The sequence below is a fragment of the Aureisphaera galaxeae genome, assembly GCF_028561275.1.
In the GTDB taxonomy this organism is placed as follows: domain Bacteria; phylum Bacteroidota; class Bacteroidia; order Flavobacteriales; family Flavobacteriaceae; genus Aureisphaera; species Aureisphaera galaxeae.
The window spans coordinates 461,372-519,042 of sequence record NZ_JAQQTF010000007.1; the positions used below are offsets into that span (position 1 = coordinate 461,372).

At 42.4% G+C, this 57,671-nt stretch carries 40 protein-coding genes (2 of these 40 running past the window's edge); 17 read left to right on the plus strand and 23 right to left on the minus strand.

Annotated elements, in window-relative coordinates; translation table 11 throughout:
* The 11 genes from POV27_RS15110 to POV27_RS15160 form a co-directional block, all read right to left on the minus strand.
* On the minus strand, nt 1-234 hold the 5' end (the start) of the coding sequence (locus POV27_RS15110) for a hypothetical protein (RefSeq protein ID WP_272863627.1). Its footprint begins 543 nt before the window's first position; the window shows 234 of its 777 coding nt (coding positions 1-234); the start codon lies at nt 232-234; its stop codon lies beyond the left edge, outside the window.
* A 3-nt stretch (nt 235-237) separates the two neighbouring features.
* Nucleotides 238-582: a hypothetical protein gene (locus POV27_RS15115; protein ID WP_272863628.1), complete on the minus strand. Its 345-nt coding sequence runs from the start codon at nt 580-582 to the stop codon at nt 238-240.
* A gap of 1 nt (nt 583) precedes the next feature.
* The gene (locus tag POV27_RS15120; RefSeq protein WP_272863629.1) at nt 584-982 is read right to left on the minus strand and encodes a hypothetical protein; all 399 of its coding nucleotides are present in this window, start codon (nt 980-982) and stop codon (nt 584-586) included.
* Between the two features lie 148 nt (nt 983-1,130).
* On the minus strand, nt 1,131-2,843 hold the full coding sequence (locus POV27_RS15125; protein WP_272863630.1) for a sodium:solute symporter family protein: 1,713 nt from the start codon (nt 2,841-2,843) through the stop codon (nt 1,131-1,133).
* Nucleotides 2,840-3,121 (minus strand): DUF4212 domain-containing protein, encoded by a 282-nt coding sequence (locus POV27_RS15130; RefSeq protein ID WP_272863631.1) that lies wholly within the window; start codon nt 3,119-3,121, stop codon nt 2,840-2,842. Before POV27_RS15130 ends, POV27_RS15125 begins: the two co-directional genes overlap by 4 nt.
* Nucleotides 3,122-3,219: 98 nt before the next feature.
* Complete coding sequence (locus POV27_RS15135) at nt 3,220-3,603, minus strand: hypothetical protein (protein ID WP_272863632.1); 384 nt, start codon at nt 3,601-3,603, stop codon at nt 3,220-3,222.
* Nucleotides 3,604-3,800: 197 nt separating this feature from the next.
* Nucleotides 3,801-4,595 (minus strand): hypothetical protein, encoded by a 795-nt coding sequence (locus POV27_RS15140; protein WP_272863633.1) that lies wholly within the window; start codon nt 4,593-4,595, stop codon nt 3,801-3,803.
* A 121-nt stretch (nt 4,596-4,716) separates the two neighbouring features.
* A complete protein-coding gene (locus tag POV27_RS15145; protein ID WP_272863634.1) occupies nt 4,717-5,460 on the minus strand; it encodes a LytR/AlgR family response regulator transcription factor in 744 nt (247 codons plus the stop codon).
* 4 nt (nt 5,461-5,464) lie between these two features.
* A complete protein-coding gene (locus tag POV27_RS15150) occupies nt 5,465-7,411 on the minus strand; it encodes a histidine kinase (RefSeq protein WP_272863635.1) in 1,947 nt (648 codons plus the stop codon).
* Nucleotides 7,412-7,445: 34 nt separating this feature from the next.
* Nucleotides 7,446-8,663, minus strand: coding sequence for a T9SS type A sorting domain-containing protein (locus tag POV27_RS15155; RefSeq protein WP_272863636.1), 1,218 nt, complete (start codon nt 8,661-8,663; stop codon nt 7,446-7,448).
* A 6-nt stretch (nt 8,664-8,669) separates the two neighbouring features.
* On the minus strand, nt 8,670-11,291 hold the full coding sequence (locus tag POV27_RS15160; RefSeq protein WP_272863637.1) for a T9SS type A sorting domain-containing protein: 2,622 nt from the start codon (nt 11,289-11,291) through the stop codon (nt 8,670-8,672).
* A 237-nt stretch (nt 11,292-11,528) separates the two neighbouring features.
* On the opposite strand from POV27_RS15160, the gene POV27_RS15165 reads away from it, so the two are divergent.
* Both POV27_RS15165 and POV27_RS15170 read left to right on the plus strand, forming a co-directional pair.
* On the plus strand, nt 11,529-12,440 hold the full coding sequence (locus tag POV27_RS15165) for an AraC family transcriptional regulator (RefSeq protein WP_272863638.1): 912 nt from the start codon (nt 11,529-11,531) through the stop codon (nt 12,438-12,440).
* 187 nt (nt 12,441-12,627) lie between these two features.
* Nucleotides 12,628-12,960 (plus strand): single-stranded DNA-binding protein, encoded by a 333-nt coding sequence (locus POV27_RS15170; protein ID WP_272863639.1) that lies wholly within the window; start codon nt 12,628-12,630, stop codon nt 12,958-12,960.
* A 140-nt stretch (nt 12,961-13,100) separates the two neighbouring features.
* Here the strand turns inward: POV27_RS15170 and POV27_RS15175 are convergent, their stop codons facing one another.
* The 8 genes from POV27_RS15175 to POV27_RS15210 form a co-directional block, all read right to left on the minus strand.
* Complete coding sequence (locus tag POV27_RS15175) at nt 13,101-14,957, minus strand: SH3 domain-containing protein (protein ID WP_272863640.1); 1,857 nt, start codon at nt 14,955-14,957, stop codon at nt 13,101-13,103.
* A gap of 44 nt (nt 14,958-15,001) precedes the next feature.
* A complete protein-coding gene (locus tag POV27_RS15180; RefSeq protein WP_272863641.1) occupies nt 15,002-16,615 on the minus strand; it encodes a hypothetical protein in 1,614 nt (537 codons plus the stop codon).
* Between the two features lie 256 nt (nt 16,616-16,871).
* Nucleotides 16,872-17,246: a hypothetical protein gene (locus tag POV27_RS15185; RefSeq protein WP_272863642.1), complete on the minus strand. Its 375-nt coding sequence runs from the start codon at nt 17,244-17,246 to the stop codon at nt 16,872-16,874.
* A 65-nt stretch (nt 17,247-17,311) separates the two neighbouring features.
* Nucleotides 17,312-18,319, minus strand: a complete 1,008-nt coding sequence (locus POV27_RS15190) for a S41 family peptidase (RefSeq protein ID WP_272863643.1) — start codon at nt 18,317-18,319, stop codon at nt 17,312-17,314.
* Nucleotides 18,320-18,365: 46 nt separating this feature from the next.
* Entirely contained in the window at nt 18,366-18,560 is a 195-nt protein-coding gene (locus tag POV27_RS15195; protein WP_272863644.1) for an ankyrin repeat domain-containing protein, read from the minus strand.
* Nucleotides 18,561-18,665: 105 nt separating this feature from the next.
* On the minus strand, nt 18,666-21,212 hold the full coding sequence (locus POV27_RS15200) for a T9SS type A sorting domain-containing protein (protein WP_272863645.1): 2,547 nt from the start codon (nt 21,210-21,212) through the stop codon (nt 18,666-18,668).
* 178 nt (nt 21,213-21,390) lie between these two features.
* A complete protein-coding gene (locus POV27_RS15205; RefSeq protein WP_272863646.1) occupies nt 21,391-22,119 on the minus strand; it encodes an ankyrin repeat domain-containing protein in 729 nt (242 codons plus the stop codon).
* Nucleotides 22,110-22,517: a DUF1801 domain-containing protein gene (locus POV27_RS15210; RefSeq protein ID WP_272863647.1), complete on the minus strand. Its 408-nt coding sequence runs from the start codon at nt 22,515-22,517 to the stop codon at nt 22,110-22,112. Before POV27_RS15210 ends, POV27_RS15205 begins: the two co-directional genes overlap by 10 nt.
* Before the next feature lie 296 nt (nt 22,518-22,813).
* Here POV27_RS15210 and POV27_RS15215 point away from each other — a divergent pair, with 296 nt between their 5' ends.
* From POV27_RS15215 to POV27_RS15285, 15 genes are all read left to right on the plus strand, one after another.
* Nucleotides 22,814-28,408: a cupredoxin domain-containing protein gene (locus POV27_RS15215; protein WP_272863648.1), complete on the plus strand. Its 5,595-nt coding sequence runs from the start codon at nt 22,814-22,816 to the stop codon at nt 28,406-28,408.
* A 136-nt stretch (nt 28,409-28,544) separates the two neighbouring features.
* A complete protein-coding gene (locus POV27_RS15220; RefSeq protein ID WP_272863649.1) occupies nt 28,545-30,332 on the plus strand; it encodes a YncE family protein in 1,788 nt (595 codons plus the stop codon).
* Nucleotides 30,333-30,359: 27 nt separating this feature from the next.
* Nucleotides 30,360-31,499, plus strand: coding sequence for an SCO family protein (locus tag POV27_RS15225; RefSeq protein WP_272863650.1), 1,140 nt, complete (start codon nt 30,360-30,362; stop codon nt 31,497-31,499).
* 10 nt (nt 31,500-31,509) lie between these two features.
* On the plus strand, nt 31,510-33,042 hold the full coding sequence (locus POV27_RS15230; RefSeq protein ID WP_272863651.1) for an ABC transporter substrate-binding protein: 1,533 nt from the start codon (nt 31,510-31,512) through the stop codon (nt 33,040-33,042).
* A gap of 1 nt (nt 33,043) precedes the next feature.
* Nucleotides 33,044-34,507, plus strand: a complete 1,464-nt coding sequence (locus tag POV27_RS15235; RefSeq protein ID WP_272863652.1) for a type I 3-dehydroquinate dehydratase — start codon at nt 33,044-33,046, stop codon at nt 34,505-34,507.
* Nucleotides 34,508-34,930: a hypothetical protein gene (locus POV27_RS15240; RefSeq protein ID WP_272863653.1), complete on the plus strand. Its 423-nt coding sequence runs from the start codon at nt 34,508-34,510 to the stop codon at nt 34,928-34,930.
* A 4-nt stretch (nt 34,931-34,934) separates the two neighbouring features.
* The gene (locus POV27_RS15245) at nt 34,935-35,315 is read left to right on the plus strand and encodes a hypothetical protein (protein ID WP_272863654.1); all 381 of its coding nucleotides are present in this window, start codon (nt 34,935-34,937) and stop codon (nt 35,313-35,315) included.
* Between the two features lie 3 nt (nt 35,316-35,318).
* Nucleotides 35,319-36,536, plus strand: a complete 1,218-nt coding sequence (locus POV27_RS15250) for an acyl-CoA dehydrogenase family protein (protein WP_272863655.1) — start codon at nt 35,319-35,321, stop codon at nt 36,534-36,536.
* Complete coding sequence (locus POV27_RS15255) at nt 36,526-38,016, plus strand: arsenate reductase/protein-tyrosine-phosphatase family protein (RefSeq protein WP_272863656.1); 1,491 nt, start codon at nt 36,526-36,528, stop codon at nt 38,014-38,016. Before POV27_RS15250 ends, POV27_RS15255 begins: the two co-directional genes overlap by 11 nt.
* A complete protein-coding gene (locus POV27_RS15260) occupies nt 38,013-38,672 on the plus strand; it encodes a motility associated factor glycosyltransferase family protein (protein WP_272863657.1) in 660 nt (219 codons plus the stop codon). The genes POV27_RS15255 and POV27_RS15260 overlap by 4 nt, the downstream gene beginning before the upstream one ends.
* Nucleotides 38,669-39,757: an LLM class flavin-dependent oxidoreductase gene (locus tag POV27_RS15265; RefSeq protein WP_272863658.1), complete on the plus strand. Its 1,089-nt coding sequence runs from the start codon at nt 38,669-38,671 to the stop codon at nt 39,755-39,757. The genes POV27_RS15260 and POV27_RS15265 overlap by 4 nt, the downstream gene beginning before the upstream one ends.
* On the plus strand, nt 39,754-40,851 hold the full coding sequence (locus POV27_RS15270; protein ID WP_272863659.1) for an LLM class flavin-dependent oxidoreductase: 1,098 nt from the start codon (nt 39,754-39,756) through the stop codon (nt 40,849-40,851). Before POV27_RS15265 ends, POV27_RS15270 begins: the two co-directional genes overlap by 4 nt.
* A 21-nt stretch (nt 40,852-40,872) precedes the next feature.
* Complete coding sequence (locus POV27_RS15275; RefSeq protein ID WP_272863660.1) at nt 40,873-41,850, plus strand: glycosyltransferase; 978 nt, start codon at nt 40,873-40,875, stop codon at nt 41,848-41,850.
* A 13-nt stretch (nt 41,851-41,863) separates the two neighbouring features.
* Entirely contained in the window at nt 41,864-42,769 is a 906-nt protein-coding gene (locus POV27_RS15280) for a glucosamine inositolphosphorylceramide transferase family protein (protein ID WP_272863661.1), read from the plus strand.
* Nucleotides 42,766-43,311, plus strand: a complete 546-nt coding sequence (locus POV27_RS15285) for an NADPH-dependent FMN reductase (RefSeq protein ID WP_272863662.1) — start codon at nt 42,766-42,768, stop codon at nt 43,309-43,311. Before POV27_RS15280 ends, POV27_RS15285 begins: the two co-directional genes overlap by 4 nt.
* A 380-nt stretch (nt 43,312-43,691) precedes the next feature.
* Here POV27_RS15285 and POV27_RS15290 read toward each other — a convergent pair whose 3' ends face one another.
* The 4 genes from POV27_RS15290 to POV27_RS15305 form a co-directional block, all read right to left on the minus strand.
* A complete protein-coding gene (locus tag POV27_RS15290; RefSeq protein ID WP_272863663.1) occupies nt 43,692-50,447 on the minus strand; it encodes an RHS repeat domain-containing protein in 6,756 nt (2,251 codons plus the stop codon).
* 2 nt (nt 50,448-50,449) lie between these two features.
* Nucleotides 50,450-56,614 carry a hypothetical protein gene (locus POV27_RS15295; protein WP_272863664.1) on the minus strand — a complete coding sequence of 2,055 codons (6,165 nt, stop codon included), beginning with the start codon at nt 56,612-56,614 and terminating at the stop codon, nt 50,450-50,452.
* A 293-nt stretch (nt 56,615-56,907) separates the two neighbouring features.
* Nucleotides 56,908-57,291 (minus strand): cupredoxin domain-containing protein, encoded by a 384-nt coding sequence (locus POV27_RS15300; RefSeq protein ID WP_272863665.1) that lies wholly within the window; start codon nt 57,289-57,291, stop codon nt 56,908-56,910.
* Between the two features lie 34 nt (nt 57,292-57,325).
* Nucleotides 57,326-57,671, minus strand: the 3' portion of a protein-coding gene (locus tag POV27_RS15305) for a carboxymuconolactone decarboxylase family protein (RefSeq protein WP_272863666.1). The gene runs 203 nt beyond the window's last position; the window shows 346 of its 549 coding nt (coding positions 204-549); its start codon lies off the right edge, out of view; its stop codon occupies nt 57,326-57,328.

Genomic DNA, 57,671 nt, shown 5'->3' on the forward strand with positions numbered 1-57,671 from the left:
AAAGGTTTTTTGCAATTCACCGTTCAGCCATAACAATCCGCCGCCACCGCCGGAAGCCAAATCGATGATCTTTTGGGAATCACTTTTACGAAGGGCTTCTTCCAAAAGGGAAACAATGGGTTTATACAACTTGGTTTTGTTGGAAAGGAACTGCAGGAAATCCGTTCCGTAATTGCGCAGTACTTTTGGAAACCACTTTTGATCTTCGAACTCAAAAAGGTGGATCCTTCCCATGACCTATTTCTTTTTTCGGGGATTGGGTTTTAAGGAATTGACATAGGTCAATCCTTTTCGCAGATAACTGCCAACCAATTCAGTATTGGAAAGGAGGTCTTCGGGAATGAGCACATAGTCCTTCATCACGGCACCGTAGGACTTATACACTTCCGTTCCTGGGTAGGTAGCGGAGAATTCGGCTTGATCCTCTTTGCTCATCCTAATGCCCATTTCGCCTGCTTTATTCACCAACGAATACATATAGGTGTTGGAAGAGGTATACGGCATGGTTTTTCCCAACCGATCAATTTCGGGAAGGGTGTCTATAATGGCGTCATACTGCTTTAGGCATTCTTCGAAAGTCATACTAATCGGTCTTTACTGCAACTACTTTTTTAAGTAGCCATGTAAAGATAGCAATTAAAAACCCAGTTCCCAACCCAACAATAGGCCCTGTGAGAAGCACCCAATAGCGGGCGCGAATCCAATTGGGATTACTCAAGACTTGGGTATAACCTTCGTTGTTGACCAGGTAGGTATCGAAGAAGATCGATTCTAGAATGTTGTGAAAAATACCCCAGAGCGTGCCAATGGCCAAAGCGGTTGGAAACCATTTTTCGGGGATATATCGAGAGAGCATATAGGCAGTAAGTAAGCCAAAGAGCGTCCAGAAAATAATAATCCACGGATTTCCGATGCCTTTAACTAGTAAAGCTCCCATAAGCACGCCTATGGGAGAAAGAAAGAAGATAAATCTCCAATTCATGTGATCTATTTTCTATAGATACACGTAAAAATGGGTTTTGGATGAGTTATGCCTGAATTTAATTTTGGTGATTACCTCTTTCGCCTTCTCGCTAGCATAAGCTTATATATAGGAGGATAAAAACCAAGACCTAAAAGGTCGTGGTTTCTTATTTCTCCAAAGCCTCCCCAGCACCACTGGGAATACGGATGTTTTCCACAATTTCCTGAACCTCATCCGGAGGGGATTTTGTCAAGGCATTGACTGTAAGGGAAACAATAAAATTGACGATCATGGCGACTGTACCGAAACCTTCCGGGGAAATGCCAAACCACCACTGATCTTTCAATCCATCAACCGCAGTCTTACCACCATCGAAAATGCCAAATTTGAATTTCAACATGTAGAATAACATCAACGATATTCCGACGATCATTCCTGTAATCGCTCCTTCCTTGTTCATCTTTTTATAGAAAATACCCAATACAATAGCTGGAAAGAAGGAAGCGGCGGCCAAACCGAAGGCCAAGGCCACCACAGCGGCTACAAATCCGGGGGGATTGATACCAAAATAGCCTGCAATGATCACAGCCACCCCGGCCGAAATACGAGCGGCGGTAAGTTCTCCTTTTTCAGAAATTTTGGGATTAAACACCTTCTTAATCAGGTCATGCGATATAGACGAGGAAATCACCAGTAACAATCCAGCAGCGGTCGATAGGGCTGCAGCTAATCCACCGGCAGCGACCAAAGCGATGACCCAAGCAGGTAAATTGGCAATTTCGGGATTGGCCAAAACCATGATGTCCCGATCTACGGTAAGCTCGTTGAGTTCGGCATTGGCCACATATTGAATGGTGCCGTCTTGGTTTTTATCTTCAAAAGTAAGTAGTCCTGTATCCTCCCAATTCTTGAACCATTCTGGCATTTCGGAATAGGGTTGATCACTCACCGTATTCAATAAATTGGTTTTGGCAAATACTGCCACCGCAGGTGCTGTGGTGTATAAAATAGCGATCAGTAATAAGGCAATCCCGGCCGATTTCCGAGCATCCCTTACCCTTTTCACCGTAAAGAATCGGATGATGACATGGGGCAATCCTGCTGTTCCCACCATTAGCGCCAAGGTAATCGCAAAGACATCCATTTTGCTTTTGGTACCGCTGGTGTATTCAGAAAAGCCAAGCTCTGTGGAAAGTCCATTCAATTTTTCCAAAAGGTAGGTGCCCGATCCATCGTTTAAGGTGCCTCCCATGCCGATTTGAGGTACTGGATTTCCTGTCATTTGTATGGAGATAAAAATGGCAGGAACCATAAAGGCAAATATGAGTACACAGTACTGCGCTACTTGGGTATAGGTGATGCCTTTCATTCCACCGAGTACTGCGTAGAACAATACGATGACCATGCCGATAACAACTCCGAGATTAATATCTACTTCCAGAAAACGGGAAAAAACGACGCCTACGCCCCGCATTTGTCCCGCTACATAGGTAAAGGATACAATAATGGCGCAGACCACAGCAACGATTCTTGCCGTCTTTGAATAGTAACGATCCCCTATAAAATCCGGAACGGTAAACTTTCCGAACTTCCGAAGGTAAGGCGCTAGTAAGAGTGCTAATAAGACATAACCTCCTGTCCATCCCATGAGGTAGACGGACCCGTCATAGCCTGCAAAGGCAATGATTCCGGCCATGGAAATAAAGGAAGCGGCCGACATCCAATCGGCGGCCGTAGCCATTCCGTTGGCCCAAGGGGAAACTCCGCCTCCAGCAACATAGAAGTCCTTCGTTGAGCTAGCGGTAGACCAAATGGCAATGCCAATATAAAGGGCAAAGGTGATGCCCACGATGATAAAGGTCCAGATCTGTACACTCATGGGGTTTCGGTTTTATCGGAATCATCGAAACCATACTTCGCGTCCAAACGGTTCATAAGATAAACATAGATGAAGATGAGGATCACAAACACATAAATGGAGCCTTGTTGAGCGAACCAAAAGCCCAGTTTAAATCCACCGATTTGAAACTGATCCAATTGCTCTTTGAATAGAATTCCGGCGCCATAGGAAACGGCAAACCAAATGAGCAGTAAAATGAAAAGGTAGATAAGGTTTTGCCTCCAATAAGCAGAAGCCTTGCTTTTTTGGGATTTCATAGGTCGGTTATTGCATCTATGTCTTCTAAGATACAAAAAACAAAATCCCCTATAGCACCTTGGTAAATAGGTGCTATAGGGGAAGCTTAGAGATAGGTTTAATCACAATCTGGAATGGTAGACTTTATCTCGTCAAAACTCGTACATGGTATTGCATTGACCACAACTCTATAGGAGGTTCCGGTCGTCAATACCTGATTCGTGGTATGCGTATTTCCCGATAATGTCAATCGACCTCCATCTACCCAGTTTCCAGCTAGGTCGTAAATGGTATATTTTAATACCACGCCACTTCCGCAATTGTTTACCGTTATAATAAAGCTTTCGCATTGTGGAGTTACTGTAATGCTGGCCATTGATTTACTTGCATCGGAAACCACTAGATCCGCAGTTGAGGATTCTTCGGCTATGGATGCTTCGCGTGAACAACTCGTGAATGCTAGTAAACCAGCACATAGAAATAAGACAACAAAATTTTTCATAATACAAATGTTTAAATACCACCTACTCTATTTGAGGCTTTTCGGTTTCCGCCTTGTTGTTCGAAGATGGTGCAGGTTGTGAGGAACTACAAAGGGATTTGTGTAAGTGCAGCTGTTTTTTGATTAAGTGTAAACTGGATCTGTTTATGGCATAAAAAAAGCCACCCAAAGGTGGCTTCAAATGATGAAAAAGTATCTTATCCATTGCAATTTTGTCCGCATAGAAAGTCGGTAAAATCGTTTACCGGGATTTCGTTGTAATCGCAAAATTGGTTTGTAGCATCCACGAAAGGTCTAACAACCACAATGTTCTTATTCACGATGTAAGCATTGTCTATTACCGGCACTCCTGTAGAAAAGGCAAAGGTGAATCCTGGACTCAATATGAAACCATTATTATACCCGTCTTCGTTCAGTGGGTGTGCCGTGGTTGAAATGTTTATTACCGAATCTGGCCCAGGGGAAAAATCCAGCCCAGAAGGGAAATACAGTTCGAGACAGTTGGTTTCAATAATGTCATACAAAAACTCAGTATAGGGGGGCTTTGCATTATTCCCTCCACCCAAAGGTGGGTCCGGCCAAGTACAACAGGTATCAGGGTCGGGACAATCTTCTCCGCAATTGTGCAATTCAAAAAAGCCTTCAAAAGCATCATTGAAATGTGCAGGGGTCACGGTATCTCCAATTAAATCTGAAAGGCGGATACTGCTGGCTCCATTATTTGTTAGTGTCATTACTTGATCCCTTGCGAGGGGATTCTGTAGTAGGGTGACTGCTGTTAAAAAAGAGGCCCATTGCATTCTAGATTCCAAGCTCACGGCATTACTTCCCCCGCCTTTTCGGCTATCAAGCAATCCTGGAGGTGTATCAGCTTGGGTATCCAATATTTCAGTTTGTTCCAACGAGAGATTTTCCTGAAGGTCCTTTTGCTCTTCGGTCTCACAGGAAACAATACACAAACACAAAAGGATCAAAATTTTAAAACGATTCATAACATGTATTTTTAAATTAACTGAGGAAATTTACTCTTTTCGAATGCAGTTCATCCTCGTAATATTCTAACTGTGTCCCTTTTTCGAGTAACTGCATAAAAATCCTTGATAGTTGCATATTCTATGCATTGAATATATTCTCCAAAACGCCTTTAAGCTTCCTGCCGGATACGGGAATCTGAATGTCACCTATCAATGTGAGCACTCCCTTTTTATCGTATTGTTTTACATGGAATTTATTTACTACAAAGGAATGATGACAGCGAATAAATTTGTTCTCGGGTAAAAGCTCCTGCATTTTGGATAGTGTTTGGGTGACCATGATCCGCTTCTGATCTACCGTATAGAAAATGGTATAGTTTCCGTCCGATTTGCAATACACAATATCATCTTGAAAGACCGTATATAGCGTTTTTGAGGTTCTCAAAACAATTCGGTTTTTTTCTTTTCCCGTGTAATGGTCATTTACAATTTCTACGAGTTTCTTGGTGTCCGGCTGCTTTTGGCCATTAGACATCAATTTATTCACGGCGCCTACGAATTCATTTCTATCAATGGGTTTAAGGATATAATCCAGAGCCCCAATCTTTATGGCTTTAATAGCGTATTGATTGAAAGCAGTGATAAAAATGACCTGAAAGTTTTTATAAATGACCTGAGAGATGACATCGAATCCAGTTCCGTCTATGAGCTGAATGTCCAGAAAAACCACATCCGGTTTCACTGTTTCTATAAGCAATACCGCTTCTTTTACACTTTCGGCTTCTCCTACCATAGAAATGGTGGTTGCGAAATAAGTCGCCAACAAATCTGAGATTTCTTTTCTTACATGAATTTCGTCGTCTATTATCAGAGCTTTCATCATAGGTTCAGTTTTTGTAAGGAAGGTGAAGCCTTACGATAAGGCCTCTATCATTTTCCGATTTCTCGCTTTTATTTATGTACTCTATTTCCTTTCCAGTGGTCTTCTTTAGAAATTTTGCTATTAAGGCCGTGGATCGAGTACTTTGGTCAGGATTGGGAGGGAGGGATCCTATACCATTGTCTTCTATTTCGCAAAATACGAAATCGTCTAAAATGACAACACTAAGATCAATTTTTCCTTTGATATTCGGGTCGCTGAATCCATGCTGAATACAATTTTCAACAAAGGGTTGTATCAACATGGGAGGAACCAAAACATCCATGCGGCCATTCTTGCGATGCATCTGAAATGTAAAACGAGATGGAAACCGTAAAGATTGCAATTGTAAATAGTTTTCTATGGATTCTAGTTCATCTTTAAGAGGGATATAGTTGTCTTGTGAGTTTTCGAAAATCAAGCCCAATAAACGAGAGAATTTAACCAAGTAATCGACCGATTTTTCTTGGTTTTCCCTAATAAGTCGTTGAATGGCCGAAAGTGCATTTAAGGTGAAATGCGGATTCATTTGTGAGCGTAATAAACGTTGTTGCATTAACAATTGCTCCCTTTCAGATTTTATGGTACGCTGCCTGTAGAAGAGAACCCCTATGGCGATTAATAAAAACAAGAAGCATATAGAGATAATCAGCCAATTCCGATTCTGTTTTAGCGTGAGGTTATTGATCTCCAATTCCTGTTGAGAAATCAACAAATCCCGCTCACGTTTATTGGCTTCGGTGAGCGCCAATAATTCGGCCTCCATCTTTTCCTCATGTACTTTGTTTTGATGGGTACGAAGCTTATCTATAGAACTAAGTAGGGATCCAATATCATTTTGGGTTTCGTAATCCAGTTTTAGTTGGTATTTCAACACATTCTGATAGGTGGAAGGCTGTACGTTGTCAATTCCCAATAAGAACACAGAGTCGGCGTACTTTCGGGCCAGATCGTATTCCTTCAATTCAATGCAAACCTCCATGATATTGGCATATTGACTCCCCAGTCTTTGATTCCTTTGGCCACTTTCCAAACTAGGAATACGCTTTATTTCTTCCAGGGCTTTTTGATAGTTTTCCCGACTCTGGGAATAATCCTTAGCATAAAATCGTAATATCCCGTATTTATCATATAACTGAGCCCTTAGGTTTTCAGAAAAGCCATCACTTTTTTCCGCCAGGCTATCTAAAATTTTAAAGGCGTCTTTCGAGTTGCCCAAATTGAAGTATTGCAAAAATGCTTGGTCTATCTTTTTACGGGTGAGATTGGAAATATCTCCCTTTTCTGAATATGCTTTAGCCCCTTTTTCACTAAATTCTAAAGCCATGGAGTAATTTTGAAGGCTCATATAGACATTCTCGGAAAAATCATAGGCCAAAGCGAGATTTTCGAAATCATTAGGAACCAGAAGTGATATGAAACGGTTACTAATACTTAGACCATTGGTATGATCTTCTAACAGCAAATACAAACCCCAAGCTTTCCGAAAATAAAGAACCTCCCTTGGAGATTTTATCGAATCCTGAACCCATTGGGTGGCTTTGAAATAATGAACGGCTGCAGAATCCAGTTGCTCTTCGTTTTCAAAATACAGCCCTATCAAATATTCGTTCTCAGCGCGTAAGGAATCCGGTATTGAAACTTGGGTGCTGAACAATTGCTCGGCTTCTTTCAGAAAAACATAACTCGAATCCTGTATAGAAATTTTGGACTTTTCCTGTAGTTCTATAATACTGTTGATGGAAGCCTGAACCCCTTCTTCCTTTTCCTTGCACGAGTAAAGGGAGAAAATGGTGAATAACAAAAAACCGAAAAGGGGAAACTTCATCAGCAGGGGAACATTGATGGAAGTAAGATACCAAAATTCTGGATGTATGAAGTGAATCCTATTAGGGGGAATAAAAAAACAGGGCATTGCGCCCTGTTTTCAAAGTTGATGCAACGATGTGTTATTGTTTGAGTACTTTCCCAGTGTACCATTGCTTGCCACTTTGGGTAAGGGTAAAGAAGTACTGTCCACTTTGCAAATCTGAAACATCCAATGACCATTCCGCTTTTCCCTGTTCGAAAGCGGTATCCTTAATTTCCTTCACCTTTCGGCCCAATAGATCATACAATTGGAGGTCTATGGTTTCCAAAGCGGATTCCGTAAACGCTTCAATGGTGAGCTGACCTTGCGTCGGGTTGGGAAATACGGTGATCTTAAGTTGAGGAGGGACAACATCGTTCACCGATAGCACAGAATTCACGCCTTTAATAAGACGTATTACCTGTGGATTTAAAGGTCCGTTAGGCACATTGGTGAGCGGAATGGCACTGTTTATATAAATGGAATCTCCCGTTTGTGTAATGGCCACCCCATTGGGTCTCGAAAAACTGGCCACTGCAGCATCTCCATCGTCATTGCCACGCACTCCACTTCCGGCCAACCAATGCAGTTGCGAAGAATCGTCCAATCGCAAGTAGTAAATGGTGTTAGAACCATGACTCGCAATGAACAAAGTTCGTGTGGGTTCGTAATACTCCAAGTGCCCGTTGCTGGGTCCCGAAGTACTGCCTCCCGGCGTAACGTTAATTAGTGTCGTTTCACCCGTTGGCGTGATCTTAATGATGTTTCCATTGGAGAAATTGGAAACGTATAGATTATCGTCTTCATCTACCGTAATGCCATTGGGACATTGAAAAATAGCACCTGAAGCAAATAAGGTGGAAACGCCTGCTGGAGTTACTTTTCGTATGGTATTGTTTCCGCAATTACAGACGAAAAAATTGTCATTGCTGTCGAAAGCAATACCTACAGGGTTTACAATTCCCGTACTGGTTACAAAGGTGCGCACACCGTTTACGATCTTGTAAATGGCACTGGCCCCTATATCCGATTGAAATAACACGCCATTACTGTCGAAATCATTTCCGGAAGCACCTACAAACCCTGTGGAATAAAGCGAAAGGTTAAAGTCTGTATCCATGCTCCAAATATCATTGGGCTGTCCGTCGGGATCCGATACGGAAAGGAAATCCCCGAAATCGGCTATGATCAAATTTCCATCACTGTCAAAGGACAGACCACCACTTCCTTTCATTTCAGGAGTGACGGTGCTTACCGTTACCTGAGCGAGGAGGCCGGCCGAAATTGCCAGCATTCCCCATACCAAATATGTTCTCATGACTTCCTAGTTTTTAATGAACTGTTGGGTAGTCACGGCACCATTTTGACTCAGTCGAGCCAGATAAATACCAGCAGCTAATGAGGAGACGTCCAAGGACAATTCATTAGCACTTAGGCTTGCCCCTTCAGAAGTTACAGAGATTATCTTTTGTCCCGAAACGGAGAAAATATCGATCGAAAAATCACTTTCACCCAAGCGTTGGGACGAAAGGGTAATGGAAGTGTTTGCAGGATTCGGATACAGTGTCAATTCAGTATTCAATTTATCAAAATCTTCAACTGCCAAAGGATCATTTACATACGATCGTTGCCAAATACCGTGACCATGGGTAGCAATCCGCACCATTCGGTTAGAAGGGGAATCGTTGAGGTCGTAAATCATCACGGCTTCGGGTAACTCTTCATTAAAGGTTTCCCAAGAAGCACCACCATCACTGGAATAGTATACTCCTAGATCGTTGCCCAAATAGACATCATCGGGATTCAGCGGATCAATTAAAATCGTGTTGGCTGGGACATCGGGAATCATACCATTATCGATCGATGTCCAAGTGGCACCGGCGTCTACGGTTTTATAAACATGATCGGTTCCAAATCCAGAGAATACGGCATAGAGAATATCTTCGTTGGTAGGGTCGAATTCAATATCCTTGCAAATTCTATTGGGTAAGCCATTGACCAATTGGATAAAGGAGGCACCACCATCGGTTGTCTTAAAAATTTTAGCTCCAGCGGGTCCATTGGTAGGATCCGGTGAAGTAGTTACGTAGACCAAATCGGGATCGTTGGGCGAAATGGCAATTTTCATAATGGGGAAGACATCCACCGCTGTTGAGGAGGTAGCCACCCATGAACCAGGAATGACCGCACCATCGGTTGCCTTGTACAGAAAGGTTGCCCCTGCATACAGAATGTTAGGGTCACTCGGAGCAATTTCGAAAGGCGCGGAGAAGGCAGGGAAATCCCCGGAAACCAGATTAGGGGAAATATTGGAAAAACCGGCCCCATTGTTGGGCGATCTTCGCAATACCAATCCTTGAGACGAGCCATATACGATGTCATCGTCCTCCTGATTTACGGAAGCATTCATTCCATCACCGCCTAATACGCGCCACCAAGAAGGTTCCCCACGATAAATGTAGGAAGCATTGTCCTGGGCTCCAGCAATGAGGAAGTTAGGGTCCGTGGTCGAACTTCCCATATCTGCATAGTACTGTGTGGTTTGCAGCCCACCGTTAAGAGTGGTAAAGGGTACGGAACCATCATCCGAAATGAATACCCCACCATCGGTGGCATAGAAAACCTTGTTGTTGATAGGATGGTAGTACACCCCATGAATATCGGAATGCACATAGTTATCGGCTCCTTCAGGAATCTCTACAGACACTTGGCCCAAGGTCCAGGAGTTGGTCGATTGCTGATTAAAATTAACACCTCCATCGGTCGATTTCCATGCCGATACGCCTACGTATTGTATTTCGGAAGTATTGTTAGGGTTAATTGCAAAATCATGTGAATACCATCCTTGAAACTGTGCGATATTTTGATTGTTGAGTAAGGTCCAAGTATTTCCGGCGTCGTTGGATACAAATACACCCGCTGGAGTAGTAGCTCCCGTATTGAACCAGCCTACTTGGGTGCTGGCGTAAAGCGTATTGGGATTGGTAGGGTCCAAAAGCAATTTCGCATTTCCGGACCAAGCGGTAATCAATCCTGGGTCGAGCAATTCGTTAAAGGTGGTTCCTCCATCGGTGGATTTAAAAATTCCACTAAGGTTGGGATCCAAACCATAGTTGAAGTTACCATGGGACACATAAATAATGTCACCGTTGGTAGGATCAATTTCAATGTCGATACAGTTGGTCAAAGCAAAGATAAGTGTCCAAGTGTCGCCCCCATCGGAACTTTTGTAGACCCCATCGGTAGCCGCTGCATAGACCTCTTGGGAGTTTTGTGGATTGTACACCACGTCTTGAATTCCCTTAATGTCTTCTTGGTTAAACTGTAGGACATGGTTCCAAGTGAGTCCACCATCGGTGGTTTTCAGGATTCCGATTCCGTAGGTTCCTCGAGTAAGACGGTTTACGGTGCCGGGTTCTGCAAATCCAACACCATAGGTTTCCCCTGTACCAATAATGATGGTATCGGGATCGTTGCTATCTATGGCAATGGCGGCTACGCCCAAAACGGGAAATCCTGTAGGAATGTATTCCCAAGCATCCTGACCAAAGCCTTGGGTGGTGGTTTTCCAAAGTCCGCCACTGGCCGATCCTGCGTAGATGATGTCTTCGTCGGTGGGATGGAAAGCCAAGCACAACGTACGTCCACCAATGTTAATGGGGCCCAAACTGGACCACTCTCCCGGAACATTTCGGGAGGCATTGGCTTCCATAAGCTGTTTGGCCTTGTAGGCATCTGCATATTTGGAAATAGGAACCGTGGTGCCGGGATAAGCGCGTTCGAAAGCCCAGTTTTGTAGGGCGATCCCCGCTCCCGAGGTTCTCATCGTCTCGGCCTCTGGTTGTTGTACAGGTGCCGTAGAGTTCGGTGCATTAAAAAATGCGATAAGAGCAATAGTAGTTACTATGGCTCCCAAGGTGATTGAAGTAATTTTTTTCTTTTTCATAGAAATGGTTTTCGGTTGCCAAAATCGGAAATGTACTCAATGCCATGAGTAAGATGAAATTTGAAGCCTCGTAGTTTATAAAGGAAGGGGTGAAATTGTTCCTTACGACGAGTATTCTATTTCAATCTCACTATATTTAACGAGTATGTGGACCAAGCAACGATGGTAATACCAATGATACGGAAATTGTGGAAGTCCTATTTGTCAAAAATTGCTATTTGTGCTTAAAGTCCTATCTTGTTGAAAGCGATGACAGGATTTACTGAAGAAATTATACGATTTAACGAACCGAAGTCGAGAAGTTTTTTTCCGGATCGATTTTCGAATGAAATCTATTTTTCTAATGTGAACAACGATTATCGATTAAGTTATACCTCCAGTTTTTCTATTAAGTATGTGATTAAGGGTGAAGAGCGCTATGCTTTGGGTGGGGTTCCTTTTGCCATTAATGAAAATCAGTATCTGTTGGTGAATGACAAACAAGAGGTTGAAAATCGCGGTGCCAATGCTCAGGCGTTATCCATTTTCTTGGATCGGAGTGTGATTAATAACATCGTGGACAACCTCAACCTTTCGGAAAATTATTTGTTGGAACATCCCTTTTCGGAAAGACATACCCATATCAATTTTTTTGAGGCCCTCTATTCCCAAAACGATATTCTAGGGAAGTACTTGCATGCTTTTTATCTGCAGTCTGTGAATCAGCAGCATTTCGATATCAATGAAGAGATTTTCTACGGAATTGGATTGAATTTGGTAACATCACAATTGAAGGTCGCCAAGCAAATGAGTCACATTAACAGTATCAAGTATGCGACCCGATGCGAATTGTTTAAGAGGGTTATGGTAGCTCGGGATTATATTGAGGACCATTTGGAAGATGGTTTCAGTTTGGATGTATTGGCTGAGGTAAGTCATTTGTCCAAATTTCACCTCATTCGGGTATTCAAAGCGGTCTATCAAACTACTCCTTATAACTACTATTTGAATGCCAAAGTAAGAAGGTCCATTTTGTTGCTCAAAAACCAAGAATTGAGCCTGACCGAGATTGCTACACTATCCGGTTTTAATGATATTTATGCTTTTTCTAAACGATTTAAGGCCACATTGGGGGTGGCGCCTTTGGAATATCGTAAGACACTGAAATAAAGAATATTGGATATTTTTTATAGCCCCTTCTACTTAGTTATATCCATTTCCAAACGCTTACAAACGACTATAAACGACAGTAAGTGCGTAACAACCGACTTCAGTTTGGAGGCTGCCCCATATTTGCATTGTCGAACCGAGGGACGGTGAGATAGTATTAACTGTTTAATTATTAAAACTAGAAATTATGAACGCACTTAGAAACAAAGTACAGTTGATTGGAAGATTAGGACAAGAACCAGAAATCATCATATTCGAAGATGGTAACAAAATGGCAAAGTTCCCTTTGGCTACGGACGATAGTTACAAGGACAAGGACGGCCAAAAAGTAGAGCGCACCTGCTGGCACAATGTGGTGGTACGCAATGGACTCGTAAATGTGGTGGAGAACTATGTTGTAAAAGGACAGGAGATCGCCATAGAAGGAAAATTGACCAACCGCTCCTACGACGACAAGGACGGTAACAAACGATATATAACGGAAATTCTATGTAACGAGCTGTTAATGCTTAGTAAGTAGAATTTATTTTTGGAGGGAAGAAAAGACCTGGAGCAAGAGGGAGGCTCCGGGTCTTTTTGTATTTGAAGCCTTGCTACCAGCAGAATCAATTGGCAAAACTCCACAGTTTTAATATGTTCTTTAGGCTAGAATAGCTGTATTTACCATCTTGCATTGGTTCCTCTAATATCATAATGGACAAAACTACCGTAGACTCCAACACCACCCGCTTTTATTCTTCCGTCGGAAATGAGCTTTAAAATTTTACGATGTAATTCACTCACTTTGACTTTTTGTGGAACTAAATCTGCTGCGATACCATACATATGAAAACTTCCTTCCGCCTTCCCCCTAGTAGTTGCATTATGCTCTGGAGATCTATAGCCAGAAGAGACTCGGATGCCCTTCACTTCATCAGCAATGATTTCTAAATTTGTTATGCATTCTGAGGTATTTCCAAAGTAATTCTCAGGCACCGTATATCCTTTTATATCTGTGAGCATACGATCTATTCCTATAAGATTTGAATTATTACTTTTTGGGAAACTTGATTTTTTTGATAAGACATCAAAGTCACGGATAATTTTTGTTTTATCACTCAGTGCTTTGTTTAATCTTTTTATCGTTTCACCATTTCGTGAGATTTTTCCATCCGGTTTTAGCCCAAAATAATGTTGAAACGCGTGAATAGCAGTAATCGTTTCTTTACCTAGCGATTTTGGTTCTGCTTTTAACTTTCTTCTACCATTACTTTCGTAATAATAGAAGCGGATAGTACCATTTACCTTGATATCGAACCCTAAACTATTTAACCCTCGCTGTACTTTCTTTACATCTTCTTTGGTATTTGCATAGTTATCGGAAAAACCCACATTACCACTTAGACGAATTTCATCGTTCAAGAAATGCTCTTCTGTTTCTTTGAAATCTGAGGAGGACTGGTCACTTCTTTCATCCAAATCTACATAATCACCGAAGATCCATTTCTTTTCCCCAATACGATACCAACCATTGTCCAATTCTAAAATCTCAACTTTGGTTCCTCTTGGCAATGACTTCCCATTTACTTCAAAATCCAATCCGGGCCCGCTGCGTACTCTTAGGCTCGAAGCGGTAACTACACCTGTAGCATCAAAAAGATCGTTTATGAAATCATTAATTGTTTCAAAGAAACTAGAACTTGTACTCTCGTTTGTTGCGTTGGGAACATCTGGATTAAATAGAATAGCTTCAAAAACTTGAGCTTTGAGTGCAATGCGTCTTGCATTCCTGAGTCTGGAATTGGTATTTAGCCAATTGCTTTTAGATTTTAGGGTAGGCTCCGTAATAAGATTATAATCCGGTCTTACAGATAATTCGCTACTTTGTGAATTGATAGTTTTAATCATGTGTTTGGCATACCCAGAACCTGCAAAAAACAGAGCGACCCAAACCCGTTTTGCTTCTATGCTAAGCTGATCGAAACCGCTAATCTCCTCACGCATACGTTTGTGGGAAAAGGCAATCATGGAAAATGCCGAAAAAGTGAAATCCTTAACTTGGATTCTCGCGGGGCGTTGTGATGTTTTGCCTGATTTAAATTCTGAGGGATTTACCGAACTAAATACAATATTGGCATCATTAAAGTTTTTAACATGAAATGATTTCTGCCCACCGCTCAACATAAAATCAAAACCGGCAATACCATCTTTATGTACATCTGCACCTGACGTTACATATTTTCGATCTATTTGCCCTTTTATAATGCTTGTATAAAACCTATAATTTAACGGGCCTGTTTCCCTGGAAAATATAGCAAACACCAAGCCTGTATCTCGCGACATTTTGTATTTGAATATGTCAGTCTTTACCAGTTTTTCTTCTGTGTATTGCCAAATATTACCAAATGCACTTCCATTAAAAAAATCGGCTTTTTTTATGGCATTATTTACATTGAGCACTTGGTTGCTCAGATCATCTTTCGTAAGACCATACTCTTTATAGGTGGTGTCTATTATGTTTTGAATTTTCGTTTTCATCTATCAAATTTTTTATGAATAGAAAAGGATTAAGAATTGGGGGTTTATGAATTGTTCATACCGTTGTTTGCATACGCTAAGGCATCATTGGTAAGTTTTGCTTTTCGAATGTTTTCATTTTGAAGCATGCTGTTATAATCATCAATTGCTTTTCCTCTACCCAGAAAGGCATCGACCAGAACACCATCTGTTCTCATTACGATTTTATTGACATTTAGAATGACCCCTTTTACTTTTATATGTTCTGACCCAAGAACTGTGTCATGCATATCTTTTTTAACTCTAAGAAATTCTATTTGTTCGGGTAGATCTAAATCTAATTCCGATATTTTGGAGGTGGGGAATTGTAGGCTCTTCTTTTCTACAAACTGTTTTGGCTGATCGACATAATTGAAAACATAGTACAGTTCTCTAATGATGTCGTTTTTAATGGCTGTTCTTTTTTCATCATCATTGACAAAGTAATCGTCTAAAAATCTATCTAACTCATATAAAGAATATTTTGGATATGGCCCACCGCTTTCGTTGTACAGGGAGATCTTTATATCTGTTAAATGGGTTACAGATATAAACTCCTGATTCATCTGCCTAAATGCTAGATTTAATGTGCTACTTAAATTAATATTCTGTATTTCTCTTTCTATTATTGATTCTTTACTCGTTTCGCTACTCGTATTTGTGGATGTAGAGGTATTGATTTTTATATCTCTTTTTGAAGAAGCTCTTGAGGCGTGTTTAGAAAGTGCATTTGATACGTTTTTTGCAAACTCATTACGAGCTGTTCTTGTTCCCCATTCTCCAGTTTTTCCATATTCCTGTGAAGAATTTGATTTTTTCTGAGAAGACCCACCACCGCCGGCCTTAACCAAGCCCCACAATACACCTGCATTACCCTGTCCACTTTTAGAAGTTTCGCTCTCACCACTAGTACTGGATTCTTCCGAATACATAATATCTACCTCCTCCTCATTATGCTTAAGGGAACTTTCGCTCATTAAGCTATTTTGAAAATCACTTGCCGCTTCCTCACTGGTAGAATCCAAAATGCTTGACCCAGAATTCTGCTCCTCACTTGTTAGGCTTTCTTTGTATGTTTTTATGGATATTTTTGTTTTTTCCCCGGGAAAAAGGGAAAAAGTTTTGATGACTTTACCTGCACCATAATTCCCCAAATAATTTGAGATTTGCACTCGTTCATAGAATAGTATTTTGGGTGAGATTTTTTCTTTTGGGGGTTTAATTTTTATGGCTTGTGTTTTTGCATAAAATCCATTGAAACTCTCCTTAGCCAACTTCAGGTATTTAACATTTATATTGGCTGAGGTGGTTTTATTTTGTTCTTTACTTGTGGTTCCAGTGTTCGTTCTTTTTTCTGCATTACTATTGTTCCCTGCAAGCTTCCGACCACCATTTTTTAAGACATATTCTTTTAATCTATCCTTTGCCGTGCTTTTATCACTTCTTACTGGGGGATTATGTTTTTTAGCCAGATTGGCTTCTAACTCACGTTTTGTTACATCATTTAAATAATCTTCATCTAAATCCACAGAAATGACATTGTAACCAACATAGTTTGTAGATTCTGGCAAATTATAACTTAAAAGGGGTGCGCTATCACCGTCATTACCAAGTTGTATGAAAGAGGAATTCTTAGACATAGTTTTTAATTTTTTGGTTAAACCGATCTTTTAAGGCTTCAGTATTTTGCAACAGACCAAAACTAAAAACTTCATTACCAGGCATATGTGGTTATTGTTCCAAACAATAGGACTATTGTTTCAGAGCCCATAAACAAGGAGATGGTAGGATAGAATTATTTAGAAAAGGTAAAATATGAGTTGCTAGTGCTTAGTAGGTAGCGTTTGTTTTAGGTGGGAAGAAGGACCTAGCTTCGGCTGGGCTTTTTGTTTTAGGCTACCTCCGCAAATCAGGATTCTTTTTATGTGGTATGGGCTCTTTATTTTGGAAATACCATTCTACAATACGGTCACTCATTCTATCGTAAATTTCGTCTTCGGTATTGGGATATTCGTAGTCCAAAAGCGCTTCAATATCATCCTCGATTTTTTGTTTCTCTTTTTCAGAAAAGACATTGGAATCCACTAAGGTATTGGCTATAAAATTGGTGAGAATTTCATGGCCATCATCCCAATTTATATTTCCATTACGTTGTGCCTCATCTCGAAGCTTTTCAATTGCCCGAATCAGTTCACCCTGGACGCTATCCGCCTGACCACTTTTCGGCACGAAATTTTGCCATAAATACCGTGCTTCCGCTAAATATTTCATTCCGTTATATTTTTCTGGCCACTGCCACTATCCACTGCAAACTGCTAATGCCCACAGCAAACTGTCTACTCCTCATTCAACCACTCCACAGCACGCTGTAAAGTAATGTCATTATCAGTTAATGGCTCAGCCACAAAAGGGAATTCTTCGTCAACATCCACATATTCTTTATACACATTTCCCTTTTTGTCGTTATAGTAGCCTACCGAAATCGTCATGGCCGTTTTGTCGTCGATCACCGTCCAATCGGTAGCGGTAACCATACCGTTGGTTTTTTGCCCAAAAGAACGAGTGTTCTTCCTTTCGCGGAACATGACCACTAATACTTCACCCGAGCTGGCTGTGTAAATACTACTTAATACGGCCACTTTCGGTAGTGGATCCATTGGGCATCCATTTCCTAACTGCACACTATATCCCTGATTGTGGAAACTTCCGTCAATGTATTCCCAAACACTATCTTGTTCTGGAATAAGACCTTTTGTGCCTCCAACAACCCCATTGCCAAACAAGGGGGCCAAACCTTCTCCCATGGGATTCATATTTCCACCTCCATTATAGCGCAAGTCGACAATCCAGCGATGGGCTCCCTGGCGTATCAATTCGCACAAAGGTTCCTGAATTTCCTTCGACATGGCTTCATTGTCACCCATGGGTAGTCCTACGATTCGGATATAGCCGATGTCGTCATCAATCATTTGAACCATAAAAGGATACTTTCGTACTTGCTGTATCTCATTGTAAATTTCAGATTCAAAGCCTACGTGGTGTTCCTTTAAATCACCATAATTATAGGCCAGTATTTGGTTGTTATGAAACACTCTTGCATGGGTGTCGCCTAGTGATTTTAGCAAATGATTCAACGCTGGGCCTAGATCGGAAACACTATCGGCCTCCTTTGCCATTTCGTATATTTCGGCTTTTAGTTCATCCCAATTTACCGTTTCCCGGTACTGGGAATGGGTTTCGGCATGGGCAATGATTTGATCTAATGTTTTCTTTACTTCAGGATTTGTTTGGGCGCAAGCCGTTACCATAAGGCATAGCAAAATCAGGGGAAGGATTTTTCGCATGGTTGTATGTTTTGTTGGTATGAGTCGTTGTTATGGAAAACGTTACCTATCCGTAACTAGTATTCCTAGATGGGTCATTCGCTTCTTTATCTGCTGCGTGTTCTATAAGAAAGGTAATGGTTTGCTCATTGGCATAGGCCACTGACCTATGCAAAGGCGTTTCAGTATTGATGCGTACATCTAATGTAAAGGCACCTGTTCCAATTTCTCCCGTTCCTTTCGGATAGAAGTTGAATACCATATGTGAAAAAGGGTTTTGGATTTCTCAAAAAAACATATTCTTCAAAAAGTGGCCATTGCAAACTAAATAGATGCAGCGGGGCCTTTGCCGAAAGACTTTTATTGTCTAGTTCTTTATAATTTGTTCAACAGCCGTTTTACCACCTGCCGAAACAGTAACAAAGTATATCCCTTGAGGCAATTGCGCTACATTGAGTTGAGAAACACCCGATACCTGCATCATAAGTTTTCCATGAGCATTGTAAACAAAAGCTTGGTCCCATTCACTATTCCCAGCCAAAGTGATAATATCGTCTGTAGGATTTGGATATACGGTCAAGCGTAGAGAAGAATCTACTTGGGGTAGATTCATTTCTTTTTGAACAAACTCGATATTTTGAAGGTTCAAGGTCTTGGTCTCCCTTTGTCCTGTTTTCGAAGTCAGTGTAAATACTAAGGTTGTCATTTGCATAAATTGCAATGCTTCTGGGTTAGTGCTTACAAAATCCAATACATGCAGTTCGTAATGCTGTATTTCATTTGTAAGAGATATTGAAGTCTTATATTGTTCTTGCCAAGAATCAATATCGTTTCTCAAAATGGTAATCTCTAGTTCTCCTTCGCCCCAGGCATCGAAAGCCAGTGTGTTGTACTCATTCAAATCTATCGTTCCGAACTTTGGACTAAACGCTTTATATACCCCTACATATTCATTGATGCTAGCCTCAAGGGATACGCCCCTTTCCACCGGATATCCATTGCCGTTATAGGGTTGAGACGGCAATACCTCATAGTAGTGAATTTGAGTTCCAAGTGCTGAGGCGTCGAGGCCCCAAGGGCCGTCTGATAAGTACAAGTCATCTGGAGTTGGACTTGTAGATGAGGTGAGTCGAAAACCTAAATCGTAGGCCATGCCAATGGGCACCACATGTGTTGAAATATATTCTTCATCTAACATAATCTCAGAAGAAATAGATTCTATAGATGCCGTTTCGGTAGATCGAAGCCCTCCTTCTAACTGCAAAGAAGAACTTGCATTATGGTTTACTACATTCAACAATAACTCCCCATTGCGGTAGGTCCCGCTTTTAACAAAAACGGCAGGTGGAGGTGAAATATGATACTCTGCTATGGGTTGGTGGATTTCGATTAACCGGAACAATTCATTTGCCAATTTCCATAGGTCATCGACCGAGCTTGCCCATAGTTGAAAATTAATAAAATCCCTACCTTTAGTATAACGACTCAAATTCCAATGGCTTTCCAAAATAAAGGGAGTAGATGTAGACTCCTGTTGTATGGAAAAACTCAATACAAATTCTTTTGTGCCATCCACATTTTTAATCTCGGACTTAATAAATTCATGTCCGTTGATTGAAAGCGTGTTCACAGCAAGTAGTTCAGATCCTAGAAGGCGATCGCAAATGAATTTGGTATGCTCATAGACAGCATTTTCAGTTTTCAAGAGCATGAGTGCGGCCGTTCTTTTTCCTTCATTTTCATAATTCACAGCCAATATTTCTGTGGCATTAGTTATTTCAATTAAGTCCTCTGGAGTACTTTCAATAACTTCGGTATGTTCAATGACCCCAATCGGGATAAGGTCTTGGAGTGCTAAATCATTTTTTCGAATGCCGTAGTTGTAGCTCTTTTGAATTCGTTTGGCGCTTTCCTTTACAAATCGATAAGCAGATTTTTTTCTCTTGTAATTACGAAGATTGATGGCATCTGCCAAACGGTTGTTGCTTTCCAAACCACCATCCTGCCCTCCAGAAGTTTCCGTAATTTCTGGGCATACATCCACTCCAGAGCATGAAGGATCATCGCAGTCGACCAATCCATCTCCATCATCATCAATTCCATTACTACAGTCTTCTTGTGGTACTGGGGCAGTAGGGCAGCGAGCCCCATCGTTGCTCGAACTGGATGGGCCAAAAGAGAAAAGGTTGGAAACCATACTTCCACCAGGTATAATGTCTTGAACATTATAGATGATATAGATAGTTCCTGTCTGATTAGACGAGACATAGAATCTACCGGATGCATCAAAATAGACGGCCCCGTAGGTGTACGTATTTCCGCTCAATATTGGAACCTCTCCAAGCGATGTCACCACTCCGTTCTCGGGATTAATACGGTATAGCACATTGCTCGTCTTCTCGACTGTATAAAGATGGCCGTCTACCGAATTGAAAGCCCAATCATGTACATTGATGGAATTGGTTAAAGTTGCACTTTCTATAAATTGGGTATAATTAGGAGAGGAAGGGTCCAGATCAATTTTGTAATATGTGGTCGCCCCTCCTTTTAAATAATAGATTCCGTCAACAGAAATATCACCAACATAACGATTGGAGGTCGGGAGTTCTGGAATGGTATAGGAAGTCACACTGAAATCTACACCAATTTGTACTATTGTTCTTTCCGGAGTGCTTAGCGAACCCCAAATGTAACCATCAGCTGGATTGTAACCTGCTGCGTTAATGTTACCAGCAACAATATCTGTGGCCACCTCGAAATAACTTCCAGAAGCTAAATTTATAGCGAATACATCATTGCGTTGAAACAGATAAGCGTTGTAATCGCAATTAAAGGGATCTGTTTGTGCTATTGCTACGTTGATAAACGTAAAAGAGAGAATTAATGATAGGAAGTAGCGTAATTTTGATCTCATGATATGTAGTATTTGATTTCAAAACTAGGTTCTCAAACAAATAGAAGTAGATAAAAAAGTCGATTGGGAATTGAACCACGATGAATGGACAAAAGGTGTCGATTAATGGAATAAAGATTATTTCTGGTTTATGCTTCTATAACTTCCTTTCATCCGCTGCCTACAACCCAAAATAAACTCACTCTGGCAAATAATCTCCCAAGATGTTCCAGTCCATAGAATTGCCCCAACCTGCTCCATGATCACTAGTGTTTTTCGCTTTGTGAGCTTCACCAATTCGGTGTTCACCGTGGGCAAGCAAAGCTAAAATTTTTCCTGGGCGCAAATGTTCACTAGCCCAGCTTAAAGGAGAGTTGCCATGTGCATCTTTGGCTTTTTTATCGGCTCCGTGTTCTATAAGAAACGCGATGGTTCGCTCATCGGCATAGGCTGCTGCTCTATGCAAAGGCGTTTCTCCCTTGGTCCGTACATCGCGCATAAAGGCACCCGTTTCCAAATCGGGAAGGGTTTTGGCGTTTACATTGGCTCCTTTTTCCACCAACAAGCGCACCGTGTAGAAATAATAAGGACGTCCGGCTTTGGCCAAAGCATTGTGCAATGGGGTTTCTTGGGTCTTATCCACATGGGCGTTGACATTGGCTCCCTGATGGATCAAAAAATCACACACTTTCCAATGTCCATTAAAAGCGGCATGGCCCAACTCGGTATCTAGGTCAATACTATCTAATGTTCCGCCACGTTCTAAAACAGTCTTTAGGCCTGTTACATCGTTATAATAGACCAACCACTGGAGGGGTTTTATATAGCCTTGGTCAAGATATTCGGTCCAATGGGGGAACTTCATCAATTCTAAGATGAAATCCGTTCTTCCTCGGGCTATATATTCTACTATTTTATCTACTTCCACCGATCACTTTTTGAAATTATCTTCCGTAACACTTTTTCATCGACCTCTTCCAATCGCTTGATATAAAGGCAGCCTCTTCCAGTTTTGTTAGGCCCTAATTGATTCAATAAGTCTTCCTCTTCCTTAAGATCGTACATCACATATACCGTAAGATGCGCTTTCCCCGGAGAAAACCCAACATTGAACCATTCGTACTCGTCTCCATTCTTTCGTTGGTATTTGTATTTACCAAAACCCACGATACTCACGCCCCAGATCTTAGGCTCTTTTCCAGTAATTTCCTGCATAATGCTTAACAATTTCCTACTATCGGCTTGTCTTCGCTTGTTGGAAATGGCATCGATGAAATCGGGGACACTTTTATCGGTTTCGACGTTGGCTAATGTTTTTATTATCAAGAGGTATGATGGCTAATTTGATTGTCCTTTTAAAAATAAGGATTTTACCCCTAAAATGTGAAAGAAGGGATAGAAAGATCCCATTACGGGAATCGCGTAAAAGGATGAAGTAAGACCCTCAGCCGCAACCCCAAGGTTCGTTATATCTTTATGTACCAGTAAATTAGATTACGTATTAATACGTATTGAGGATATTGTCCTCTGTTAATACCTTTCAAGCTCCCCAGCACAATTTGATTTTTAAAGCGTATGTCCCTTATGGCCATATCACTAACCAAATTTTTAAAATCGAAATCATGGAATTTCCAACCAAACAATCGTACAATTTTATCAGGTTATCTATTGTCCTGTTTTTAATTACAATAGGAACAACCCTCAATGCCCAAGTACAGGATACCGTGGCTGTAGACATGGTAGCCATCAACCAGCCCTTCATGTACAACCGTTTAGGTGCTGCACAACCTACGGGGATGATCTTTGCCCTGAAAAGGGATTTGGATACCCAAATTCCCGACAACATACCCCAAAGTCTTTTGGGAAATGTGCGTCTCAGGTCGGACAAAAGACCGAGGCCTATTGTTTTACGGGCCAATAGAGGCAATGTCCTAAAAATTAAGTTTACCAACCTATTGGCACCTTACGATACCACAGCGGTAGTAGATGCCTATGGTACTACAAAACCAGCAACCGTAAATCAACAGCAAGCCAATGGTATTTATCCCAGAACGCGTGCTGCAGGGGTTCATATTTTGGGGACTGAAATGATCGGGAGCATCGCTTCCGACGGAAGTTGGTCCGGAGCCAATGCATCCAGTCTTGCTAATCCTGGTGAAACGGTAGAATACATCCTTCGCGTTCCGGAAGAAGGAGTCTTTATGCTCTACAGTACAGGTGCTACCAATGCTAATGGTGGTCAACCGGGGGGTCAACTTACCAATGGTTTATTCGGAAATCTAACCGTACAGCCCGAAGGGGCCGAATGGTACCGAAGTCAGGTTACGGAAGCCGATTTGAACAAAGCCATAAGCCATTACGAACAAATATCATCCTCTGGGAAAAACGTGAGGATTGAGAAAAGCAAAATGTCCGATATCTATACTTCAGACAATACCTTTCCCATTATCAATTACGATGCACTGCACAGTGATGGGACACCTATTATTAAAATGTATAAGCAGGTGCGACCCAATTATCGCGAATTGGTACATACAGATCTTACGGCTATCATCACAGGGCCGAATCGAGGGGAATTTACAGGCAATAGCCCTTCCTTTTTCAAGGTACCCGCCTCTCCTAACAGAAGGCAACCCTATCGTGAGTTTGCTATTAACTATCATGAATCACCATGGACCGTTCAAGCATTCCCGGTTTTCTTTGATGGTACCAAAAACGCAGAAGGTATATCCATTTCCCAAACGGTTGCTACCGGAGTGGATGGTTTCTCCATTAACTACGGAAGTGGTGGTATCGGGGCCGAAATCTATGCAAACAGAATTGGAGTTGGACCTATGGCCGATTGTGCCGACTGTGCCTATGAAGAATTCTTCCTGAGTTCTTGGGCTGTTGGAGATCCTTCCACTGTAGTAGATGTTCCAGCGAATGCAGCTTCGATTGCCAATGAAAATCAAACACAGCAAAACCAATTTTTATATAAATCGAATGCCTCGGCAGCCGACAAAACGATGACTCCACTCCTTGCTCCCAAAGCATCTAAAGTATTGTATGCGGACGATCCTTCGAACGTGTATCATAGTTATATGAACGATCATGTGAAATTCCGTGTTACTCATGCCGGAGCGGGACTTACACACGTGCATCACCAACACGCTGCACAATGGTTGCACTCTCCCAATAGCGATGAAGGTCATTATCTGGATAGTCAGGCCATTAACCCAGGATCTTCCTATACCTTGGAAATGGTATACGACGGAAGTGGTAACCTAAACAAAACAGTGGGGGATCAGATTTTCCACTGTCACTTCTACCCGCATTTTGCGGCTGGAATGTGGAGTATGTGGCGTGTACATGACGTATTGGAATTAGGAACAAAATTGAATCAGGATGGAACGGTAGCTTCAGGAGCACGCGCCTTACCCGATGGAGAAATCTCTACTGGAACCCCGATTCCCGGATTGGTTCCCGTACCTACCTTGGCCATGGCACCTGTGCCTTCAAAAACGAGTATTGCAGACGGACAAGTGGTGGTAGAGAATACCTCCAAAAACCCAGGATATCCTTTCTATATTCCAGGAATTGCAGGAAGCCGTCCACCGCATCCACCACTGGATTTTGCCAAAGGACCTATCTATAATGTTGCTGGAGATTCAATCGCCAATGGATACTTAAATGGAGGATTGCCAAGAAACGTGATTTATAAGGCCAATGTTCCTTTCGAAAATCATAACCAATACGACTGGACCAAAATCATGGATAAGATTCAGGTGATTGAATTACCAGAGGAAGGTACTGCCGTAGAACAAGTGGCCATGAAAACCCATGCCACAAGAAATCACGCTACACTTACCCCTGAAGGTAGCAAAGGAAACTTTGTGTTGAACGGATTGCCTCCGAAACCGGGAGCTCCGTTTGCGGATCCACGCGTTAACCTCAAGGGAGACTCTGTAGGAACCAAAAGAACTTATAAAGCCGCGAACATTCAATTGGATGTAGTCCTTAACAAAAAAGGATGGCACTTCCCCCAACAACGTATTATTTCACTCTGGGGAGATGTTGCTGCCAATATAGATGGAAAGAAAGCGCCAGAACCTTTCTACTTTAGAGCGAATAGTAAAGAATATATCGAATACTGGCATACCAATCTGGTTCCGGAATACTACGAACTGGACGATTATCAGGTACGAACACCTACCGATATTATTGGACAGCATATTCACTTAGTGAAGTTCGACGTAACGGCCTCAGACGGTGCTGCGAATGGATGGAATTATGAAGATGGTACCCTAGCTCCAGATATGGTTCGACATAGAATTGAAGGAATTAACGAGGGCGGAACACGCTATGATTATCGATTCCAGCCTGGTAAACCCATAACCAGTGTTTCTGGATATGGTGTGAACTACGATGAATTAATTCCGCATGCTCCTAATCCTATTTGGGGAACTGCCCCAGAAGGTCAGGACTGGACGGGAGCCCAGACCACAATTCAACGTTGGTACGCAGATCCTTTATTGAATAATAGAGGGGAAGATAGAACCTTACGAACCGTATTTACACATGATCACTTTGGTCCTTCCACCCACCAGCAAGTAGGATTGTATGCAGGATTATTGGTGGAGCCTAGCGATACCGATTGGTACGACCCGATTACGGGAACTCAATTAAGTACTGCTTTTAATGGTAAGACGCGACCTGTCACCGTAAATGGTCAATCCATGAATGTAAGTGATGGTGGACCTACCAGTTGGCAAGCCAATGTAGTGTATACCAAAGCCGAAGAGGTAGATAAGAGTTACCGCGAATTCATGTTAGAATTCCAGGATACCCAACAGGCATATCTTCCAGATAGTAAAGAAGCTGCGGATACCTATCCTACCTTGCCAGAACCTTTCGCAGGTACGGCTAAGACGCAATTCTTGGATTCGGTAGCCAACTATCGCGGATGGATGGATCCGAGCAAGGTAATTGTAAATAAAGGATATCCAGAATTGATCTCCTTTGGTTTCCGTGGCACCTATTCTATGAACTACAGAAACGAGCCTTTGCCGTTGCGTGCTTCGTATCCTGTGGGTAGCGCAGATTCTACCTATGTGCAAGCTTCTGGAGCTGCCGGAAATTTAGCTTCCATTTACAACTCGCAAATTACGCGACAAGATCCCACATGGAATACACAACCTGTAGGAGGATCCTTGATACCAGGAAGTTCAACCTTTAAATTCCCAGTAGATCCCCTAGGAGCTGGGATGCAACCAGGCGATCCTTATACGCCTTTATTTAGGGCGTATGCCAATGATAAAATTCAAATAAGAACCTTGGTCGGGGCACACGTAACCAGCCACTTCTTCAATGTGCATGGAGTGAATTGGTTGTTCGAGCCTTCCAATGAAAATTCAGGATATCGATCTACCCAGAATATGGGACTTTCGGAGCACTTCGAAATGAATTTCCAATTGCCGGTTACGGGCCAGAAAGGTGGTTCGACAGATTATTTATATGAATCCAGCGCCGATTTTAATGGTAGAACGGCAGGAATGTGGGGATTAATGAGAGCCTTTAACGAACCACAATCCGATCTAATGCCATTGCCTAATAATGATGTAACCGAAAAACCAGTTTCGGCCATGTCCAAAAACTGTGGTTGTCCCGATGGTGCACCTAAGAAAAGCTTTAATGTAACGGCGGTTTCCATCGATAAGTTAGGCGGAAACTTGGTGTACAACCAGAAGTTTGGATATCAGGAGGACGATGCCTTGGTTTTCGTAAGAACCGAAGATTATAAAAATGGTACTTTATCTGGGGATAATCTAGAACCCCTAGTACTTAGAGCGAATGCGGGAGACTGTATTTCGGTAACACTTACCAACGATATTACCCAAGGATTCGCTGTCAATCCGAGTAACTATTCTTACCAAGGGAAAATCATGCAGCCCGATGGTAGTACCAAAAGTGCTGGGATCACAACATCTTTAACAGCATCTTCAGACGTAGGCTTGCATGCTGAATTGCTTTCCTATGATGTTTCCCAAAATGATGGAACCGATATTGGATTCAACAATTCTCAAACCGTTTCCATTGGCGATTCACGCACCTATGAGTGGTATGCTGGAAGATGGGAAGGTAATAGAGCCATTCCTGTAGAATTTGGATCTGTGGTATTAACTGCACCAGATCCAATGGAACAATATGCCAAAGGATTGTTTGGTGCATTGATCATAGAGCCCATGGGAGCCACTTGGAAGGAAGACGAGAACTCACCGAGTTCGGCCAATGTATACGATGCCAACGGAAAATTGATGTTCCGCGAGTTCGTAATGCAGTTCCAGGATAACATTTCCGTAAGTAATTCAAATAGTCAATCCATTGGCTATGCATTGAATTACCGATCAGAGCCTTTTGCCAATCGACTTTTGGATCAATCGGCCAACCTTAACGGAAACGACCTAGCAGGAATTACCTCCAATACCAATACGGGTGGAGGCGATTATCCGGCTACGCCCAGATTCGTGGCTACAGCAGGTGACCCACTGCGTCTTCGTTTACTACATCCTGGAGGAAGTGGAAATACCGAAACCTTTAACCTTCATGGACATGTGTGGCAGGAAGAGCCTTATCAAGCGGGTTCTACCAAGTTAGGATATAACCCGACGTCCCAGTGGTTTGGATTCCGTGATCAAGTAGGGCCTTTAAACAGTTTCGATCTTTTGATCGCTAGTGCGGGTGGTGCCGATAAAGTTCCAGGGGATTATCTCTATGGAAGTATGCTAAACCTTAGCTATCAAGGGGGGATCTGGGGATTAATGACCGTAACCCAAGGTCAGGATTATTTGGCTTTGGATGATGTACAAGTTTCTGGTAACAAGACCACGCTATCAGGAAATGTCACCGTAGATCCCGATACAGGAGAATTACCCGATTATGTAACCCTCACCTACACAGGTGGTAAAGCGGTTAAATGTGATGTAAACTCTGATGGATCTTGGACATTTGAAGGTCTAAGCAATAAACGATTGGATAAGGGGTATACCATTACCTCTCCAGAGGGAGCTTCTATTCAAGGAACGCCCATGCTCTTACAGAATGTTCAGCAATCTAAGATGACACAGGCTAAAAATGCTACGAAGCCTGCGAAGACAGATTATGATACGGAAGGAGTGAAGCCTGCGAAGCGTCATGAAGGCGAGAAGAAACCTATGGGTAGCTATAAGAATGACTAAACGCAGTATGAAATTGAAACTATTCCATATCTGTGGGTTAATTACCCTTTGTTGGGCATATACAATGACAACCCTTTATGCCCAGGAACCATATGTCAAATCGGTAGTGAAGGAGGGTATACAAGTAGATTTTACAATGACCAACCTCAACCCGGAACGGCCTTTGGGCGAGTTCCGGGAAGGGGATGACGTACGCTTTGTGTTCAAGGTGTTCGATACCATTTCCGGTCGCCCCCAAACAGGGGCATTCCCGGCAGCTTGGATGGATAAAATTAATCCCGACAAACCTGTGGATTGCGGCCGAAAAATCGTCTCATTCATAGAAGGCGGTTTGCTATCCAGACCCGAATTGGATCTGAATGTCTATTACGTCCTCACGCTGAATGACGACAATACCATTAATGTGGTAGATCCTTTGTTCAGTTTTGGAGGGTCTCAATTGCTTGCACAAATCCAACTGGCAAGTACTGGATACGATTGGGTGGTAAAGGAAGATCAATCCGAATTTTACGTATCCCTTCCCGATGCCAATAAGGTAGCCTTTGTGAATACCACTAAGATGAAGAATTATCACAATGTCGACATTCCTGGGCAACCCAAGGAAATCGCTTTACAGCCAGACGAACACTATCTCTGGTTGGGATATGATCTTCCGGGGCATTTTGAAAGTATTTCTGGCGTCGCAGTGGTGGATACACAGGAGAAAAGCCTGGCAAAAGTCATAAAGACAGGGGTAGGACCCCATCAGGTGCTTCATGGAACTGGAAATGATCTAACTTTTGTTTCCAATCAAGGAAGTGGAACCGTATCCGTAATCGACATTCAATCCCTCGAAAAAATCGAGGATATTCAAGTGGCAGATTCACCCGTTTCCATGGCCTACTCCCATAAAGCGGATGCCATTTATGTGGTGAATGGACTTAGCGGAAATATAACCGTGATCGATGCCAAGAAAGGACACATTATTACAGAAATAGAAGGTGAAAAAGGGAACAATAAAATCGCTTTTTCTCCTGATGGCCGACTGGGGTTTCTCCTCAACCCCAGGACGCACAAAATTCATATCCTCGATGCAGCCACCAATACTATAGTTCAGTCGGCCGATGCAGATGCACAACCAGATGAGGTTAGCTTCTCCGACGAACTGGCCTATGTTCGCCATTTGGGAAGTGAGATCATTTGGATGATTCCTTTGGATGTAGTGGGTAAGAAAGGGGATGAGGTTCCTCTCATCGATTTCACAGGAGGACAGCATCCACCAGCCAAAGATGCTCCCGAAAATGGAGCTCCAGGAATTGTACAAGCTCCAGGGGCCAATGCGGTGTTGGTTTCCAATTATCTGGATCGATCCATTTACTATTATCGAGAAGGAATGGCTGCGCCCAGCGGGCATTTCAGCACCTACGGAAAACGGCCCAAAGCCGTTCAGGTTATCGATAAGAGTATAGAAGAAACATCTTTGGGAACCTATGAAACCACAGTTCAGATGCGAACGCCAGGGGATTATGAGGTAAGCCTTTATATGGATGTTCCTTCTTTTATGGAGTGTTTCCCAGTAACCGTGTTGCCCGATGAGGAAAAGGAACTGGAAAAACTGAAGAATAGCCTAGGTCCTTTGTCCATTAGGTATTTATCGGGAAGCCAAATGCATAAGGTGGGACAGGAATCGGCACTTCGTTTCGAACTAATGGACTTACGTACCCAACAGCCCGTTTCCCAATTAAAGGATGTAAAACTTATGACCATGAACAGTGCTGGAAAGGGACAGCTTTCCATTACTGCGGTAGAATCGGACGTGGAAGGAGTATATGAAACCCAATTTACGTTGGATGAAAAGGGGGTTCACTACCTCTATATTTCCTGTCCTTCGCGCGGACTTACGTATAACAATCCACAATTCTTGACATTATACGCTTCAGAGTAAAATTCAACTAACCAAATAATTGATATCATGAAAAAATTTCAACTCATCATAATCGCATTGCTGCTGCTGGCTCCCCTAAGTCTGGTAGCACAAAAGGCCAAGCATAAAGGAGGTGCTTGTTGCGCTACAAAGGAAACGGCTGCTAATGAAAAAAGCACATTCTCCCTTGGGGATATGAAGGATATTCCCAATGTTCAATTAACCAATCAATACGGGCAAGACGTTGAATTTTTCGACCTTATTGAAGGAAAAGTCGTAGCCCTTAATTTCATCTTTACAAGTTGTAAAACCATTTGTCCTCCTATGGGAGCCAATTTTGTACAACTTCAGACACTGATGAAAGATCGGGTAGAAAGTTCAGAACTGGTGATGCTTACCGTAAGCATCGATCCACAGACCGATACCCCAGAACGTCTAAAAGCATGGAGTGAAAAGTTTGAAACTGAGGTAGATTGGACGCTATTGACTGGAGATAAAAATGACATCAATACCCTGCTTAAAAAACTAGAGGTATATACGGCACTTAAGGAAGAGCACGCTCCCGTGATCCTTTTAGGGAAGGAAGGCGGCGAAAATTGGGTGCGTACCAATGGGTTGGCAAATCCCAACGAATTGGCTAAAACCCTGAATGGATTTTTCGAGCCCAAAAATGATACCAGAACAGGATCCACTTCTAACCCCGATGAGATGTACTTCACCAATGTGGAGCTTATGAATCAGCATGGAGAAAACATGCGGTTGTATGCCGATCTTATGAAGGATAAGGTGGTCATTGTGAACCCGTTCTTTACAGAGTGTACCGGAGTGTGTCCCATAATGAGTGCTACCTTGGAGAAAATTCAGGAGCACTTGGGTGACAAAATGGGCGATGAGGTTCATATTATTTCCCTTACGGTCGATTATGAAACCGATCAGCAGGAAGAATTGGAAGCCTACTCCAAAATCTATCATGCCGAAAAGGGATGGTATTTTATGACTGGCGCAAAAGAAAACATTGAGTTCGCCCTTCATAAGTTTGGGAAGAAGGTGGAAAACAGGGAAGGACACGATTCTGTTTTTCTTGTGGGGAATGTAAAGACCAAGCTTTGGAAAAAAGTGAACGGTTTGGCTAATGTGGATGAAATCATTGCAGAAGTAGATAGTGTTATAGCCGATTCTTTGGAATAAAAACCGTTCCATGCAGCACAGACAAAGCATAGCATTATTGCTGGTCTTGCTTTTCGTTTTAATGGGTGCTTCGGGCCCTGTACTTCTTTCACAGCTTACGAAACAGCAACTGGCAGGTAAGGATGTCTATTCCAAAGGCATTGGTGTGTCCGAGGTTAAAATCACGGCACAGATGTCTGGGGTATCCGTTCCAGCCACTGTTATGGCCTGTGTTAACTGTCATAATGCCGATGGTTCCGGAAATCCTGAAGGAGGCATTACCCCTTCCAATATCACCTGGAAAGAACTTACCAAAAATTACGGGGGACAACTTCAAAACCAACGCAAACGCCCAGCCTATACCGAGCGTACCTTACGCAATGCCATTAGCACTGGAATGGATCCAGCGGGTAATGAATTGCACAGTGCTATGCCCCGATATGAAATGAGTCGGGAGGATATGGATAATCTTATCTCCTATTTAAAAGTGTTGGGAAATTCGGGCGAAAAAGGAGTAACGGACGAAACCCTTCAAATAGGGGTCGCACTTCCAGAAAAAACCAATTCCCCCAATGACAAAAGTGAAAGTTTACGCCAATTGGTGAATGCTTATATAAAGGAACTTAATAATGGAGGGGGTATTTACAATAGAAAAGTGTCCGTGCAATTTTTTACAGAAGCTTCAGCTGTTGATGAAAACGAATTGTTCATGATCGTGGGCGAAGGGAGCTCTGATATGGAAAAGGCGATCAACCAAGCTCAAATTCCATCCTTACTTTCACATTCACAAAAGAGAACAACACAAGGTTTTAAGAATCCATACGCTTTTTATGTGTATCCAAGTTGGGTAGGCCAAAGTACTTCTTTACTTCAATTCAGCAAGGAAAAAGGAATGCTTTCTAAAGGTACGACCCTTACGGTTCTTTATGAAGATATTCCATCGAAAAAAGGCGTGGTTGATGAACTCTTCAGCCATTGCAAAAAACACTATGGGATAGAGCCAACCCTCATTCCGATGGGGTCAAACGACATTACCGAAATAAGCCAAGAAATTGGTGACAAAGACATTGTACTTTATCTAGGGGCACCCAATTTGGGGAATACACTCCTAAAACAATTGGAATTGAATGATAAACATCCTTTCATTTTGGTTCCTGGAAGCATCACAGGGATCGATCTTTACAATGTTCCCGATAGCTTCAAAAACAAAGTATTTGTAGGTTTTCCCACCTGGCCTTCAGAAAGAACACCGGATGCCAAAAAGAAATACGAAACCCTCAAGGCAAAATATGTCTTGCCCAATTCGTGGAAAGCAAGCCAATGGGAAATGTTGTCACAATTAGTCACCGCAGAAGAAATCTTAAAACGCACGGGTAGGAACCTTTATCAAGAAAAGGTGAAGGAGAATTTCGAAACCCTTTTTCAGTACGCCAACGGCTTGTCGCCAGCACTTTCCTATGATTTGAATAGAAGAGTAGGAAGTAATCTTATGTACATCATTGGTTTCGACAGTGCGAAAAGTCAAATAAAACTAATAACCACCCTAAATAGCCCCGAAAACTAATATGAAAAACAGAGTTGACATAGTAACCACGTGCACGGACCTCTCTCAATTGGCACTTTTGAAGGAGCAAGCCGCACACATTGATATAGTAGAGGTAAGGGCCGATCTTATCGAAGACCCTAAACAGCTAAGGCAAGTTACTTCCCGTCCTTTGGTATATGTTCTGCGTAGCAAAGACTATGGTGGCTGTTTTGAAGGTTCTTTGGAAGAACGGCATGAATTATTGAAGCAAGCGGTTGCAGATTTCGATTTTATCGAATTGGAAGCCGAGCATGATCTCGATTGGAAATTATTAAGAGCCATTCCGAAGCATAAAAGAAGAATTGCTTGGTATGGAACACAATCCTACTACGAAATGCTATTGGCTCACTTCGAAAAAATGGTGCAAACGCCAGCACATCTCTATAAATTGATCTTACGTGCAGATAATTGCACTGCGGTTACTCCTTTGCTACGTCTATTGAACAATTACCGAAACAAGGATTTGGTTGCATACGGCGTAGGACCTTCCACAGAATGGTCACAGGTTTTATCACCTTTTCTGGGTGCTCCAGAAGTACATACCTCGTTGGAGAATACAGTACAAGGGGAAGCGCATTTTAGTCCTTCGAAAGTCACGGAGGATTACGGATTGCCCTATACTTATGAAGTAAACCAACTCTTCGGAATTGTGGGCACTCCAGTATTAGGGTCCATTTCACCGAAATTGCACAATGCTGCTTATAGGAGTATGGAGCTTCCCTATCTATACCTTCCCTTCGATGTTTCAGACTTTGTTGCTTTCAAAAGAGAGTTGATGGACAACCCAAACCGGCTGCCCATTCCATTAAATGGACTTACAGTGGTAGCTCCATTTAAAGAACTAGCCTATACACATTCCAAATACAAAGAGATTACACAGAACAAATACGCTATGGCCTGCAATGGAATGGTCCGTAGCAGTAGGGATTGGATAGGATTTAGTACGGATGCCTTTGGGGCCACAGAAGCCTTGCAAAGCCTTTCTCCTGCATGGCATAACCAGAAGATCGCCATTGTGGGTTGTGGTGGTGCAGGAAGAAGTATAGCTGTTGCCTTACAAAGAAAGACATCCCAAATCACCCTAGTGAACCGAACGGAAGATAAGGGAAAGGAGATTGCAGCGTCATTAGAACTTCCTTTTGTGGCACTTGCCGAATTTGATCCCAGTGGCTTCGATATTGTTATCCACGCGACACCCTTGGGCAAAAAGTATATGGAAACTCCTTTCGATGTGACCTTATTGTCATCCCATGCTACTGTCATAGATCATGTTTATGCCCTTGAAAAGGATACTAAACTTATTGAACATTGTTCCATTCATGGAATAAAATGCATGGACGGAAAGGAAATCGCACAACTACAGATTGGTCAACAATTTAAAAACATGACTGGAATGGAAATGCCAGTGTACGAACATAAAATTCAAAACGTAAAAGCAAACTAGATGCAAGCAAACCAATTAGCGCATACCAAGACCGATGATCTGGTATCGGAATTCTATCACGAATGGGGTTCGGATATGAGTGATTTATTGGGTACTTGGGATAATGTAAACCCAAAAACCGGACAGATTTCCCGGATTATCGTTACTTCAGAAAACCAACAATTGAAACTACAGGCCTTCGGAAAGTTGAACGAAGGAGAAATGGATTGGGGCACTGTGGTCTGTGAAATTTTCAGTTCCAATGTCGCTTCTCCAACGGTTGAAGGATTCATGTGCAGATTCAATTTCGATTTTATGCATGTTCAGATTGCTGGAAACATGAAGTATGGGGTTATGGTAATACAGTCGTATAACACATTTACCGACGGCACTTCCCGAAACAACTATTTCTCACGCGAATTCTTTTGCAAACTAAATGCCTAAACCCATGACGAAAGGAACCGAAAGCACTTATAGAAACAAACTCGCCGAATACATGGGTACTTGGCGCAATTCGTATGAAAAAGCCCGTCTCATCGAAGAGTTTACCTTTTTTGAAGAGGACGGAATCATGAAAATATCGATAGAGAATTCGAAAGAAAGTTTTTATCAAAGCCCATGGACCATTGGTACGGTGAAGCCGCATGGGTATACTCCCGATAGTAATGACATCGTGGCCTTTAAGGGCCATATAAAAATGGACGATATGGAAGCCTTTTTCGCCATTAATGAGAATAAAGGCCTTCTCATCATTGCCGGTTATCTCACTTTTAAGGACGAAGATCCACGATCAGACTGTTTCGTTCGCGAATTCTTTTATAAAGTATAAACTATGGAACAAGAAGTAAAAACACTCGTTGCAGACGAATTGCAACTACTTAAGAAACTGGCTCGGGAAGAGTTTGCCCAAAGAGCTTCCCAGTACGATGCCACCTATACTTTTCCGAAAGAGAATTTCGAAAGTCTTCATAGAGCAGGACTCATGGCGCCCACCGCTTCTAGAGAATTTGGAGGTCTGGGATTGGGAAATAACAAAGGCAACATTAGAAAGCTTTGGGCCATGACCACCGAGATTGCCAAAGCCGATATGGCTTTTGCTCGTTGTTGGGAAGGACATAATAATGCGTTAACCCTCATTGACAATTTGGGGAGCTACATTCAAAAGGAAATGTGGTTTTCCGGTGTGGTGAACGAAGGGGAAATATGGACCGTTTGGAGCGGAGAACCCTTGCTCCGTACCCCTGGGCAGAAAAGCAAAATAGGAACCTTCCTTACCAAAACCGAAAGCGGTTATATTTTAAACGGATCGAAAGTATTCTGTTCCAGTGCGCCCGGTGCCACGTGGGCCAATCTACTAGTAAATACCGAAGGTTCCGGTGGGGCCCGTCATGCCAATGGCAATGCCGGATCGGTCATCATGTTGGGCTGTAAGCTGGACGATCCCTCCATCACTTTCGATGACTCTTGGTGGAAACCTTTGGGCATGCGAGGATCGGTGAGTTATAAGGTGAATTTCGACAACACCTTTATTCCTTTAGAAAATCAGATTGGTGGACCCGGGGAATTCCTCACAGAAGATTGGCAAACTCGTTGGGTGCCCCAATATGCCGCTACCTTTTTGGGCGGGGCCGAGGCCGCTTATGACTATACCCTAAAACATGTTACCGTACAGGGAAGGGAAGATGACCCTTTCATACAGCAGCGTATTGCCAAAATGACCCTTAATATAGAATCAGCACGAATGTGGCTCGATAATGTAGCCCAATTGTGGAATGAAGGAAAAGTGGACGAAGCCAAATCGGTAGGGAATATGGTACGCTATCAGGTGGAACAATTGGCCACCCAAACGGTAGACCATGCCATTCATATCTGTGGAGCTCGCTCCCTAATAAAACCAAGCCCATTAGAGCAGATTGTACGTGATCTTACCCTTTACGTACGCCACGATAATGACGATCAGTTATTAGCCACTATCGGAAAATCCATTTTGGGGAAAGCACACGATAGGTCTTTCTATAACAACAAAAAACAAAGTAACCATGAAAAATAATACGATGAACATTTGGTATTTGGCATTGGGATATTTTGCCTTTTATGTTCCCTATAGCGGAATGACCAAATTATTGTCTAAGGGAATGTTCTCTGAAACGGGAGCTTCCATTTCCGGAGCAGAGATGCTCCCTACCGTTCTTATGGGGACGGTATTGGGCTTTGTGCTCATTCTATTGGCAACAAGATGGTGGAAATACGCTGGAAAAGTGAAGGTTTTTGGCCTCAAGATTCCATTTGCGACCCATCGCTTCACTTTCTTTTCAGGAGTGGCGACGGCAGTGATCATTGCTACGACCACCCTAGCCTATAGTTTTACAGGAATTTCCATTGTATTTGCGGCTTTACTTATGCGTGGAGGAGTTCTGCTTATGGCCCCTTTTATAGATAAGGTATACCGAAGGAAGATTCAGTGGTATTCGTGGTTGGCTTTTGGATTGACTCTCTTTTCGCTATTGATTGTCTTTTCGGAAAAGGCCGCATACAATTTGAGCATTGCAGCTGGTATCAACATTCTTGCATACCTCTCGGGTTATTTCTTCCGGCTTCAGTTCATGACCTATTCGGCCAAAACAGAAGATTCGAATTCCAATTATAAATTCTTTGTAGAAGAAATGCTATCAGCCATGCTCGTCATTTTGGTAGTGCCGGCACTGTTGGCTTTCGTTGGAACCGAAGGGTTTCTATTGAGTATTAGAAACGGATATACCCTATTCTTTACTACCGGATTGCTTCCTGTTACCATCGGAATCGGTTTGCTATATGCGGGGCTTTATATTTTCGGTTCGCGAATTTATTTGGATCAACGCGAAAATACTTTCTGCATTCCTATTAATCGAGCGATGAGTCTTCAGGCAGGAGTGGTAGCAGCTTTGATCCTAACACTTGTTTTTGAAACACCTTTTTATTCTCCCATGCAAATAACGGGAGCCATCTTTTTAATGTTGGCCATATTTGCCTTGAGTGCTCCTAAAATCATTGAATATATCCGGGGATCGGGATACGCCAGACAGCGAACTTATATGTTTGTTTGTCCAGGTAATACGGGTAGATCACCCATGGCGCAGGCTATTTGTATAGATAGAATGGTTTCCTTTTTACAGTCGGATTCCAAAAGAAATAAGTCTTCCCAGATTACGGTTTTAAGTGCCGGAATTAATACCGATGGAGGCACCCCCATTCATGAAGATGCGCAACAAGCCCTTCAACACTTGGGGATTCGTGTCATGCCGCATCATTCCCGTAAAATAAGCAACGAGGATATTAAAAAGGTAGATAGGGTATGGTGCATGACCCAAGAACACAAAGATTTAATCCTTCAAAAATTCCCAGGATCGGAATCTAAAATTCATTATTTGGATTTGGATGGTTCCCTTCCTGTTCCTCATGGGAAAGGGATTCGGGCGTATATAGAATGCGCCGAAAAGCTGGAGCAGATCATCGACAACCTTATCTATAGAAGAGAAATTCAGTTTACATGATTCCATCTATCATAAATAGCGTCATTACTATTCCGGAAATTCTTAGTTCGGGGATTACCTTCGGCCCGAAAGTATGCATAGTAGCACCAGGCCCTAATGGGGTTGCTCATTATGATGCTATTCCACAAGACTTCACGGTAATAGCTGTGAATAAAGCGATGTTGATCGATGGATTGGAACCCGATTGGTGGGTCATTGCCCATTGCGATACCCAATGGTTTAGGGAAGCCGATAGGAAGTTTAGGGGTAATCGAATATATAGGGATGTAACAGTTCCAGAGATTACGGAAACTGCATTAAAGAATTCAGAAAATCGAATTTACGAATACAAAACCGCGGAGGAATTACTTCAAGCGGATAAAGTGTTGCCCGTACAAGGCTATATCCGAAAAGGGGCTTCCGTAAGTGCTGTTTCCGTTCAATTGGCCTATAATTTGGGCGCTGCCGAAATCCTGCTTTGTGGGGTAGATATGTCGGGAAACAAGTACTGGGACAAAAGCGAAAATGAAGACCCTAATGTACTGCATTTGCATGGTGAAGTGTGGGATAGTGTTTCTCGATTTAATCCGCTGCTTCATTATATGCGCCATGAACTCGGTGTGAAAATTTCCACCCTTAGTGAAACTACGTTGAATGTACCTTTTTACAAACCATGACGAACGCCATTCCATTACGATTTCACTGGACCCTGTCACAGGCAGGGGATAACCTAAGAGCTTCTGGGAAGTTCGAAGGACTAACGGGTTTACTGGACTTTCAGGAACAGTTGAAATTATGCAAAAAAGCCGAAGAGAATGGAATTGATTCTGTCCTCATGGCGATTGGATTTACCCGTCCCGATCCGCTTATGTTGGCTACGGCTTTAGGGTTGGAAACCGAGCGCATTAAGTTCTTGGTGGCAGTTCGATCTGGACTTATAACCCCAGCTTATTTTGTACAACAAATGAATACGGCTTCCCATCTTATTGGGGATCGGTTATACATCAATGTAGTAAGCGGTCATACGCCAAGCGAGTTGCGATATTATGGGGATTTCAAGGAGAAGGAAGAGCGCAACGAACGCACCCGCGAGTTTATGGAATTGTGCCATGCCTTTTGGGAAAAAGGAAGTGGAATAGACTATAAGGGCACATATTATCAAGTAGAAAACGGAGCCATTAATACGCCTTTCAATTCTGAAAAAAGGAGACCAACGATTTACATTAGTGGAAATTCGGAACGGGCCGTGCACTTGGTTTCGGAATATGGAGATTGCCTATGGCGATTTCCGGACACTCCGGAGGTGATCGCAGAAAAGATTCAGCCTCTTGCGGCCTCTGGAAAGGGAGCCGGGCTCCTTACTTCTATAATCGCTCGTCCCACTCAGGAGGAAGCAGAACATGCGGCTCAGGAATTACTGAAAAACTTTATAAACAATAACAAAGGAGTCCATAAAAATTACGAACAGCGCTATGATTCTGAAGGATTCAGGGAAATTTTGGACAACGCCTTCAATAACGATTCCCATTGGCTTACACCCTATTTGTGGAATGGAGCGGTACCTTATTTAGGAGCGCCTTCCATAGCCTTGGTAGGTTCCTATGAAACCGTAGCCAATGCCCTCATGGAATACAAAAGAGCAGGAATTACCCAATTTCTTTTCATAGGATGGCCAGATATTGAAGAGGTAGTTCATTTCGGACAGGGCGTATTGCCTTTGGTTCGAGGAAAGGAAGTAGAACAAATGACATCTACGGTATGAAAAATTCAGTCGACAATATACAGTTTCACTGGCGTTTGATACAATCGGGCGAGGAAAACGTGATTACGGCTTCTTCTCAGAATGATGGCGGGAAGGCTGCCTTGCCCGATGTAGAGGCACAAGGCGCATTTTGCAAATTGGCCCAAGACTTAGGGATTGCTTCGGTGCTTATCGATATTAACTATGGGAAGCCCGATCCTATGTTACTTCCCTTGGCATTGGCTAAATATGCGCCCGATTTGGGATACATCATTGCCATTAGATCTGGCCTCATCTCGCCAACCCTTTTTACACAGCAGATCAATACCCTATCTACTTTGATTAGAGGGAAGATCTTCATTAACATCGTTGCGGGATATAATCCTGCCGAATTGAAAACCTATGGAGACTTTTTACCCCATGACGAACGCTATGCCCGAACAGGTGAATTCTTGGACGTTTGCACCCGTTTTTGGAACAAAAATGGGCCTGTTTCGGTAACGGGAGACTATCTACAAGTAGAAGGAGGATTATTGAATACTCCTTTTGTTTCCGAACATGGGGATCGCCCTTTCCTGTTCATTTCTGGAGGATCGCAACCTGCTATAGACCTAACCGAAGCTTATGGTGACTGCTGGATGCAGTTGGGAGAACCACCCGAAAAACTAGGTGCAAAGTTAGCCCCACTTTTGGAGCAGGGAAAAAGTGCAGGTCTTCGCTTTAGTGTGATCTGTAGGGAAACTATGGAAGAAGCATTAGCGGCTGCATTTCAGTTGAAAGAAAGCACGGCTCAAGACAAGGACCGACAAACGTCCTTAGTGCTAAAAAGTGATTCCTATTCGCTTCGCGAGAACATGTTGTTGGCAGAAGAGGACTGGCCCAGCAGTCGTGTTTGGACCGGGCTTATAAAAAGTGTGGGTCCTACGGGAATAGCGTTGGTAGGAAGTTACGAAGAGATCGCCTTGAAGATTATGGAATTCAAAAGAGCAGGAGTTACCCATTTTATCCTTTCGGGATGGCCTAAATTGGAGGAAATGAAACGATTTGGCACCCATGTAATGCCCCTTGTTCGCAACATGGAAAAAGAAGAAAAGTCCGTGGTAAGTCACGCCTAAACTCCCCCAAACTATAAACCTATGAGAATACTACTTGCTAGAGACCCTAATTATGTGCATCCGCAAACACATGGAGCAGGGAAAAACCCAACAAAGGTACCTTCCGGGGCCTCCAATTTTCAGCACGACATGCTTGCTAAAGGCTTGGCCGAAAACGGACATGAAGTGTTCTTTTATGTGCAGAACGAAGAAGAGATGGCGCATCTTTCTGGAGTGACCTTTGTGGATTCATTGATCGAGGATGTCGACATCGTACATCTAAAGGCAATAGGAGATCCCAATATCATTAGGCATTATCAATCTAAAAATATTCCGATACTTTCTACCAATCATGGCAACCGACCCGATGTAAAGCCCCTTTGTAAATGGGTCTATGTTTCGAAAACCCAGGCCTTGGCTCATCATTCTGATACCTATGTATGGAATGCAATGGATCCCAAGGATTTTATTTTTTCCGAAAAGAAACAGGATTATTTTCTGTTCATGGCCAATGCGCGGTACCATCGTGGAAAAGGACTGGACATTGCCCTTCGGCTTTCTAAGGATTTGGGTTTCAAGCTGGTCGTAGCGGGATCGAGTCCGTATCAGAAGGATATCGAGTATGTAGAGGCACAATGTCGGGAATATAATGCCGATTACCTAGGGGATGTTAGGGGAATGGAAAAAGCCGAGCTCATTACGGGTGCTAAGGCTCTCATTTCACCTTCGCGATTTGCAGAAACCTTTGGAATGACTATAGTGGAAGCCCTGTTCTCGGGAACACCGGTTATTTGCAGTGGTAACGGAGCGTACAGTGAAATCATGTCCGAAACGGTGGGATTCGTTTGCAACAGCGAAGCAGATTATCATCATGCGGTAACGGTTATAGATAGTATCGATCCTAAGGTTTGTCGCGCCTATGCTATGGACCACTTTCACTACCGAACCATGGCTAAAAATTATGTGGCTATCTATGAAGAAATGATTTCAACCCAACAACCTTTGGAGCTTAGTATATAGGCTTCAGTAATCTATGAAAACAAAAGATCCCCATGACGAAAAATGGTCGATAAAGATCTATTCTGGGAGTTCTCCCTTGCAGTTGTTTCCCGAGGAGAACAATGCACTTGCCCATATTACCCGTAAGGACGTCACCGATATCAAAGCCGCTTTTGTGGCCGACCCTTTTATGCTATGCACTAATGACATTTGGTATCTCTTCATGGAGATTTTAAATGCTGAAACAGGATTGGGTGAAATAGGTCTAATGACGAGTTTGGATGGTGCTCTTTGGAACTATGGACAAGTGGTACTGAAAGAAGATTACCATTTATCCTACCCTTTTGTTTTTGAACATGAAGGCCAATACTATATGATCCCTGAAACGTTGGATGCAGGCTCCATCCGACTGTACAGGGCCATTAATTTTCCGAATAAATGGGAGTTTCAAACCGATTTAGTACAAGGTGCATTTGCAGACCCTACGCTATTTTGGAATGATGGTATATGGTGGCTCTTTGCTTGCGAAAGGACTTCCAAAAGTGGGACTCTATGTCTTTTTTATTCAGATAGGTTAGAAGGACCTTATATCCCACATCCGCAAAGCCCGATTGTGAAGGAGGATCGTAGAAAGGCACGGCCTGCAGGTCGAATTCTGGTGTTAGAAGATAAAATCATACGCGTATGTCAAGATTGTTATCCTCGCTATGGATCGGCCGTAAGGGCTTTCCAGATTACCCAATTATCGACCACAACATATGAGGAGCAGGAATTGATAGAAAGTCCTATCTTGAAAGCCTCGGAAGCGCCAAAACAGTGGAATACACGAGGGATGCATCATATAGATGCTTTTAAGATAAATGAGAACCATTGGTTGGCCTGTGTGGATGGATGTTATAGCGAAGCGCGCATTTTAGAACCTAAAAAATTGACTACATGAAAAAAGTAATCGTACTATCGGGGTCCATACGTGAGGGTAGAAAAAGCCATTTCGTAGCTCAATATGTTTCCCAAGCCATTGCATCCCATGAAGGGATTGAGGTTACATTGCTCGATTTAAAAGAATACTCACTACCTGTGATGGACGTACGAATGAATGCGTTGGATGCTGTGCCGGAAGGATTACAGGAGTTCAGTAACAAACTAGCTGAGGCGGACGGGATTGTCTTTGTAAGCCCGGAATACAAGAATGGAATCCCGGGAGCTTTAAAGAATGCCTTGGATTATTTGAATCCGCAGATCTTGAAACGGATTCCTTTTGGGGTAGTCACGGTGTCTTCGGGAGGCTTTGGAGGGCTTTTATGCCTCTCTCAACTACGAACGGTAGGTTTGGCTTTGGGTGGCATTGCCATTCCCGATAAATTATGTGTGTCTAAAGTAAACGAACTGTTTTCGGAAGAGGGTGCCTTATTGGATGAAAGCCTTCAAACGAAGATTGACGATTTTTCTAATGCACTTTTGTGGTATGTGGGGAGGTTTTAGATGTAGGTATTTGTTTTGGCAATTGAATTGATGCATTTCTTCGGAACACTCAACACTTTGTAATTTACAACATTGCTAGGCTGAACTTAATTCAACATCTGCACCCTCTTTTTGATGCGTCAATCATTTGCACCTATTTGACTTTACAGAAATGCGTATCATAAGGACAGCCCAAACTATACTAGTTGACCTTAGCTTTCGTGAAGATGGAGATGTACACCAGTGGGAGCAAACGAAAATTGCTCTACAAAGTATTCATGTGTTAAAAATTGTTCTAAAAAATTAAATTTATCATTAGGTTAAATTAACAAACAGGTATGCATTGTTATCATATTGTTGTTACTTCTTGTTTGCAGCTAGCGGTTAATGGCTAACATAAATTATTGTTTAATTACTTTTTTAAGTCCCTTTCTAATTTTTTTGCGAATATCCTGCTTTACAATACCCTTAGCATTCGGGTCTTCCGTTCCTTCATCTAGTAATTGCTTGTTTACCAATATCTTTTTATTCCTTGAATCGGATTGATCAAGGACAACAGATTGTGCTTCACCTATACGGGCAGGTTCAGTAACACTACTTCCGTTTGGGTCGACTTCTACAAATCTTTGTCTAGCATCGTCAAATATATACCCATCATCTCCATGAAGTTTTAGAGGCGTTTTTGGTCGTGGCGGTGGTGCTGAAGGGTCCGGTACAACTTCTAAGACAACATTAAATTTTGATTCAGTGATTGTAACATCATTTTCTGTATCCAAAATTTTTAGTATTAGCTGTGCTTTTTCTCTTTTTCCAGCATTTTTAGAATTAATGTTTCGATCAGCATATCTGGCTGCTTTTTTTGCTCCACTATTAGATTTAAACTCTACTTCATTAGCCTTATTTACTCTAATAGCAGTCTTTTTTCTATCTCCTAATTTTCTTTGGATAATGTTTTTTACTGTCCTCGTATAAGATTTATCTGAAAATATAATTTTAATTCTTTCTCCATCAGGGTCAATAGCTATAATAGGCATATTTCCAACAAAATTGAACGGTGATAATCCCTTATATTTTTCGAGTAAAGGGTCGACACTTATCCACCTTCCAAGATGAGGATTATAAATCCTTGCTCCAAAATCATAACTGCTACCTTCAATGTTTTTGATTTCATTGTCTTTCCCCATCCCATTAAACCCATACCGATACCCATCCGTAAGCTGTCGTCCATACAATCCGGCCCCAAACGGATAGTAATCACTAGCACTCGTCACCTTAGCCCAATAGGTATCTACATCGCCATCGTTATCATCATCTTTCCCAATTTTAAGATCACTTACCGTGACCAATACATTGCCCAAATGATTGCCAATTTCGTACTGCTTAAAGTCATTTGTGAAATTGTGGTTGGTTACCGGCTCGGCAGTCGTTGGAAAAGTGGGGATTTGGGCAATGGGTGCCCCTGTAGGGCGTTCTTGCGCCCATTGATAACCGTTGAGTAAATATCCTTTAGGTTCCAAGATTTGGCTATAGGCACTAAAAGTATCGATCCCCAAACGGCTGCTGCCATAGAGGTGTTGTTCTTTCTTTGCTATCACATCTTTACCCGTATACGGCTGCACATGTGGAGTGGATACAGGCGTATTTGAGGTTCCATTATAGATGGCGAGCACATTACCACTGGCATCCCTGATATAATAGGTGGTCGTTCGATCTCCCTGTTTGTCAACAATTTTTGCACTCCTATTCCCAGTCCCGTCATAGGTAAAGCTAATGATATCTATATGATCTGGATGATTGCCATCGAAGGTGATCTTTTCTACCTTCCCGCTCACCGTCCAGTCAATCTTTTTGATGTGTGCTTGCTCGTCCTTGGTCAATTGGCCTATTCCGTCATATTCGAAGTTCCCCGGGTTTTGGTTGTCTAAATCATTTTCCTGCTGAAACCCTTCAACATCCTTTATATACTGCAATCGGTTGTTTATTTTGCCTTGTATATTTTCATTGTATTCATAGGAAAAATCATCTATTGGTTGTCCTAGGGATCCGTTCCGCTTCAGGGTTTCGAGATTACCCAGCTTATCATAACTGTAGGAAGAATGATACCTGCTATTAGTCGTCTTCTCTAACTTTTCGGAATTATTGGGTTCATAACTAGTAGCCTGTTTAATACGGTTGAGCTGGTCATACTGGTAGGCCATGGTCTGTAGGGCCGTGTTTACCCCTTGGGTGTTATCAGGTGTAATGGGAATGTCCGTTGTCATAGAGGTAATATTGCCATTGTATAGGCCCGTGGCAAGGACATCACCGTTCAGGGACATCTTGGAGAGGTCGGCATTGGTATTTACCCCCATAGGTACGGCTCCAATGGGTTTGTAATCGCCTGTATGATATTTTAGATTAAAGGCGACGGTATCCCGGGCATTCCACCTACGGGAAGCTAAATAACCATCCTTACCTGGATCGTTTTGGTTTTTTATTTCAGGCGTGTTCATCCCTTTTAGCCAGCCTTGTAAAGTATAATAGTAATCTAAGTTTTGCACCTTGTCATTGCCTAGCTCCACTCGTGCCAAGGGGCCATTATCGTAATAGATATATTCGGCGTCGGCACTAAAGATCTCTCCGTCACGGGATGATTTTGCTGTTGTGAGTCGGTTGTCGGCATCATAATCGTATTGGTAGTAATAGGAGTCTTCTTCCCCTTCTTGATAGGTCAACGAATTGACATTCCCTGAGAGTTGATCGAAATCGTATTCCATGTATTTGGACGGCAATGGGCCATTCTTCTGTTCCATTTTTTGCACGTTGCCGCGTTCGTCGTATTCGTAATAGGTAGCCACACTCTGATAGCCTTCCAAAGGCTCCGTAATAATGCCAGAAACCCGATTTCGCAAGTTCGTATTCCGTAAATGACCGCCGGGAGCGGGTGCATCGTAGTAGGTTTTTACCAGTTCCTGTTTGTGGGGAAGGGTGCTGGACGCAAATGTGCCATCTACTGGGAAGTTGCGATCATTAATTTCACTATGAGTGAGCGTTGGCCAAGAGCCATATTGACCCACCTCAACAATGCGGTTTTGGTCATCGTATTTGGTATAACTCCATTGGTTAGAAATGACCTGCTCGGCATTTTGAGAGAATCGTAACATCCCCTTATCGTCATATTTAAAAATGGTTTGTCCACCATCGGGGTTTTCCTGCTCTGTGATCTGATTTAAGGAATTGAATTGATATACCGATCGCAATTGCTCATTATGAAGCGGATCTATCCCCGTGTAGCGCCCATCTGCAGTGTAATCTATAATAGGGTCAATGTCGTTTTTAGGATGTACGGCTTCGGGTGGTAGCGTTGAGATTAAGTTGCCAGCGGTGTCATAATAGTAGAGCGTATAATGATATTCTAGGAGATCATATTCTAAAAGCAGGGTTTCCGAAAATGGGTCCTTCAGACAAGAAATATCCGCTTCATAAAATTCAGAGATCAGTTGGTTCACCTGATTTTCCCAATCTTTAAGGGCATCTTCTCGGGCTTGGGCAATTAAAAGACTCTCACAAGGATCATCTTTAGGATCGATAAGATCTTCCAGGGAGAGATCTGGGTAGCAGATTTCGGTAATAATGGGAGGTTGGTTCCTTATTGGGTCAAAATTTGGATTAGTATAACTACATTTCATAAACAAATATGCAGTTGTACTATAGCAATAAACATCTGTAAATTCCACTTTTGTTTGGTAATAGGTCCAAGGAGCCATAAGTGCTGAATTTCCCGGATAATTAGGCGCGGATGTCAACAGGGTGATTTCAGAGATGTCATTTGTAATTATGGCGTTTCCAAATGCATCGAATAAACCCATTTCACATCTACTGCCGTCTGGGAAAATAATTCCCATATAACCGCTACCATTGTTATCACCCCATTGAAGTTCTGCGTTTCCCGGACCCAATTCGTCCTTGAAGCAATAATCATTAATAGTAATTGGTTGGGTGAAAGGCTTTAGTCCGGAATTGCTAATATAGGGGTCACAAGGTGAAAAAGCATGAAGGTTTAAATCATCCATAATCTCGATAAAACAATCGCTATCCAATGGAGGCCCAGGGGTTGTATAGGTTTCACATATCGAAGGAATCACTAAAGCTTGGTGTACTAAAGTATCACAGTCGGCATCGAAATAGGACCGGACACTTTGCAGGTTGGGGTGGTTGTCCCAGTCGCTCTGTAATATATACCCGTATGGTTGGTTGTTGTCACATTTATCATGACAAAATATCTTGAGTTCGCTTTCAATATCGATCCTTTCCGCCTCGGTCAAATTGGGACAGGCTATTTCGATTTCCCGTATCCAGTATTCCAAATTATCCTCACAGATTGCATTGCAGTCGATATAGGTACTTTGCTGTTGATTGATCCAATTAAGCAGGTCGTTTTGACTGTTGATATTGTCAAAAGCATTTTGCTTTTTAACAATTGCATTGGGGTCGGTAGAATATCCACAGATGGGGGCACAATTTTCATTTTGTGCTTCAATTAACTGCCGCTTTTTGTTCATGTACTCCCCTCGAAACACAAACCACTTGATCTCCGCTATCGTTGCACTGGTTCCCGGACTATTGGCCAAAGTATGATGGGCTATGGCATTGGCATAGTTGGCCAAACCGATATAGTTTGTGCCGTTGAATGGGAAAAGGTTTGTGTTCACAAAGCTATCCAATTGTTGACCATAATTACTACATCCATTTAGTAAAGCAACTGCTGGATCACTTCCTAAAGGTGTAGTAAAGTTGGTGGTGAACGCATTGCCATTAACATCAGCAGCTTCTGTCCAATCCAGCATGGTGGCCATTTTTATATCGAAAGTTCTAGAGGCAGACCAATCTGAGCATTTTTCAAGATGACATTTTTCAGGATGATTATCTAGCAACCAGGCATCACTTCGTCCGGCGTAAGCAGGAATATAACGAGCTCCACCCGGTTTCATCTGTTGCAACATACGAAGTCTTAGGTAATCGCACTCCCGGTCTGCCGCTTGTTCAATGATCTCCTTCATTACATCCGGATCGCTCTGGGGTTCGCAGGGAGAAAGGTCCACGTCGTCGATGTATCTATTGATAATCTCAGTGGTATCGGGAATGGCTCCTGCTTTTTCTAATAGCTTGAACACATCATCGGCAGAAGGTAAAATGACTTCCAGCGTCTTGTTGATGGTATACTCGCCAACATCGGCCAATTTAAGTTCAATGTCAAGATCAAAAAGTTGATAGGGCGAAGTACAATCGAAGGTATTTCCTTCAATGATGGTTTCAAGAATAATACCCTGAGATACCGTTTGGAAGGTTACTGGACTATTTTGCCCCAGGATGGTTACGGGAGCGGCACTACTACAATCACTACCCCGAACTTCAATCCGTAGACGGTACTTGCATTCCAAACAGACATTAAAGGGATTGCCCAATTGATTGGTAATCCCCTGTAGATCATAGTTGATGGTAATAGGGCTATTCGGTACCGTATTAAAATAGGTAAACTGAGTTTTGCTGGTCCCGTTAGGGATGTCGATTACATTATTCCCCATCAAATTCGTGGTAAGTTTTTCCCCGTCTGCGTAATCCAAAGGCTGAACGTATTTCGGAGGAACTCCGGCGAGTGCTGTTGCAATGGTTTTACCCGCCATATCGAGGTAGGTGGTGGATACCTGGCCGTTAGGGTCTACCACATGCTGTTTTTGATAGTGTTTGGCAAGCCCTATCTGCTTTCCGAACAATCTGTTCAGTTCCATAGAAGAAGCGGAACTGTAAAAATATTGGGTCTCGTGGTTGGATCCGATCTGGTATTTTGGACCCGGACCGCCCCGTCTTGAAATTCGACCTTTACTGTCGAAATGGGTTTGTGTAAAAGGAAAACCTTCGGCATCAGGAATATAGTCTCTGTGAATGCTGTTGCTTCCATTGTTGGGGGAGTAGTACTGTGACGCTCCAAAAGAGGGTGAAGCTTGGGATGCAATCTGATCGATCCCAGCAAAGTCGGCTTTCAAATACTCCCCGCCCGTTGCATTCCTATGGAGAAGAGGCTTGTACCTTAGAGAAGGCGAAGGCCAAGGCACGGGTAAAAATTGCAAGGAGGCTGTGCCTTCATAATCATATTTGGGTTCTGATATGAGTATTTTATTTTGTGTGTTTAGATTGGTGACCGTTTGCCGTAGTCGTCCCGATCCATCGGTATAATTTCCCACCGTTTTTTGATTCCCTCCTTCAATGTACGTAGAAGTAAACTGCCAGTTCTTGTTCTTTTCATATCCATTGGCAATGGTATAATACTCATAGGTCCATTCCCCTTCCCGACGCAGCCGTTCTTGCGGCATTTTCTCAGGATAAAAGTCTACGGGGCGCACCTTTACAAATAACCAACCCTCTGGATAGGTTAAATCTATCTCATGTCTGTTATTTGTAGTAGTTATGAGCACTCCCTGCCCCCTCAACGGATCGAATAAGGGATGTTGATTCCAATAATTTTTGTCAATCGAAGCCCACGAAGAGGAAGGTACAGATCGTTTATCCACAAAATGCCATTCCACATTATATTCCTGAGCACAATCTACCCAAGGCCACTTTACTTCCAGCTTTTCTGAAGCCTGAATGGGAGTTAAGTTAATGCTCGCGACCGATGGCGTACTCATACTACAAAATCGCTCCCCTTCGATCTCCACCTGTAATTCGATATCATCTGGAACTGGGATGCCTGCAGTTAGTGGGGTAACGGCCAGTATTTTAATTTCGGAAACCGGTCCAGCTTCGGGATGTACTTTCAATGCCTCATAAGAATATTCACCGTTGTAGTTAAAATGTACGGTAAGGGAATGATCGGTTCCCGGGAAATTGGCGCCACTTAAGATCCTGTAGTCCACTTTGTAACTCCATCCGTTGGAGCCTGTGGGGGCTACATCGCTCTGTTGATCCCGAGTATAAAGCAATCTCAGTTTTAATGCTCGTATAATGGTTTCTTCCAGGGCAGTGGTTGGCCCCGGATATACTGGATCCTGAATGGTGATAAGAGGTAAGCTGGATAAATTTGATTTAGAATAGCTCGAGATATGCGTGTATTGATTCACACATCCAGATAAACATAAAGCCATCGCCCAAACCAGTAAATATGTAAGATGATTTTTCATACCTAGTGATTTTTGGTTTGAAAGCTACTAGCAGATTGTATGGTCTTCACTCCATCGCTCGTTTCAACTTTCGTTGAAAAAAGTTGGCCGTATTCGTTGTATATGTACTGGGTAACGTAATTATTTTCATCGAGTTTAGCCAGCAATCTATAGTTGTCTATGTCATATACAAAGGTGTTCATATTGGCATCCACGGGATGAATCCTGAGATCATCAAAATAGGAAGTGGTATTACCCGTAGGATTTTGGACTGGGGTATAGGCGTAGAATGTGATCGCAATACCCGTTGTGTTTTGCGGGATCGTAAAGGAGCGCTCGATCTTTTGAAAGCCCTCAATCTTTTTGCCCACAGGAAACGCCAGTGCCTGCTGGTTGGCGCCTAAAAAATCGATCTTTATAAAGGCCCCTTTGTTTGCCTGATAATAGGTAAAGCGTTCGCGTGAAGCATCAGATTTTATCCAGCAGGAAATCATGTATTCTTTTCCGGGAACAGGCAATAGTTCATCTGAAGGAATGATCATAGAACGTGGACCATTTTGCATGATTTCCAAACTAGATTTTCCTGAATGTGATTCTTCTTCACTTATGGGAAGAACTGACGGCAACTCATTTCGCACCTCGAAATTTTCGGAATACGACTCCAAGTAGGAAGCGTTATAGGCAATGGCCGTTTGTTTCATTCCGGCATACCGATATTGCGCAGACGAATATTTATCGAATACATCTTTTTCTTCAATAGGATTGCTATACCTATCGAATCGTGTTATTTCGGAAGTACGCTTCCAATCGGGATTACATGCAATAAACTTTTCAGATAGTGCCGCATTAAACATGGGAACGTCATTCATGAGTCCCTGGTTCTGTAATCCGAGAATACCCTGCCCAGTACCAAGGTTTGTATAGGTTCTGTAAGCCATATACCTATAGTTGCGATGACTTCGCCAAATCCCTTGATCGCCTGTATAATACCTGCTGGGTTTTAATGGATTTACCAATCCGTTTATTTCCAAAGGAGGATTCGGTAATGGACAATTTAAGCATGGATCTACCAAATCCCAGCGGGTGTCTAGAGGCAAAGCATACTCTGTAAAGGTATTTCCTTGCAGGCTTACTACTTCACCAAGATGAGCGACGGAGTAATATATGCTACAAGCATGTACGGGACCAATTTCGCTGGGTGCACCGCAGGGGCATTCCGCATACGAGCATGTAGACACCGTCCTATTAACGGTAGGATCTTTCTTTGTTTGATAGGTAGCAGTGGTTGCCCCAAGATGATTTCTTCGTCCGGATCTCGATAATAGAAATGTCCAATCAGACTGCGGGTTAATAGTAGGGTTATCGGGAAAGTAAATATCTATTTGATTTTTATCACAATTGGGAACATAATACCCTTTATATGGGGTAGAAACACCACTTTCATAACAAATGAATTCGTCTCCCCCTCTAAGAAGGCCTTTTACCGATCCGCTTGTATTGCCTAAATCGAACGTATAGACATATTCACCTAAAAACGATTTCGTATTGTCATGTGCCACTTCCAGTTGTACTCGTGTAGTCAACGATGCATTCCCCATGCCGTCATAGGTCCATCTTGCAGGAAGATTGTATTGATAGCGTGCTTCGTCATACGCATCATTCACCTTGGTCAATAGCGGTTCTGCCGTATATTCATCGAAGGCCAAATTTTCTGTTTTTACATACGAATTATTATCCAGCGCTTCGATACTGGTGAGAATCCCTTGTCGGGAAATAATCTTATTTAGAACAGCCGTCCGTATCTCCGATTTATTATACATCACTGTAGGCCAGGGCGTGACCACCGGGAAAAGACCAAAGGCATCAAGATTACCGTGAATACCATATTGTTCACTTTTGGTTTGGGTCCTATTCATATCGGAAAACAGCTCATAATCAACCCCAATTAATTTGTTCGTCTTTTCCGCCAATTGGGCACTGAAAGCGGTTGGGTCATCTAGTATTACAGGGGCAACATTGTCCAGGACTTTGATCGTTTTACTTGTGTGCTTTGCTTGATCCCAAACACTTTTGTGCTTAAATGCATAGTTATATTTTACATAACTCGAGGGTTCCTTTTCTAGTAAACAGTTACTGTAACTCTTGTAGTGGGCGATCTTCTTTAATACTCCGTGCATATTGTTGGTTTGCACACAATATCCCTGGCTAAAACCGATTTTGCGTATTTCCAGATTACCAATAAGCGGTACGGGCGTAAGGATAGGAAAGGGGCGCCATCGCTCAATGGACGTCTCTTCGCTAAAGAAGGGGAAATCCTTAGTGGTAAAGAATTCATGAACTGCATAACCCGTTTTAGATTGCCCGCGATGTGTAGCTAGGGTTTTCACCGTCACTTGGCTGTGACCAATGGTATTTCCCGGGAAATATCCCATATTGATGGGATACTCGAAGGACATGCGATTGGCCGTATGCAAAAATCGTTTGAGTGCCGAGTACTTCGTGGTATATAAGTTATTCTCAACGCGCATAGGCAATGGTTCGTTGGCTGCCACGCCTGCACTTCTAATGATATTTTCCTTTTCGTCTCGTTTATAGTAATCGTAGACAGTACCAATCTCGGCTGTTGTTTCGCCGCTGAGGGTGTTCCAATTATCTGAAACTACTACCGAAACTACTCGTGCTCCTCCACCGGTTTTGACCCAGTCGGGAGTATTTAAGGAAACATAGGAATAGTTTAGATCGATAACATTTCCCCATCCCTTTTCTTCACATTTCGAGTAATAACTTCTAAAAAATGAGAAGATATTGGGCAATCTGGTAACAATGCTATTCACAACATTTAAAATATCATTCGATTGTCCCGAATAAGTCGTGGACATGGTATTGGATTGCGGAAAAAGAGGGAGCTGCGCCAGTTCATTTCTTCGCAATTGATAGACGGCAAAACTAAAGGGATGGTACTCCATTTCATCACCACCAACTTTTGGATATGCCAATGTAATATATCCCAAATCATAGTTGGATGATCCTTGGGATTTTGCAAGTCCGCAAATTGGCTCGCCAGAGGAATCCTTTTCAATGGACGCATATCCAGTAACAAAATCATTTAATTCGCTGGCAACTCGCGTGTCACTCAGACTCATAAAGGTTTTAAAATGCACTTGTTTTTGCCCCTCGTTATCCATATTCAAATCGGAGAGATACTTGGATTTAAATTTTTGTACATCATTAGTATTGAAGGGCTCTTCCAGTTTAAAATATACGGTTCTTTTATGCTTGTCTATTTTTTCATTTGGTGATATCTGAGGTGAAAGGGTTTCATCTACACTGAATATTTTAAATAGTTGAGAGGCCCTGCGATCGTGGACATAAGCATAATCTTTTGGTTCATAGTCTATTTTTATTTTCCCGCTATTAGGTGTCGTGATTTCTCTCATCATCCAAGCGGATGCATCATTCTTTTTGTCAATAGGGATGTTATTGACATCATATTGCTGCACTACTGGGAATTCTACCAATTCCTTATAATTTCCTCCCATCTTAAAGTTGCCCCAACCATCTTTGTGCCTAACGTCATAGTTGTATCGAGAAGAGTTGTTATAAGAAAATAGATAAGAATTGTCTTCTCCCCGTTTATTGTTTTTGTAGGTGAACCAGATTTTTTTCAAAGTTAGTTTACCCGTGTTCTGTAGGTCCGGATTTTCATTATTGGGGACATTCTTACATAGGATATAGTCGTATTCAAAATGAATGGTTTTCTCTGGCATACTCAGGCAAGGGGAAGTTTCGGAGGCGTTTGATTCGTCACCGTGACCAGGCCGGACTATTGTATTTATAGGATCGCTGCCTTCGCATATTAAGAGTTTGGAGAATATTTGAATGCTATCGAGTTTGGACGAATAGGCCTCGTTTTTGGACGGGCCAAAATTATGCTCTCCAGAAACCCCTCTAGCATCGTGTCGGTCTGTGGTATGGAAAACCGCAGTATGGGATCTTGTCTCGGCACTCACTAGTATAAAAGTATCTCGCTCCCCGTAGCTATAGCTTGCCATATCATCATCCATGGGCAAATCCACATGATGCCCAGCCGAATAGTAGGCACCGGAATGCGGGGTTCTCCATTTGTATCCCGATAAGCCATTAGAGTTACTTGCCGAATGTTTTTGCTCATAGTTAAACTTTACCCAGTACCCTTTGTCTCCATTCGAGGGCCCTGGAATATCATCCGAATCCACATAATCCGCACCCAAAACACAGGTAAGTAAATAGGTATAGGCATAGGGAGATTTTTCGGTGCGGCTGAAATAGTCCTGAGAATTCGTTCTGATACCCTCCGAGGCTTTCTTTTCGTCGGGATGCCCATCTGCGTTTAAGGGATAATTGACTAAAATTTGTGGCAAGGTAGTATCTCTTTTGACGCTGAATTGCTGTTCAATATGTTTATGGTTGTAGACCGGAAGCCCGAAGATATTCCGGGTTCCGTCTTCCGAAAGTATCTCGAATCCGCCTATGTGATGGCCCTTGTAAACCGATTTCTGAGTAAACCTTATGTCATTCGCCCCATTGTCCAAATAAGCAAATTCCGGAAGCACTACGGTCGTTCTATTTCCTAAAAGTTCTGAGTTGGTGAAATAATTGATATTGGATTTTCGAGGAGTTCTAAGCGGATTTCGAAACGACTCAATTGAGGAGGGTGAGCCGTCTTTATTAGTGGTTTGATTTTGGGCAACTCCAAGTGGACCCAAGTTTATTTTAGTAGGAGACTCTCCACCTATATCATTGAGAATATCAACACGTTGAACGGATTTTTCATGGACGTATTTAAAAAATACATTCTCTTTTAATTGTCCAGGAATGTTTTGCTCGAAATTATTATTGTCGTCAAATGAATTGTCTTCGAGCCATTGTCCAGTTTCAAAACTGGACATGTCAAAGGATAAATTGGTTCCGGCACCACTGGGAGGAGTCGCATCGATCCCAATATTTTCTCCAGTAACTCCAAAATTGTCCACATGGGGATCAGAATATACGCCTACATTATTACTAAAGGGTCGAAAAGTACCAGACGTGAAAGCTGTGCTTACTTGATAGAAATCGTTCGTGGCCTTCGGAACGGGTAGATTTTGAGAGCTTTTATTCAGAATGGAAACACCCTGACGGTTAAAGTCCATGACATCTTCATTGTTCGCGTGATGGGAGTATAGATACCCTTTGGCGTTTACCCGATCATCAGTATCAAGAACCTGTTCATGGTAGGAGCCATTGGTGATAAGATCTCCCTTCATGCCCCAAAAATCAATCCCAAACTTGAACTTATATGAAAACCCAAAGCTTTCATAGGCGTTCTTTTTAAACGGGGTGTAATTGACCGGGTTAAAAGAGAAGTTGGAAGATCCTACACCCGTACGCGAGCTATTCCCATCGGCATCTTGTCGCTCTACAGAATAGCTCAGCCCAAGGTTGTTAATTCCGTAGTTCGAATTTAAACTCAGCCCCAAGGAGTAGCGCCCGTAGGCGTTCTTTTTATATTTGTCGTCGATATTCAAGGAGGGGCTTATCGACAAACCATTCTTCGGACTAAAACTGATCCCGGTATCAAAACCTGGCTTGCCCTGTTTAGCAAAAGATAAATTCGCTCCAACACTTAGATCGAAACCGGTATAATTGCTATAACTAATGTTAAGACTTGCTCCTTGAAGGGGTCCAGTTTTTTTGCTGAATTCTTTAAAGGCGGCACCAAATATTTCGGCATCTGGGGATAGTTCGATCGTCGTGGTTTGTTGCGGCTTCATGCGATTTACATAGCGAATATTGTCGGTAACCGACCAGTCATCTGGAATTCCTTGCACTGATCTACTAATCGCTCCTGGGTTCATTGACCACCCTAGACCTACCCAACTGGCCTCCTTGTCCATATTCACATCGGAGTTATAATTAGCGGTAAACGGATAAACTCCGTTAGGTCCAGGCAATTCGAATAATGGCACGCTGTATTTGAAGTCCCCTGTAAAGAGGTCTACCATATCGTCAGATCCTAAAGGGCTACTAGGGGCCGTCGTTGGATCGGCGGGGCCAGAAGTGAGTGCGAATGAAGATGTTGGAGCAAAAAGGGAAAAGAGGAAAGTACATAGTAAGAATGTGGCAATTTCCCTTTTGTGTCGATGGGGGAATTCAAATGGATTTTTCATCTTGTGCTGTATTCTGAAGAAGAACCCTACCCGGGGATACAATTGCCTTGTGTATAATAGTATTCTATTTCAATTCATATAATGTTGATTTAATGTTTGTGAAGTTATTTCTAATGTTTTGATATTTAAGTAGGTAAAAGACCCATATTGAAATAAGAAAAACCCTACCAAGGGCGATGATAAGAATGAAAAGTACTTTTCGATTCTCTTTTGGGTTCAAAGAATAAAGTACAAACTGCCAAAAACAAAAAACCCCAGCCTAGGCCGGGGTCTCAACAATCACAATCCTCTATTTACTTCACCGTCAATGTATATTGCGGTGTCTTATTCAATGGGCAGAAGTATGTATAAGTCCCTTTTGCTAGGGTTACTTCATTGGAGGTTTGGATTTCTCCTTCTTTTACTACTTGGGTAACATAAGCTTCCTTAATGTGGTTCTCTGGTTTGGAAGCATCTTTACCTTGAGGTACCAATACGAAACCTACATCCGTTCCAGCCTGTTTGTTCGCAATTTCGAACACATAGGTCCCGGCACTAAGCGTGATCCCTTTTTGGGTAAACTCACCTGGAGTCTGCTCCAAGGAAACGGTTTTTACTTCTTTAGACATTTTGTCCTGAGCAAAGGTGGTGGCGCTAAAAGCGAATACCAATACTACTAATGCAATTACTTTTTTCATCTTTAATCGTTTTTATATTTGGTTTTGTTTCAATTTATTCTGCTGCTACTTCCAAAGGTTGCGCTACTGGGAAATCGATAGGGATTTGAGTCGTACTATGGATGTAGTTAGAAATCGTTTTCTCACCTACCTGTACAATAGTGTCGATCAAGCCTCCTTTAGAGTATCCCGCATTTAGGAAATTATCTACTACGTTTTGATCCGCACGACCACGGTTTTCAGTAATGTTCTGGGCTAATTTTGCCAAGGCATCCAATTTGGTGTCGAAAGAAGCCTGTCCAGTTCTCAATTCCAAGATTTGCTCGTCGGTGAACCCGTTCATTTTTCCAATGGCGGTGTGGGCACTTAGACAGTATAGACAATCATTTACCTCGCTAACG

What these genes read in the sequence shown, in the direction of transcription:
- POV27_RS15295 (WP_272863664.1), bottom strand. Translation starts at nt 56,614, where the DNA reads ATGAAAAATCCATTTGAATTCCCCCATCGACACAAAAGGGAAATTGCC.
- POV27_RS15280 (WP_272863661.1), top strand. Translation starts at nt 41,864, where the DNA reads ATGAAAACAAAAGATCCCCATGACGAAAAATGGTCGATAAAGATCTAT.
- POV27_RS15155 (WP_272863636.1), bottom strand. Translation starts at nt 8,663, where the DNA reads ATGAGAACATATTTGGTATGGGGAATGCTGGCAATTTCGGCCGGCCTC.
- POV27_RS15290 (WP_272863663.1), bottom strand. Translation starts at nt 50,447, where the DNA reads ATGAAAAATCATCTTACATATTTACTGGTTTGGGCGATGGCTTTATGT.
- POV27_RS15190 (WP_272863643.1), bottom strand. Translation starts at nt 18,319, where the DNA reads ATGCGAAAAATCCTTCCCCTGATTTTGCTATGCCTTATGGTAACGGCT.
- POV27_RS15250 (WP_272863655.1), top strand. Translation starts at nt 35,319, where the DNA reads ATGGAACAAGAAGTAAAAACACTCGTTGCAGACGAATTGCAACTACTT.
- POV27_RS15265 (WP_272863658.1), top strand. Translation starts at nt 38,669, where the DNA reads ATGACGAACGCCATTCCATTACGATTTCACTGGACCCTGTCACAGGCA.
- POV27_RS15115 (WP_272863628.1), bottom strand. Translation starts at nt 582, where the DNA reads ATGACTTTCGAAGAATGCCTAAAGCAGTATGACGCCATTATAGACACC.
- POV27_RS15185 (WP_272863642.1), bottom strand. Translation starts at nt 17,246, where the DNA reads ATGAAATATTTAGCGGAAGCACGGTATTTATGGCAAAATTTCGTGCCG.
- POV27_RS15215 (WP_272863648.1), top strand. Translation starts at nt 22,814, where the DNA reads ATGGAATTTCCAACCAAACAATCGTACAATTTTATCAGGTTATCTATT.
- POV27_RS15135 (WP_272863632.1), bottom strand. Translation starts at nt 3,603, where the DNA reads ATGAAAAATTTTGTTGTCTTATTTCTATGTGCTGGTTTACTAGCATTC.
- POV27_RS15195 (WP_272863644.1), bottom strand. Translation starts at nt 18,560, where the DNA reads ATGGTATTCAACTTCTATCCGAAAGGAACGGGAGAAATTGGAACAGGT.
- POV27_RS15270 (WP_272863659.1), top strand. Translation starts at nt 39,754, where the DNA reads ATGAAAAATTCAGTCGACAATATACAGTTTCACTGGCGTTTGATACAA.
- POV27_RS15150 (WP_272863635.1), bottom strand. Translation starts at nt 7,411, where the DNA reads ATGCCCTGTTTTTTTATTCCCCCTAATAGGATTCACTTCATACATCCA.
- POV27_RS15300 (WP_272863665.1), bottom strand. Translation starts at nt 57,291, where the DNA reads ATGAAAAAAGTAATTGCATTAGTAGTATTGGTATTCGCTTTTAGCGCC.
- POV27_RS15120 (WP_272863629.1), bottom strand. Translation starts at nt 982, where the DNA reads ATGAATTGGAGATTTATCTTCTTTCTTTCTCCCATAGGCGTGCTTATG.
- POV27_RS15260 (WP_272863657.1), top strand. Translation starts at nt 38,013, where the DNA reads ATGATTCCATCTATCATAAATAGCGTCATTACTATTCCGGAAATTCTT.
- POV27_RS15125 (WP_272863630.1), bottom strand. Translation starts at nt 2,843, where the DNA reads ATGAGTGTACAGATCTGGACCTTTATCATCGTGGGCATCACCTTTGCC.
- POV27_RS15175 (WP_272863640.1), bottom strand. Translation starts at nt 14,957, where the DNA reads ATGAAAACGAAAATTCAAAACATAATAGACACCACCTATAAAGAGTAT.
- POV27_RS15140 (WP_272863633.1), bottom strand. Translation starts at nt 4,595, where the DNA reads ATGAATCGTTTTAAAATTTTGATCCTTTTGTGTTTGTGTATTGTTTCC.
- POV27_RS15145 (WP_272863634.1), bottom strand. Translation starts at nt 5,460, where the DNA reads ATGATGAAAGCTCTGATAATAGACGACGAAATTCATGTAAGAAAAGAA.
- POV27_RS15275 (WP_272863660.1), top strand. Translation starts at nt 40,873, where the DNA reads ATGAGAATACTACTTGCTAGAGACCCTAATTATGTGCATCCGCAAACA.
- POV27_RS15235 (WP_272863652.1), top strand. Translation starts at nt 33,044, where the DNA reads ATGAAAAACAGAGTTGACATAGTAACCACGTGCACGGACCTCTCTCAA.
- POV27_RS15170 (WP_272863639.1), top strand. Translation starts at nt 12,628, where the DNA reads ATGAACGCACTTAGAAACAAAGTACAGTTGATTGGAAGATTAGGACAA.
- POV27_RS15220 (WP_272863649.1), top strand. Translation starts at nt 28,545, where the DNA reads ATGACCAACCTCAACCCGGAACGGCCTTTGGGCGAGTTCCGGGAAGGG.
- POV27_RS15200 (WP_272863645.1), bottom strand. Translation starts at nt 21,212, where the DNA reads ATGAGATCAAAATTACGCTACTTCCTATCATTAATTCTCTCTTTTACG.
- POV27_RS15230 (WP_272863651.1), top strand. Translation starts at nt 31,510, where the DNA reads ATGCAGCACAGACAAAGCATAGCATTATTGCTGGTCTTGCTTTTCGTT.
- POV27_RS15160 (WP_272863637.1), bottom strand. Translation starts at nt 11,291, where the DNA reads ATGAAAAAGAAAAAAATTACTTCAATCACCTTGGGAGCCATAGTAACT.
- POV27_RS15285 (WP_272863662.1), top strand. Translation starts at nt 42,766, where the DNA reads ATGAAAAAAGTAATCGTACTATCGGGGTCCATACGTGAGGGTAGAAAA.
- POV27_RS15130 (WP_272863631.1), bottom strand. Translation starts at nt 3,121, where the DNA reads ATGAAATCCCAAAAAAGCAAGGCTTCTGCTTATTGGAGGCAAAACCTT.
- POV27_RS15245 (WP_272863654.1), top strand. Translation starts at nt 34,935, where the DNA reads ATGACGAAAGGAACCGAAAGCACTTATAGAAACAAACTCGCCGAATAC.
- POV27_RS15255 (WP_272863656.1), top strand. Translation starts at nt 36,526, where the DNA reads ATGAAAAATAATACGATGAACATTTGGTATTTGGCATTGGGATATTTT.
- POV27_RS15240 (WP_272863653.1), top strand. Translation starts at nt 34,508, where the DNA reads ATGCAAGCAAACCAATTAGCGCATACCAAGACCGATGATCTGGTATCG.
- POV27_RS15180 (WP_272863641.1), bottom strand. Translation starts at nt 16,615, where the DNA reads ATGTCTAAGAATTCCTCTTTCATACAACTTGGTAATGACGGTGATAGC.
- POV27_RS15225 (WP_272863650.1), top strand. Translation starts at nt 30,360, where the DNA reads ATGAAAAAATTTCAACTCATCATAATCGCATTGCTGCTGCTGGCTCCC.